The sequence below is a fragment of the Streptococcus sp. HMSC062B01 genome, from assembly GCF_001811085.1.
Lineage (GTDB): Bacteria > Bacillota > Bacilli > Lactobacillales > Streptococcaceae > Streptococcus > Streptococcus gordonii.
Genome location: NZ_KZ672777.1, coordinates 1 through 57671 on the forward strand (window position 1 = coordinate 1; position 57671 = coordinate 57671).

At 40.6% G+C, this 57671-nt stretch carries 54 protein-coding genes, 1 pseudogene and 1 other annotated feature (1 of these 56 running past the window's edge); of the genes and pseudogenes, 9 read left to right on the forward strand and 46 right to left on the reverse strand.

The genetic code is table 11. The features are described from left to right. The 11 genes and pseudogenes from HMPREF2780_RS02705 to lepA form a co-directional block, all read right to left on the reverse strand. A pseudogene (locus tag HMPREF2780_RS02705) lies at positions 1-1198 on the reverse strand (hypothetical protein); the annotation flags it as partial. Continuing rightward, positions 1198-1674, reverse strand: coding sequence for a hypothetical protein (locus HMPREF2780_RS02710; protein WP_048778624.1), 477 nt, complete (start codon positions 1672-1674; stop codon positions 1198-1200). The gene HMPREF2780_RS02710 and the pseudogene HMPREF2780_RS02705, both read right to left, overlap by 1 nt. Then, the gene (locus HMPREF2780_RS02715) at positions 1650-2345 is read right to left on the reverse strand and encodes a hypothetical protein (RefSeq protein WP_048778621.1); all 696 of its coding nucleotides are present in this window, start codon (positions 2343-2345) and stop codon (positions 1650-1652) included. Before HMPREF2780_RS02715 ends, HMPREF2780_RS02710 begins: the two co-directional genes overlap by 25 nt. Further along, positions 2342-2677 (reverse strand): hypothetical protein, encoded by a 336-nt coding sequence (locus HMPREF2780_RS02720; protein WP_048778619.1) that lies wholly within the window; start codon positions 2675-2677, stop codon positions 2342-2344. Before HMPREF2780_RS02720 ends, HMPREF2780_RS02715 begins: the two co-directional genes overlap by 4 nt. Before the next feature lie 3 nt (positions 2678-2680). After that, entirely contained in the window at positions 2681-3109 is a 429-nt protein-coding gene (locus tag HMPREF2780_RS02725; protein ID WP_048778616.1) for a hypothetical protein, read from the reverse strand. A 119-nt stretch (positions 3110-3228) separates the two neighbouring features. After that, a complete protein-coding gene (gene uvrC / locus HMPREF2780_RS02730) occupies positions 3229-5058 on the reverse strand; it encodes an excinuclease ABC subunit UvrC (protein ID WP_105026092.1) in 1830 nt (609 codons plus the stop codon). Positions 5059-5096: 38 nt separating this feature from the next. Continuing rightward, on the reverse strand, positions 5097-5786 hold the full coding sequence (locus HMPREF2780_RS02735) for a pyrimidine 5'-nucleotidase PynA (RefSeq protein WP_105026093.1): 690 nt from the start codon (positions 5784-5786) through the stop codon (positions 5097-5099). 243 nt (positions 5787-6029) lie between these two features. Beyond that, positions 6030-6863 (reverse strand): AraC family transcriptional regulator, encoded by an 834-nt coding sequence (locus HMPREF2780_RS02745; RefSeq protein WP_105026094.1) that lies wholly within the window; start codon positions 6861-6863, stop codon positions 6030-6032. A 196-nt stretch (positions 6864-7059) separates the two neighbouring features. Continuing rightward, complete coding sequence (locus HMPREF2780_RS02750; RefSeq protein WP_045773754.1) at positions 7060-7554, reverse strand: YkgJ family cysteine cluster protein; 495 nt, start codon at positions 7552-7554, stop codon at positions 7060-7062. 89 nt (positions 7555-7643) lie between these two features. Beyond that, positions 7644-8279 (reverse strand): hypothetical protein, encoded by a 636-nt coding sequence (locus HMPREF2780_RS02755; protein ID WP_048778607.1) that lies wholly within the window; start codon positions 8277-8279, stop codon positions 7644-7646. Between the two features lie 44 nt (positions 8280-8323). Then, the gene (lepA, locus tag HMPREF2780_RS02760; RefSeq protein WP_105026095.1) at positions 8324-10147 is read right to left on the reverse strand and encodes a translation elongation factor 4; all 1824 of its coding nucleotides are present in this window, start codon (positions 10145-10147) and stop codon (positions 8324-8326) included. A gap of 122 nt (positions 10148-10269) precedes the next feature. Here lepA and HMPREF2780_RS02765 point away from each other — a divergent pair, with 122 nt between their 5' ends. After that, a complete protein-coding gene (locus HMPREF2780_RS02765) occupies positions 10270-11082 on the forward strand; it encodes a Cof-type HAD-IIB family hydrolase (protein ID WP_105026096.1) in 813 nt (270 codons plus the stop codon). A gap of 229 nt (positions 11083-11311) precedes the next feature. Then, positions 11312-11839 (forward strand): hypothetical protein, encoded by a 528-nt coding sequence (locus HMPREF2780_RS02770; protein ID WP_061598695.1) that lies wholly within the window; start codon positions 11312-11314, stop codon positions 11837-11839. A 55-nt stretch (positions 11840-11894) separates the two neighbouring features. Here the strand turns inward: HMPREF2780_RS02770 and HMPREF2780_RS02775 are convergent, their stop codons facing one another. The 10 genes from HMPREF2780_RS02775 to HMPREF2780_RS02820 form a co-directional block, all read right to left on the reverse strand. Then, entirely contained in the window at positions 11895-12200 is a 306-nt protein-coding gene (locus HMPREF2780_RS02775; RefSeq protein WP_061583500.1) for a rhodanese-like domain-containing protein, read from the reverse strand. Between the two features lie 165 nt (positions 12201-12365). Further along, positions 12366-12659 carry a 50S ribosomal protein L27 gene (rpmA, locus tag HMPREF2780_RS02780; protein WP_003032879.1) on the reverse strand — a complete coding sequence of 98 codons (294 nt, stop codon included), beginning with the start codon at positions 12657-12659 and terminating at the stop codon, positions 12366-12368. A 17-nt stretch (positions 12660-12676) separates the two neighbouring features. After that, the gene (locus tag HMPREF2780_RS02785; protein WP_012000277.1) at positions 12677-13021 is read right to left on the reverse strand and encodes a ribosomal-processing cysteine protease Prp; all 345 of its coding nucleotides are present in this window, start codon (positions 13019-13021) and stop codon (positions 12677-12679) included. 15 nt (positions 13022-13036) lie between these two features. Then, positions 13037-13351 (reverse strand): 50S ribosomal protein L21, encoded by a 315-nt coding sequence (gene rplU, locus HMPREF2780_RS02790; protein WP_061595824.1) that lies wholly within the window; start codon positions 13349-13351, stop codon positions 13037-13039. Positions 13352-13389: 38 nt separating this feature from the next. After that, positions 13390-13477 (reverse strand) — a sequence feature (ribosomal protein L21 leader region). A 106-nt stretch (positions 13478-13583) separates the two neighbouring features. Continuing rightward, the gene (locus HMPREF2780_RS02795) at positions 13584-14183 is read right to left on the reverse strand and encodes a hypothetical protein (RefSeq protein ID WP_061598693.1); all 600 of its coding nucleotides are present in this window, start codon (positions 14181-14183) and stop codon (positions 13584-13586) included. Positions 14184-14257: 74 nt separating this feature from the next. Then, positions 14258-15472 (reverse strand): tRNA uracil 4-sulfurtransferase ThiI, encoded by a 1215-nt coding sequence (gene thiI, locus HMPREF2780_RS02800; protein ID WP_061598691.1) that lies wholly within the window; start codon positions 15470-15472, stop codon positions 14258-14260. Between the two features lie 3 nt (positions 15473-15475). Further along, positions 15476-16618, reverse strand: coding sequence for a cysteine desulfurase family protein (locus HMPREF2780_RS02805; RefSeq protein ID WP_061598689.1), 1143 nt, complete (start codon positions 16616-16618; stop codon positions 15476-15478). A gap of 99 nt (positions 16619-16717) precedes the next feature. Further along, a complete protein-coding gene (locus HMPREF2780_RS02810; RefSeq protein ID WP_061598688.1) occupies positions 16718-18628 on the reverse strand; it encodes a fructose-bisphosphatase class III in 1911 nt (636 codons plus the stop codon). A 55-nt stretch (positions 18629-18683) separates the two neighbouring features. Continuing rightward, positions 18684-19496 carry a pyruvate, water dikinase regulatory protein gene (locus HMPREF2780_RS02815; RefSeq protein ID WP_012000271.1) on the reverse strand — a complete coding sequence of 271 codons (813 nt, stop codon included), beginning with the start codon at positions 19494-19496 and terminating at the stop codon, positions 18684-18686. A 2-nt stretch (positions 19497-19498) separates the two neighbouring features. Continuing rightward, positions 19499-20137 carry a CBS domain-containing protein gene (locus HMPREF2780_RS02820; protein ID WP_012000270.1) on the reverse strand — a complete coding sequence of 213 codons (639 nt, stop codon included), beginning with the start codon at positions 20135-20137 and terminating at the stop codon, positions 19499-19501. A gap of 233 nt (positions 20138-20370) precedes the next feature. Between HMPREF2780_RS02820 and ppdK the strand changes: the two genes are divergently transcribed. Both ppdK and HMPREF2780_RS02830 read left to right on the forward strand, forming a co-directional pair. Further along, positions 20371-22992 (forward strand): pyruvate, phosphate dikinase, encoded by a 2622-nt coding sequence (gene ppdK, locus HMPREF2780_RS02825; protein ID WP_105026098.1) that lies wholly within the window; start codon positions 20371-20373, stop codon positions 22990-22992. Between the two features lie 290 nt (positions 22993-23282). Beyond that, a complete protein-coding gene (locus HMPREF2780_RS02830) occupies positions 23283-23690 on the forward strand; it encodes a DUF6556 family protein (RefSeq protein ID WP_105026099.1) in 408 nt (135 codons plus the stop codon). A 33-nt stretch (positions 23691-23723) separates the two neighbouring features. Here the strand turns inward: HMPREF2780_RS02830 and HMPREF2780_RS02835 are convergent, their stop codons facing one another. The 8 genes from HMPREF2780_RS02835 to HMPREF2780_RS02870 form a co-directional block, all read right to left on the reverse strand. Then, the gene (locus HMPREF2780_RS02835; RefSeq protein ID WP_105026100.1) at positions 23724-24794 is read right to left on the reverse strand and encodes an ABC transporter substrate-binding protein; all 1071 of its coding nucleotides are present in this window, start codon (positions 24792-24794) and stop codon (positions 23724-23726) included. Continuing rightward, complete coding sequence (locus HMPREF2780_RS02840) at positions 24791-25564, reverse strand: ABC transporter permease (protein ID WP_008808976.1); 774 nt, start codon at positions 25562-25564, stop codon at positions 24791-24793. The genes HMPREF2780_RS02835 and HMPREF2780_RS02840 overlap by 4 nt, the downstream gene beginning before the upstream one ends. Continuing rightward, on the reverse strand, positions 25561-26367 hold the full coding sequence (locus HMPREF2780_RS02845; RefSeq protein ID WP_045773764.1) for an ABC transporter permease: 807 nt from the start codon (positions 26365-26367) through the stop codon (positions 25561-25563). The genes HMPREF2780_RS02840 and HMPREF2780_RS02845 overlap by 4 nt, the downstream gene beginning before the upstream one ends. Further along, the gene (locus HMPREF2780_RS02850) at positions 26348-27505 is read right to left on the reverse strand and encodes an ABC transporter ATP-binding protein (RefSeq protein WP_045502205.1); all 1158 of its coding nucleotides are present in this window, start codon (positions 27503-27505) and stop codon (positions 26348-26350) included. The genes HMPREF2780_RS02845 and HMPREF2780_RS02850 overlap by 20 nt, the downstream gene beginning before the upstream one ends. Positions 27506-27717: 212 nt before the next feature. Further along, on the reverse strand, positions 27718-28626 hold the full coding sequence (gene murB / locus HMPREF2780_RS02855) for a UDP-N-acetylmuramate dehydrogenase (protein WP_105026101.1): 909 nt from the start codon (positions 28624-28626) through the stop codon (positions 27718-27720). A 96-nt stretch (positions 28627-28722) separates the two neighbouring features. After that, positions 28723-29646: a hypothetical protein gene (locus HMPREF2780_RS02860; RefSeq protein ID WP_061583510.1), complete on the reverse strand. Its 924-nt coding sequence runs from the start codon at positions 29644-29646 to the stop codon at positions 28723-28725. A 90-nt stretch (positions 29647-29736) separates the two neighbouring features. Then, the gene (gene thrB, locus HMPREF2780_RS02865; RefSeq protein ID WP_012000261.1) at positions 29737-30603 is read right to left on the reverse strand and encodes a homoserine kinase; all 867 of its coding nucleotides are present in this window, start codon (positions 30601-30603) and stop codon (positions 29737-29739) included. Position 30604: 1 nt separating this feature from the next. Next, entirely contained in the window at positions 30605-31891 is a 1287-nt protein-coding gene (locus HMPREF2780_RS02870; protein ID WP_046165816.1) for a homoserine dehydrogenase, read from the reverse strand. Between the two features lie 119 nt (positions 31892-32010). On the opposite strand from HMPREF2780_RS02870, the gene HMPREF2780_RS02875 reads away from it, so the two are divergent. Further along, positions 32011-32952: a polysaccharide deacetylase family protein gene (locus HMPREF2780_RS02875; RefSeq protein ID WP_105026102.1), complete on the forward strand. Its 942-nt coding sequence runs from the start codon at positions 32011-32013 to the stop codon at positions 32950-32952. Positions 32953-32973: 21 nt separating this feature from the next. Here the strand turns inward: HMPREF2780_RS02875 and HMPREF2780_RS02880 are convergent, their stop codons facing one another. From HMPREF2780_RS02880 to HMPREF2780_RS02915, 8 genes are all read right to left on the reverse strand, one after another. Continuing rightward, on the reverse strand, positions 32974-34602 hold the full coding sequence (locus HMPREF2780_RS02880; protein ID WP_105026103.1) for a hypothetical protein: 1629 nt from the start codon (positions 34600-34602) through the stop codon (positions 32974-32976). Continuing rightward, complete coding sequence (locus HMPREF2780_RS02885) at positions 34592-35335, reverse strand: ABC transporter ATP-binding protein (RefSeq protein WP_105026104.1); 744 nt, start codon at positions 35333-35335, stop codon at positions 34592-34594. The genes HMPREF2780_RS02880 and HMPREF2780_RS02885 overlap by 11 nt, the downstream gene beginning before the upstream one ends. A 115-nt stretch (positions 35336-35450) precedes the next feature. After that, complete coding sequence (locus HMPREF2780_RS02890; protein ID WP_105026105.1) at positions 35451-37067, reverse strand: M20/M25/M40 family metallo-hydrolase; 1617 nt, start codon at positions 37065-37067, stop codon at positions 35451-35453. Positions 37068-37547: 480 nt separating this feature from the next. Further along, entirely contained in the window at positions 37548-38261 is a 714-nt protein-coding gene (locus HMPREF2780_RS02895) for a matrixin family metalloprotease (protein ID WP_105026106.1), read from the reverse strand. Between the two features lie 136 nt (positions 38262-38397). Beyond that, a complete protein-coding gene (locus HMPREF2780_RS02900) occupies positions 38398-39189 on the reverse strand; it encodes an alpha/beta hydrolase (protein ID WP_105026107.1) in 792 nt (263 codons plus the stop codon). 50 nt (positions 39190-39239) lie between these two features. Beyond that, positions 39240-40901: a ribonuclease J gene (locus HMPREF2780_RS02905; RefSeq protein WP_045502170.1), complete on the reverse strand. Its 1662-nt coding sequence runs from the start codon at positions 40899-40901 to the stop codon at positions 39240-39242. A 167-nt stretch (positions 40902-41068) separates the two neighbouring features. Then, the gene (locus HMPREF2780_RS02910) at positions 41069-41509 is read right to left on the reverse strand and encodes a SprT family protein (RefSeq protein WP_096755353.1); all 441 of its coding nucleotides are present in this window, start codon (positions 41507-41509) and stop codon (positions 41069-41071) included. Beyond that, positions 41496-43628 (reverse strand): Tex family protein, encoded by a 2133-nt coding sequence (locus tag HMPREF2780_RS02915; protein ID WP_105026108.1) that lies wholly within the window; start codon positions 43626-43628, stop codon positions 41496-41498. The genes HMPREF2780_RS02910 and HMPREF2780_RS02915 overlap by 14 nt, the downstream gene beginning before the upstream one ends. A gap of 170 nt (positions 43629-43798) precedes the next feature. On the opposite strand from HMPREF2780_RS02915, the gene HMPREF2780_RS02920 reads away from it, so the two are divergent. The 4 genes from HMPREF2780_RS02920 to zwf all read left to right on the forward strand — a co-directional run bounded on the left by HMPREF2780_RS02920 (position 43799) and on the right by zwf (position 47242). Further along, the gene (locus HMPREF2780_RS02920; protein WP_020992669.1) at positions 43799-43936 is read left to right on the forward strand and encodes an SPJ_0845 family protein; all 138 of its coding nucleotides are present in this window, start codon (positions 43799-43801) and stop codon (positions 43934-43936) included. Beyond that, the gene (locus HMPREF2780_RS02925) at positions 43933-44838 is read left to right on the forward strand and encodes a permease (RefSeq protein WP_045502160.1); all 906 of its coding nucleotides are present in this window, start codon (positions 43933-43935) and stop codon (positions 44836-44838) included. Before HMPREF2780_RS02920 ends, HMPREF2780_RS02925 begins: the two co-directional genes overlap by 4 nt. Beyond that, entirely contained in the window at positions 44835-45650 is an 816-nt protein-coding gene (locus HMPREF2780_RS02930) for a TIGR03943 family putative permease subunit (protein WP_045502157.1), read from the forward strand. The genes HMPREF2780_RS02925 and HMPREF2780_RS02930 overlap by 4 nt, the downstream gene beginning before the upstream one ends. Positions 45651-45781: 131 nt before the next feature. Continuing rightward, positions 45782-47242 carry a glucose-6-phosphate dehydrogenase gene (gene zwf / locus HMPREF2780_RS02935; RefSeq protein ID WP_105026109.1) on the forward strand — a complete coding sequence of 487 codons (1461 nt, stop codon included), beginning with the start codon at positions 45782-45784 and terminating at the stop codon, positions 47240-47242. A 45-nt stretch (positions 47243-47287) separates the two neighbouring features. On the opposite strand, the gene ftsY is transcribed toward zwf, so the two are convergent. The 9 genes from ftsY to yycF form a co-directional block, all read right to left on the reverse strand. Continuing rightward, a complete protein-coding gene (gene ftsY / locus HMPREF2780_RS02940) occupies positions 47288-48889 on the reverse strand; it encodes a signal recognition particle-docking protein FtsY (RefSeq protein WP_105026110.1) in 1602 nt (533 codons plus the stop codon). An 18-nt stretch (positions 48890-48907) separates the two neighbouring features. Then, positions 48908-49717: a Cof-type HAD-IIB family hydrolase gene (locus HMPREF2780_RS02945; RefSeq protein ID WP_082307764.1), complete on the reverse strand. Its 810-nt coding sequence runs from the start codon at positions 49715-49717 to the stop codon at positions 48908-48910. After that, entirely contained in the window at positions 49714-50511 is a 798-nt protein-coding gene (locus tag HMPREF2780_RS02950) for a Cof-type HAD-IIB family hydrolase (protein ID WP_105026111.1), read from the reverse strand. The genes HMPREF2780_RS02945 and HMPREF2780_RS02950 overlap by 4 nt, the downstream gene beginning before the upstream one ends. A 1-nt stretch (position 50512) precedes the next feature. Further along, positions 50513-54046, reverse strand: a complete 3534-nt coding sequence (gene smc / locus HMPREF2780_RS02955; RefSeq protein WP_105026112.1) for a chromosome segregation protein SMC — start codon at positions 54044-54046, stop codon at positions 50513-50515. Next, positions 54037-54735, reverse strand: coding sequence for a ribonuclease III (rnc, locus tag HMPREF2780_RS02960; RefSeq protein ID WP_045773783.1), 699 nt, complete (start codon positions 54733-54735; stop codon positions 54037-54039). The genes smc and rnc overlap by 10 nt, the downstream gene beginning before the upstream one ends. 242 nt (positions 54736-54977) lie before the next feature. Then, positions 54978-55334 (reverse strand): YbaN family protein, encoded by a 357-nt coding sequence (locus tag HMPREF2780_RS02965; protein WP_045773784.1) that lies wholly within the window; start codon positions 55332-55334, stop codon positions 54978-54980. 34 nt (positions 55335-55368) lie between these two features. Further along, positions 55369-56172: an MBL fold metallo-hydrolase gene (locus tag HMPREF2780_RS02970; protein ID WP_048775089.1), complete on the reverse strand. Its 804-nt coding sequence runs from the start codon at positions 56170-56172 to the stop codon at positions 55369-55371. Further along, a complete protein-coding gene (vicK, locus tag HMPREF2780_RS02975) occupies positions 56165-57526 on the reverse strand; it encodes a cell wall metabolism sensor histidine kinase VicK (protein ID WP_105026113.1) in 1362 nt (453 codons plus the stop codon). The genes HMPREF2780_RS02970 and vicK overlap by 8 nt, the downstream gene beginning before the upstream one ends. Then, a protein-coding gene (gene yycF, locus HMPREF2780_RS02980) for a response regulator YycF (protein WP_012000241.1) crosses the window boundary here: on the reverse strand, positions 57519-57671 show its final stretch. It continues 549 nt past the right edge of the window; only the last 153 of its 702 coding nucleotides appear in the window; the start codon falls outside the window, past its right edge; the stop codon is at positions 57519-57521. The genes vicK and yycF overlap by 8 nt, the downstream gene beginning before the upstream one ends.

Here is a 57671-nt window from a genome sequence, read left to right on the forward strand (position 1 = left end):
TAAGGTTGGTTTTGAAGCTGGTTGCTTCACCACTGTGGATGTCGACATTGCCTGTTTGACTTGCTCGGTAGGCCTTGTATTTACTACCGAGATGACCAATAGTACGACCAATCATTTGACTGGTTGCTAGGTTTGTCAAGGCCATCTGAGGGTCTTCCATAAAGTCATGCCCAAACTGAGCCGCATCATAGACGTTTGCACTCATATGAGCAAACTTCTCAGCAGCTAGGAGAGACTCCGAAGCTGTGGTGCCTGCTACCTTAGTAGCTGTGGATAGACCACCAGACGCCAGTGTCGTAACTGCCTCAGCTCCTGCCCACCACCGTTGCTCTGTTGAGAATACATCTCCAGAGATCGTCTCTCCAACTCCTGCTCGATAGAGTGCTTCTCCTCCTAAGAGAGCTGTACCTGTCCCAAATGCTACTGGTGCTAGGGTGCCTCCCGAAGCAATACTACCTACAACTAACAAGCCAACACCAACGATTTTAACACCGTTTTCTACCCAGCCAAGCCACTGTTCATTGTCCTTGGACCAAGTAGACTTAAGACGCTTGTACTCCCCCATTTCGGTTGGATAGAAGCTATCCACCAACTTTCTATCTGTCAGGTCCTTAATCTTATTATAGGTTTCTTTGTCTGACTGTTCAAGTTCTTTTAGACGCTGTTTGGCAACTTTTAGCTTTTCATTGTATTTAACTGCAGCGGCAGGGATCGGACTTTTATCACTATTTAGAATATCAGATAAGGTAAAATGTTTGGTTTCTGTTGACGTCTGCTCTACCGGCCCAGCCAACCCACTGTTTATATAGGTTGTTGTTGTTTCTTCATAGGTTAAATGATCTGACTTGTATTGGTTTTTCCCTTCATTGACCTTATTGAGAGCTTCTACTGCATCTTCAAGACCACTGATATACTTATTCTCGATATTCTGAACAACTTCGCGATGAATATCCTTCAGAGCATCCATTATTTTCAGGACTTTATGTTCGGCTTCAAGAAAGTCTTTTTCTGGCATTTCCTTGCCCAGAGTGGCACCTCCTTGAGCAATATAAAGGTCAGCCAAGTCATTATCTTGGACGATGGTTGCGGCTTTAGAAATATCATTGAGCAAGTCAACAACTTGTTGAACATTGTTCTCCATGATGCCCAAATTTTTGCCCTTTTCAAAATCACTTTTATTTGTATAATATTCTGTCATCAAGCTCCCCCTTCATTGGTTCGTCCACTGTAGAGGATAGCATCTTCTGATTTTGGCCCTTTATAATCAGGTTTAGACTGAGTTTCTTTTATATTCTTACGCGTCAACTCAAAGGCCTGTTGAGGATCTTGTTCCAGTGCTTTTCGTGTCTCAGCGTCAAGCTCTGGATTCACCAAAGCTGCATTGACAATGTCCGCAGCTAATAGTTTATCTGTATCAATCATCGTTCGATAAGTCGTCTGGATATGATTAAATAGGAGTTCAGTCAAGGATTGAAAAGTTTGGGCTTTCGCTGTAAATCTATTCAATGATAGTTCGTTTACTCTAGACTGAAGAGAGCCTTCTTTACAGACTGCTGGTACTTTTTCAACCAATCCCTGCAACTTAATGGTCAGATCTGTTGTACTCGTGACCAACTCACGCGCCGCTAACAAGAGCTCCTCTTGCTCTGTCAAGGAAATACTAATCTTTGGCATGGCTCTATCCTCACTTTCAACTGCTTGATAATCTCTTTTTCCATTTCCCCCGTGCTTACGGATCGAATCCTTTCTTCCAGCATATCATACTGGTAAATACCAGACGGAGCCTCCAAATAGAGATAGGCTGTAGTTTTTTTCTTACCAGAATACGTTAAAACATTCAGCGCTGGTTTATTCCCATAGTATATCAACAAGCGCTCATCAGAATAGGGTCTCCAAGAAGAAGCTAACGGATTCACATCTCTACTTGGATTCTGGTCGCTTAAAAAGTCGTGGAGTTGAATCGTCATTCCAAGAAAATGAAAACTATGGATCCGATTCACAGTATATGCGTTATCACCAACCTTTTCGATAACAATATGATACCAGCGATTCGAATCTACTAACTGAGCACAATAGAAATGCTGATCTATCTCACAGTGTGAAAAGGCTTTTTGATACTGCTCAAGATAAATACCTCTTGCCATACATGCTGTCGTTGGATCGTTATTTTCATCAATCAATCCCATATTTCTAAGGTCTTCATAGCCTTGTTCCAAAACTTGCTTTAGTTGTTTTAGCTTTTCTTCCTCTGCTATTTCTGGTAGAGGTAGAAGGAAAATCTCCTCACTAAAACCATTATTGCTAATCATATGCAAGGCATACAATGCTTCTAATGAAAAATTCATATACTATCTATTTCCTTGATCTTATTTGCATCTTTTATGTGATAAAAAAGAGTCTCCAAACCATCTGCTGCTTCGTGCAATTCACCTACAGCATCCGCAAAGTCAGCTTGATATTGCAGGATAAAATCTTTTAAACCTAAATACTTCTCTTTTGTTTCACCAGACCAGAGAGATTCTTTTTGAGACAAAGCTCTGATCTGGGTAGGAATTGTCGAGTTGATAAGATTATGCACACTCTTAAGCTGGGAAATTAAATCATTTAGTTCACTATCATCATAAAGAATTGTATCATGTGCAAAACGGTCCTTAATATCATTAATATTTGTATCCATTAATTAAAAAAATCCTCCAAATACTTCAGCCCAATTTTCATCTATTCCCAAACGATCAAATCCTTTTTTGTCTTTATTGTACTCTGTTCTAATCTCGTCCATCTGACTTTGAAGAGAAGCAATTTGAGTATTCAACTCATTATAAAGATCCATAAAAGAAGAGTTTGAATTTTGAACAAAATCGACATACTCTTGAAGTATATTTCGATTTGTCTTTAATTTACTTGAAGCATTTTCTATATAAAAGTAACCACTTTTGCTATCAATCTTTTGGGTAATATCGTCAATATAATTAATGTATTCATCCATCTCCGATGTTGAACGCTTATAGTTTAAATTATTATTTTCAATGCCCTGAACAACCTTCTTGTATCGGTCTCGTTTAGCCTTGATACTATTGTATTGACTTCTTAATGCAGCATCGCTTGACATAAACTACCTTGCCTTTCTTTTATTTGTATTAGTTTACCATAAATACAGAAACATTTACACTACGACCCGACATTATGGGTCTTAAATAAACATTTTTACCAGTCAGACAATTTAATTTTTCATTTCATATTTTCAATCGGCTCTGCTACTTCAGGTAGTGTTGCTTTCTGCTGGTCTGCTAGATGTAGCTTTTCCTGCACTGCCTCAGCTACTGCTCGTGGTACGCCGACTTCGACGATCTCGTCAACACTGGCTTCTTTAATCTTAGTTAGAGATTTGAAGTGTTTCATGAGATTTTGCTTGCGTTTTGGTCCCAATCCTTCAATACCATCTAGCTGCGATGAAAAGGAATTTTTAGAGCGGAGCTGGCGGTGGAAGGTAATAGCGAAGCGGTGGACCTCATCTTGGATACGCTGAAGTAGGAAAAATTCCTGCGAATTGCGGGATAATTCTACCACTTGCAAAGGATCGCCAAAAAGCAATTCATGAGTCTGGTGCTTGTCATTTTTTTGCAGTCCAGCGATGGGAATATCTAGTCCCAGCTGCTCCTGAATAACTTCTTTAGCGACATTGACCTGACCCTGTCCACCGTCAATGATAATCAAATCAGGCGGAGTCAGTCCATCCCGAATCACCCGACTATAGCGTCGCTTGATGACCTCTCGCATACTGGCGTAGTCATCAGGTCCCACCACAGTCTTGATCTTATACTTGCGATAGTCCTTCTTGCTTGGTTTACCATTGACAAAGACTACCATAGCCGATACAGGACTGGTCCCCATGATGTTAGAGTTATCAAAAGATTCGATACGAACAGGCGTTGGAATATTAAGAAGCTGCCCTAGATTCTCAATAGCACCTTGGGTCTTTTCAATAGATTTCTCCAAGAGGTCAAACTTCTGCTGAAGACTGACTCGAGCGTTCTTGATAGCCAGATTGACCAGCTGTTTCTTCTCACCTCGCTGGGGCTTAAGCACCTTGGTATCTACCAAAGCCTTCACAGCCTCTTCGTCAATATCTGCCGGAATCAAAATTTCATTGGGCTTGAGGTGGGATTTTTCCTGATAAAATTGTCCAATATAGGTCAAGAAATCCTCGTCCGGATCATTGTAATAGGGAAAAAGATTGACATCACGCTCGATTAGCTTTCCTTGGCGGACAAAGAAGACCTGTACGCACATCCAGCCCTTGTCCACATAGTAGCCAAAGACATCACGATTCTGCAAATCCTTGGCCATGACCCGCTGCTTGGTTCGCAGGGTGCCAATGGACTGAATCAAGTCGCGGTACTCCGCCGCCTTTTCAAATTCCATGGCTTGCGCTGCGCCAGCCATTTTCCCCCGTAAATCCTCAATAATCTGGTCATCCTGCCCCTTGAGAAAGGCCGCTACCTCCTGGGCTAGATCCTTGAAATACTGGCTGTCTACCTGACAAATAGTGTGGGCCTTGCACTGCCCCAGATGATAGTAAAAGCAGACTTTCTCAGGCGGATTGGTACACTTACGGAAAGGAAAGAGTCGATCTAAAAGACGCTTGATTTCATTGGCAGCGCCGACATCAGGGTAGGGACCAAAATAAAGTCCACCATCCTTTTTGACTTGGCGCGTGATAATCAGGCGCGGATAGGTTTCATTGGTAATCTTGATAAATGGATAAGACTTATCGTCCTTGAGCATGATATTGTACTTGGGCTTGTTTTCCTTGATTAGATTAATCTCCAGAAGCAAAGCTTCAATATTAGACTCAGTAACAATAAACTCAAAATCGATAATCTCTGATACCAGAGCCTCCGTCTTGGTATCATGACTACCACGGAAATAAGAACGAACCCGGTTGCGAAGATTCTTGGCTTTGCCGACATAAATAATAGTACCGTTTTTGTCTTTGTGAATGTAACAGCCAGGACTGGTCGGCAACAGTTCCAGCTTTGATTGGATTAGCTTATTCATAGGTCTATTATAGCAGAAAAGAGGCCGAACGCCTCTTCTTATTGTATCAATAAATCCAACAAGTCTTGATAAGATTGGAGAATGTAGCTTGGTCTAGCCTGTGTTTGGTTAATCAGTCCCTTCGGATTATACCAAGCCGTATCAATTCCAGCATTGTTACCGCCGGCAATATCAGCAGTCAATGAATCCCCAACCATCAAAGCCTGACTCTTATCAAAAGCTGGTATCTGCTCTGCTATTTTTTCATAAAACAAAACTTCAGGCTTCTGAGTCCCCATCTGTTCCGAGATGAAAATATGGTTAAAATAAGGAGAAATGTCGGAATGGGCTATGCGGCCAGTCTGAATAGCCGTGATGCCATTGGTCGCTCCGTAAATCTCATAATCAGCTTCTGTCAGACTGTCCAACAACTCGCTAGCACCAGCGTATGTTTGGCCTTGCTGAGCAATATGTTGCTGATAGAGGAGGGCCAACTCGGCACCATCCTTCTCAATGCCAAAATGAGCAAAAAGACGAGAAAAGCGCGTATTGACAAGCTCAGGCTTGGTGATTTTCCCCTGCTCCAAATCCCGCCAAAGGCCCTTGTTCATGGGAATATAATAGTCTTTGTAGATCTGAATCTCCGTCACGCCCTGTTCCTCCAAAAACTGAGTCAGGGCAATGTCTTCTGCCGTATCAAAATCCAGCAGCGTATGGTCAAGGTCGAAAAGTAGAAATTTGTATGACAAGGTTGAAATCCTTTCTGTAACTGTAGTAGCTTCATTATACCACAAGCCACAAAAAAACGAGAGTGGGACAGAAATCGGTAATTCGTTAGAATTCGATTTCGTCGTCCCACCTCCGCACAGTTGAGTAGGGCTGTAAAAGCTGATGGAATCAGCGTAGTAGAGCCCACTCAACCACTGCGTCTTGCTCGACAATCCAAAGACAATTGAGAGGCTAGGACTTTTGTCCCAGCCTCGATTCACATTTTATTTCACCACTGGAATCCAAAGTTCCATTTGATAATCTGGGGAATACATGTCTCCCTCGGTGTAAACTTCAAAATCTGATGCTCCTGAGTGGCGATAGCCAGTTTCTGGGCAAAAGACTTCCAAAACGTATTTCCAAGCATTGTGAATGCTAGCTGGTATAGCCCCCTTAACTGGTACGATAGCATATTCAGCTTCTGCGATTTCCCTGATTGACAGACCTAGTTCTTCTGCTTTAGCTTTATCCGTCACATCATAAGCAGCCATATAGTTGATAATTTCGCCTTCTTTGACATCCGAGCAGATGCCAAAGGATTGACCACTGCCCAGATTCTCTAGGCTTTCAAGGCTATGATTGGCATAGAGTTGATCCCAAGCAGTTGGGCACTGGCTATTGTCAATAGCTTCCAATAGGACGCCTGCTACGGTAAAAGCAGGTTTCTTTTGAATCTTGATATCCATGTTTTTTCCTCCTGTAATCTTTAAGGATAATTGAAGTCTAGGAAAGACCCGATAAGGTTTTCCATTTCGAACTTCTGAGGGGGTCGCACCATGGAATTTCTTGAAGGCTGCGCTGAAGGCATCCGCAGACTCATAGCCGTATTTCAGTGCTATGTCAATGACTTTCTCAGAGCTTTCCCGTAAGTCCGTCACAGCTTCTGACAACCTGCGATTGCGCAAGTATTCCGCCAAAGTCATATCTGCTAAGATAGAAAAGAGCCTGCTAAAGAGAGCATAAGAATAGCCTGATAGCTGCTGAAATTTCTGCAAATCCACTTCTGCGTCTAACTTACTTTCCAGGTATTCCATGGTTCGATTGAATTGATGCATCATATTCTTTTTACCTCACAAAAGATACTAAGGCCGTTAAAAACAAAGTGAAAATAAGAAAATTAACGGAGGGGCTCCTGCTCCGAGAAAATCTTATCTTTTTCACACAGCTTTTTGGCCATGTTCAATTCTAACTATAGTCTAGCAGATCTAAGGTACTTCCGCCCTAGAATTTTTGTACAAGATTTAGAGGGGAACTCTACAACCTATCCCGCAGCTTCTCCACAAAGAGATAAGCCGCTGGGCAGGTCAGGGTATTTTTAATTGTCAGATGATTAATCTGATGAATCTTCTTACGGTCTGTATGGGGAAATTCTCGGCAGGCCTTTGGACGGACATCGTAGATCGAGCAGAGATTGTCTCCACCTAAAAAAGGACAAGGCATAGACTTGAAGACCTTGTCACCGTCTTCGTCTACCTGTAGAAATTCCTCTTCAAAAGCCGGAAGCTTCATCTTAAAATACTTGGCAATACGGACAATATCGGCTTCCTTAAAGTCTGGTCCCAGCGTCTTACAACAATTGGCGCAGGCTGTACAGTCGATCTCTTCAAAGACCTCATCATGAATTTGCTGGGCAATCTTATCGAGGTTTTTTGGTGGTTTTTTCTTGAGACTGGCTAAAAATTTTCGATGCTCTTTCTGCTTTTGCAGGGCTAGTTGGTGGTACTTTTCAAGATCGATTTCTTGAGACATATTTTACTTTCTAATTATCTTTTTAGTGTTTATCATCAACACATCAAAAAATGAGATAACCCTCAGTCAATCTCATTTTTCTGAGTCTTTTAGATCTTAGCATTTGAATTTTTTTCGTCGAGACTCCATGTATCCTTCATGTTTTCCAAGAAGTCATTGATAGTTTCTTTGTCACCTTCAATGGACAGTATATAGACTTTATCATCCTTTTGGAAAACCAATGTATTAGCAAGTTGTCCTGACTTTAAAATGATGTTAAGTTGAAATGCTTCTTGGCCAGATACGGTATTCTTAGTTCCCCACATCTTTTCAAGATTATCTTTTTGACTCCAATTATAGGCGACGCGTTGAGCAATCGTTTCTGCATTGAAGGTCTCCCCCTCACCTACTTCTGCCTCTGCCTTAGAAATAGCATTCATGGTAACGATATTATAGGTAGAGCCATCTGTATATTGAACGAGTCCCTCAACATCTACATCGACAAATTTAACCCATTTACTTGGGATATCGATATAGCCAAACTCAGGGGAGCCAACACGTTTTCTTTCTTGATTGGCTTTGCTCTTGCTTTTTTTAGAAGAAGAGTCTGTACTCTCTTTTTTGACCTGAACACTTGAACTGGTCGATGAGCTCGTTTGTTCACTTTTTTGTTGAGATTTTGCACAAGACATAAGTGTAAGTGAAGTCAGTACAAGGACTGCACCAAGTAAGTACGATCGTTTCATGATTTTCCTCCTTTTTGGAACATATTACCTAGGGATTCAAGAGATTATTCATCATCCATACTCAAGACACTGAGGAAGGCCTCTTGTGGAACTTCGACAGATCCGATAGCTTTCATCCGCTTTTTACCGGCTTTTTGTTTTTCTAGGAGTTTGCGCTTCCGGGAAACGTCACCACCATAACACTTGGCCAAGACATTTTTACGCAAGGCCTTGATGTCTGTCCGAGCCACGATTTTCTGTCCGATAGCGGCCTGAATTGGTACTTCAAACTGCTGACGAGGAATGATTTTCTTGAGCTTGTCTACAATCAGCTTACCACGCTCATAGGCAAATTCCTTGTGAACGATAAAGCTGAGAGCATCAACCTTATCGCCATTGAGGAGAATATCCATCTTCACCAGCTTGGACGAGCGGTACTCAGAGATTTCATAGTCGAAGCTAGCATAGCCACGGGTAGAGGACTTGAGCTTGTCAAAAAAGTCAAAGACAATTTCAGCAAGCGGGATTTGATAGATGACATTGACCCGATTATCATCAATATAGTCCATGGTCACAAAGTCACCTCGCTTGCGCTGAGCCAGCTCCATCACAGCTCCGACAAATTCCTGTGGCACCATAATCTGCGCCTTGACATAAGGCTCCTCGATGGAATCAATCTTAGTCGGGTCCGGAAACTCGCTCGGATTGGACACATCAATTGAAGCACCATCTGTCATATTGACCTTATAGATAACGGACGGAGCCGTCATAATCAGATCAATATTAAACTCACGCTCCAAGCGCTCCTGAATGACATCCATATGCAGCAAGCCCAAGAAGCCACAGCGGAAACCAAATCCTAATGCCTGAGATGTTTCAGGTTCAAACTGCAGACTAGCGTCGTTTAACTGGAGCTTTTCGAGTGCTTCACGTAAGTCATTGTATTTATTGGACTCGATTGGATAGAGTCCTGCGAAAACCATCGGGTTCATCTGCTTGTAGCCGTGCAGAGGTTCTGCGGCTGGATTATCCGCCAAGGTCACTGTATCTCCGACTCGGGTATCCTGCACCGTCTTGATAGAGGCTGCGATATAACCAACATCTCCTGTCGCTAAGAAATCGCGGCCAATAGCCTTAGGCGTAAAGATGCCAACCTCAGTCACGTCAAAGGTCTTGCCATTGCTCATGAGCTGAATGGTATCTCCCGGCTTGACCACACCGTCCATAACCCGCACTTGCAGAATTACCCCACGATAGGCATCATAGACTGAGTCAAAAATCAAGGCTTTGAGTGGTGCTTCTACACTTCCAGTCGGAGCTGGAACTTTTTCTACTATTTGTTCAAGGATTTCTTCAATCCCGATACCGGCCTTGGCAGAAGCTAATACGGCTTCGCTAGCATCTAGCCCAATCACATCTTCAATCTCAGCTCGCACCCGTTCTGGATCCGCAGCTGGCAGGTCAATCTTATTGATAACCGGCAGGATTTCCAAGTCATTGTCAAGCGCTAGATAGACATTAGCCAAGGTCTGAGCTTCAATCCCCTGAGCTGCATCAACGACCAAAATAGCTCCTTCACAGGCTGCTAACGACCGCGATACTTCATAAGTAAAGTCCACGTGTCCCGGAGTATCAATCAAATGGAAAATATAGGTCTCCCCGTCCTTTGCGGTATAATTGAGCTCGATAGCATTGAGCTTGATGGTGATACCACGCTCGCGCTCCAAGTCCATGCTGTCTAAGAGTTGGGCTTGCATTTCCCGGCTGGAAACTGTCTCCGTCGCCTCCAAAATCCGGTCAGCCAAGGTTGATTTGCCGTGGTCAATGTGGGCAATGATGGAGAAATTGCGGATCTTCTCCTGACGTTTTTTCAAATCTTCTAAATTCATTTTTCTCATCCTTTTAGGGTATTCTATTTATTATAACACAAGACCCGCGATTTTTCCTATAGACTCGGACTTTATCCATAAATTATGCTATACTTATCACAGATTAATATTGGAGATAAACAATGATAAAATTACTTGTACTTGATATGGATGGAACTCTCTTGAATTCTCAAAAAAAGATTTCCCAAGAAAATATCTCTGCTATCCACAAAGCTATAAAGGCTGGTGTGAAACTGGTCCTTTGTACAGGTCGTCCTCCTTTTGGTGTTCGACCATATTACGAACTTTTAGGCCTCGCCCAAGAAGATGAATATGTGATTGTCGACAATGGCTGCGCCATCCACCGAACAAGTGATTGGGCAGTGATAGACTCAGTCGCCTTGGATAAGCAAGATATCCATTATCTCTATAGCTTAACCCATGATAGCTCCATCCAACTTACCTTATTTGATGAGGAACACTATTTCGTTGTCGGAGAGACACCAAGCCCTATCGTAGTTCGAGACACAGGCTATGTTTTTACCTCACCCACTGAAATCAGCCTTGAGGAGGCAGTTAGTGGTAAGTATACGATGTTCCAGGCCATGTTCTTAGCTGAAAAAGAGACAGTCGATTTCTTTGAAGAAAAATATGCCTCTGATATCTGCCAGCATTTCAGCGGTGTACGCTCACAGGATGTGATTTATGAAGTTATGCCAGCAGGTGTCACCAAAGCATTTGCATTAGAAAGATTAGCCCAAAAATTAAATATCAAAGTTGAGGAAATCATGGCTCTTGGCGACGCCAACAATGACCTTGAAATGCTAAAATTTGCAGGTCTAGGTATTGCCATGGGGAATGCCAGCGACTATGTTAAATCACTCGCTGATAACGTCACTGACTCCAATGATGAAAACGGGGTTGCAAAAGCTATTGAAAAATATCTTCTAAACTAAAAAAGTAGGCGAGACCAACCAGTAAGGTAGGTCATCATCTACTTTTTTTCTATGTTCATCTGTAGTTCTTATATCCTTTATATGATTTTTTACTCAAGTTGCCTAAAAAGCCTGAAAGTCGCTTGACGACTGGCTTAGCGTTGGTTACAATATAGCTACAATTTATTTCTTGATACTGTTTTCCAGTTATAAGAGAATAATATAACCTTAACCTTTCCAGGAGGAATCTATGAAGAAAATTTCACTCTATAGTTTAACTGCCCTATCATTTATCGTCTTAGCTGCATGCTCTGCGAAGTCAACTGAAGAAACATCCTCATCATCTTCTTCAGAAGTTACTTCATCAGTATCTACTGCCAAAAAAAGCAAATCAGCTGGTACTTCTCAAGAAGATGTTATCAATGAGCTGAAATCAATATTTGATCCAAATGGAAATTCGAAAGATTTTGATATTAAAGTTGAAAAAGATGTAAAAGACGAAGCTTTCCCGAATGGACATACCGTCATTACAGCTTCTATCAAAGGTGATACAGCTGCTGGAACAAAGGAAATGATGGATGCTTTTGATAATAAAACCGCTACAGAGGAAGACAAACAAATTCTGCAAGGTTTCCGCCAGACTATTGCTGACATCGCACAAAAATTACCAGATGACACCACAACCATTGCTTTTCAATATGAGACCAAACCAAATGAATATCGTGTGATTGCTCATTCTGGTAAAACCAAAGACATCATTCCTACAACAGTTAAATAAGTGACTCCTTCTCTTTGCCATCCCTAGTTCAGTGGCAAAGAGTTTTTTTCTGATTTTAAATAACATCCCCTGTCCAAGATCTCATGCCTCCTGAAACATTAACAACATCATAGCCTTTCTTTTTAAGCTTTTTCGCTGCTAATCTGCTACGGACACCTGAGTGACAAATCACATAAAGCTTTTCTTCTTTTGACTGAGAATAGTGACCGATTTGACCTAAAGGAATATTCTGGGCTCCCCTGATGTGACCTTTGCTATATTCGGATGGGGTTCGAACATCCAGTAGCTTAATATTCGTCTTCAACCTTTTCTCTAATTCTGCTGTTGAAATACTTTCAACTTTTGTAAAAAAATGGAACATATGCCCTCCGATTTAATTTTTATAAAAACTATTCAATCATTTCAATACTATAAAGTCAAGGAAACGGTTTCTCCCACCATCTTATTTATTAAGATACAGTTATCAAAATAAAAAAACAGGCTCTCTGATTTCTCAGAAAGCCTTTTGTTTAGTGGTTTTATAACCTTATTTAGCGATTGGGTAAACAGAAACTTGTTTTTTATCGCGTCCTTTGCGTTCAAAGCGAACTACGCCTTCAACTTTTGCAAACAAAGTATCGTCTCCACCGCGGCCAACGTTTACACCTGGATAGATGTGAGTTCCGCGTTGACGGTAAAGGATTGAGCCACCTGTAACAGTTTGACCGTCAGCAGCTTTAGCACCAAGACGTTTCGCTTGTGAGTCACGTCCGTTAGATGTAGAACCTCCACCTTTTTTGTGGGCGAATAATTGCAAGTTAGCAAGATTCATTTTTAACATAATGTTTTTCCTCCGTGTTAGTTTTCTGTGATAACTCTTGTTTGGACGAACTCTGATGAGTTCTCCGATAGGTTTGCCATTCCTAAGAAAAAGGATTCAAAGAAAAGCTGAGTCATTTCTCTCTGGTTCGGTGCAATATCTTTTGGGATTTCAACCCGTAAGAATCCACCTTGATCTTCGTTTAATTCTAAGGTCGGTTCATAGCCCGCAAATTTTTCAATTGAATTGACAAAATTTATGGCAAGCGTCGAAACCGATGCACACACGACATCAAAGCCGTATTCGCCACTTCCGGCGTGTCCAGTAATCTCTGCACATCTCAGTTCGCCATCCTCAGCTCTCTCAAAGACTGCGTGTATCATGTGTTCTCCTGAAAATTAAGCGTTGATCGCGTTGATGACAACCTTAGTATATGGTTGACGGTGACCTTGTTTACGGTGACTGCCTTTTTTAGGTTTATATTTGAAAGTAACAACTTTCTTTTGTTTACCTTGTTTTTCAACAGTTCCGACAACAGTAGCTCCGGCAACAAGTGGAGTTCCGACAACAGTTTTTTCACCACCAACAAGAACAACTTCTTCAAAAGTAACATCTTGACCAGCTTCAACGTTCAATTTTTCAACGTAGATTGCTTGACCAACTTCAACTTTAACTTGTTTTCCGCCAGTTTTAATGATTGCGTATGTGCTCATTATGCACCTCCTATGATTTTTTTTGGGGTTTCCCCCGTATTTTTGTGAAGACTCGCCTAGCATCGTGGGACGAACCACTTTATACTCACTATGTGAGCAACGATGTTCGTGCGGTTGCACAGGAATGTGCATAGTCAACTCTCTAAGTATAGCACTTCTCTTCCCTTTTGACAAGCCTTTTTACCCAATGAAAACGGATTTTCAAGTAAATAGCCTCATTCTTTACTTCCATTTATTTCAAATATACAATCTGCCCTTCTTGATTGACATGAACCTCAATAGCTATCGGAGGCTTCAAATGTTTTTTAGCTGATCTGGCAAGACTTTTATTACTATCTGAAACATTGACCTTTCGCTCTTTCCCATCAACCGTAATAGTGAAGGTAATTCGAGAATAGGTAGACTTGCTTCCTCCTGTCTCCGTATCAACACCAGTAACTAAAGCCGTTTTTAGCTCGGTTGTCTGATTAGTAAAATAATGATAGCGCCAGATACCATTGGCCATTCGATAGCCTTCATAAGCAGGAAAGATAATAAATATAGGAAGAGAGCCAATTATTGTAACAAAAATAGCTCTGCCCTTACTTTTATGGCTTTGACGTATGATTATCCATTTATTTCTCATGGCCCTCTTGACAGAGCCAGATTTCTTAATATCTTTATGATATCCCCAAAATAAGAAAGCATACAAGCTTAGGAAAATCTGGAAATGAACAAATAGACCAAGTAAATAAGTCCAACTGGGTATTCCAAACAGCAAAGCATTATCTTGTCCATCTTTCCAAGACAATGCTCCCATGAGCCCACTCAAAAAGGAATCCCATTCGTTCATAAATACCCCCTCTTATCTTCAGCATCAATGGATATAATTCCAGATTCTTTCAGTAAAAAGCTACTTCTAAACTCCTATAACAAGTCCTCAATCAGCTCGTCAACTTCATCAGTTTCTGCTTGTGGTCTGATCTCAGTAATCATGATGCCTGCAACGGCACGCTCTACCAAACCTTCAACATCTAAGCGAAATTCGTACTGCTCCGCATTCTTGATTTTCGGATTGGTTTTAGGCCGGTCTGGTGCAAAAATAGTACAGCAGTCTTCAAATGGCTGGATAGAAATTTGGAAAGTATCGATTTTTTCTGCAATCTCAATGATTTCCAGCTTGTCCATGGTCACGACTGGACGGATAACCGGTGTATTGGTTACAGCATTGATAGCCTGCATACTCTCGATAGTTTGACTAGCCACCTGACCTAGACTTTCTCCGTTGATAATGACTTGAGCCCCCCGTTCCTCCCGAATCCGATCCGTAATACGCATCATAAAGCGACGAGTCAGGGTCATCAGGTAGGATTCAGGAGCCTTGGCCTTGATTTCCTCTTGAATCTCTGTGAAAGGAACTTCGATAAACTGGATGTTGCCACCAAACTTGGTCAGTTTTCGTGTCAAATCTTGAGCTTTTTTCAACGCACCTGGACTGGTGTAAGGCGGACTGGCAAAGTGAACCGCCTCGATATCTACACCACGCTTGAGAGCCAGATAACCAGCCACTGGTGAGTCAATCCCACCCGACAGCATGAGCATGCCTTTGCCTGAAGTGCCGACTGGCAGTCCCCCAGCACCACGAATCGTCTCATAAGAGATATAGGCCGCTTCTTCTCGGATCTCGACGCGAAGCTCGATGTCTGGCGCTTTCATTTTAACCTGAACATTGGGAATAGCCTCAAAAACAGCATCGCCAAGCGTCTGGTTAAGCTCACGGCTATCTAACTCAAAGCTGTGATCACTGCGCTTGCTGGTAATCTTAAAGGTCATGCCTTCCTGATAGACTTGCTTCATGATGGTTTGAACAGCTTCAATCAAGGCTGGTACAGACTTTTTAACCCTATAAGATGGAGAGAAATTCTGAATCCCAAAAATCTGCTTGAGTGATTCAGCGACCGGCTGATAGTCTGTTCCATGCAGATAGATATGAGTGCGGTCACGGTCAGCCTTGACATGAACCCGTGGATAGATTGATAAGACTGATTGGATATTGCGTTTGAGTTTGTTGATAAAGCGCATGCGGTTCTTGCCCTTGGTTGAGAGCTCACCGTAGCGTACCATAATTTCTGAATAATGCATTGTTTACCTTACTTTTCTAGTTTTTTCGTAAATGATTTTAAAAGTTGTCAAAAACTGCTCCATCTGGCTCATATCATTGTCAAGATCCAAACTGATACGGACAGCCGTTTGAGCGATAGACTTTTCAACCCCCATAGCGATTAGGGTTCCTGCTGGCTTTCCAGCCTTAGAAGAGCAAGCGCTGGTAGTCGAGATATAAATCTCGTAGTCTTCAAATGCATGAACGACAACTTCGCCACGCACTCCCTTGATACCAAAGGTTAGTATATGGGGCGCAAAATCTTCCATGTCTGAGAAAATCATCACATCTGGATACTTCTGCAGCTCTTCAAGGAGAATCTTCTTCATCTGAGTCGTCCTCTGGGCAAATACTTCTTGCCTTTCCATAGACAAACGCAGGGCCTTGGCTGTCGCAGCAATGCCAGCTAAATTCTCCGTCGTTGAGCGTTTGTCCGACTCCTGACCTCCACCAGTCAAAAGCGGACTGATTTTCTTGCCAGACTTGATATAGACAAATCCCACACCCCGAAGACCATGAAATTTATGACTGGAAAATGTCGCAAAATCCACGCGATCCGTCAGATAAGCAGCTGTTGGAATCTTCGTAACAGCCTGTACAGCGTCCACATGAAAGGAAATAGTCGGCTTGTCTGCTAGCAGTTCGGATATTTTCTGAATGGGTTGAATACTGCCAATTTCATTATTGACAGCCATGATAGAGACTAGTGTGGTGTCTGGTCGAATCAACTCCGCTAGCTTGTCTACATCAACAAAACCTGCCTTGTCCACTGGGGCAAAATCTATTTCAAACCCTTGACTCTGTAGCCAGAGGGCTGATTCTTTAACCGCGGGATGCTCAATGTTGGATACGATGATGTGTTTTCCAAAGGGAATCTTTTCAAAAGCAACTCCTTTAAGCACCCAGTTGTCTCCTTCTGTCCCTCCAGACGTAAAAAAAATCTCCGACGAAGACTTGCCCAAAAGCTCTGCAATTTGCCTACGTGAAGCTTCTAAGAGACGGGTTGCCTGACTGCCTAAACTGTGCAGACTGGAAGGATTTCCCCAGATTTTAGAAGCAACCTCTGTGTAAGTGGCCAAAGACTCAGGATAAGGTCTTGTTGTCGCTGAATTATCTAAATAAATCATGTTCTTTCCTCTAAAATTCAATACTCCTATTGTAACACGAAAGAGAAACAGGAACAAGAAAGAAAAAGCCCTAAATTCAAGAAGAATCTAGGGTATGTTTTAAAAGTCGTAAAATTCATGTAGCAGAGCAAAAAGTTCTTGTTGCTGAGCCATCAATATTTGACCGATACTAGTGGATTTAATCAGAGTTCGCTGTTCAACATTTTCAATAACTTTCTTTAAAGAAGTCTGGGCAAAAGGGGCTTCTACTACCTTTTGGGCATTTTGGAAGGGTTGGTGGGTTACCAGTTGAAAACCGTAAGAATTATTCAGCAAAGAATATCCTGCTGTTCCAGTCTTTTCTTGATAAGCTTCACACAAACCGCCATCAATGACGAAGAGCAAGCCACCGCCACGAATAGGAGATTCTCCCTTGCCTGTCTTGACTGGAGTATGGCCATTGACCATTCTAGACTCCTGAGAAAAGAGGCCGAATTCTTCTAAAATCAATTGACAAATTTTCTCAGAATTACGATAAGAAAAATAAGAATTTTCCACTTCCTTGTGGGTTTCCTTATCCTCGATAAAATAACGTTCTAAAGTGGTCATCTTATCTTTCCCAAATAGAGGGGACAATTTGCCTCTCCAACAATACCAAATTAAGTCTGTCGAAAAATCATCGCCGATTTCTTTATTCTTTGCTGCTTGGCGAATATGGTATTCAAAGAAATCCAGCAATTCTCTTCCTACATAATGCGCTTGATGAATCATAAGAGGTTGAAACTCTCCAGAAGGTTCAAGAGGAATACAGCCATGAAAGAGCAAATGTTGGTTGTAAATCTTATACATTGAACCCTTTTTCATGAGCAGGTTGATATGTTCAGCCAGCTTGAGTGATTCTTGGAAGGAAGCCAACATACTGTCAACTGCTTGCGCTTCTTCTGGACTTAATTCTGATGGATTTGTTGGATCAATAGTTTGAAAACAAGTATTAATCAAAGGATGTTTTTTATCATCGATCGTCAGACATTCTTCCCAGTAATCAATTTTATCCAAGGTAACCTGGTCCTCCATCTGGAACTCAGGGCGTCTTTTTATTAATTGACTTTCTAGCTTAAACTGTATTATGGTAAGAGCTTGATGAACCTTTTCCAACTGTAAAATTTCTTCAGCAGTGAAATCGTCTTCTCTATGTCCCAGAATAGGTCTAAACTTAAGATTGGCCTTATAGGTTCTATCCGCAAATAGTGTTAAGGCTCGAAGATTTAAGCCATACGCCTTTTCGATATCCCACAGATAACCATAGCGTGCTGCAATACGCAAGGCATTGAGCATGCAGGCTTTAGAGCCGAAAAAGCCTCCCATCCAAATAATATCGTGATTTCCCCACTGAATGTCTAAAGAATGAAAATGCAAGAGTTCATCCATGACTTGAGGACTACCAGCCCCTCTATCAAAAATATCTCCCACTACATGCAAGTGGTCAATCAATAAGCGACGGATACTGCCAGATATCCCCAGAATAAAAGGAACAGCTTCGCGTAGCTCAATGACATAAGACAGAATATTTTCGAAGTAAGATTTTTTATCCGCTAAAGCAGTATCACTATAAACCAATTCTTCAATAATATATGCATATTGAGGGGGCAAGGCCTTTCTTAGCTTGGAGCGACTGTACTTGGCCGCTGCAAAGGTCAGCAAGCTTAACAGCTGAGGGATGGTGTCCTTGTACCAGTCTCTGCTTTTATTGCTTTCTTTCAAGACAAGTTCTGGATAGGAAACCAAAGCTGATAGTCTGTTTTTATCATCTTGTGATAAAGAATCCCCGAAGCAATCCTTAATTTTTTCATTAAGAATACCAGCACAGCTTCTTAAAATATAGTCAAAAGCCTCGAATTCTCCATGAATATCACTGATGTAAAGCTCTGTCCCTTTAGGAAGGTTTAAAATTGCTTCAAGGTTGGTTAGTTCTGTAATAACCTTTTGCCGAGAGTCAAATTCTTTCAGTAAAATACGCTTATATTGCTCCATATCTGCCCTCCAACGCTCTAACCTATTTATGAAAAACAGTTAACTCTTCATTCGCTTAGTTCAGTTTCTTTAAATGCTCTTCGATCAAGAAAGCTGTCTCTTCAATTGATTTATCTGACATATTAATGATCTGAGCTCCATATTTTTTAAATACGGTTTTAGAATAGTCCAATTCCTGATAAATTTTTTCCAGATCTGTATAGCTGGTTTCTTGGGTCAAGCCTAAAGAGTCGAGACGGTGACTACGAATTTTCGCTAATTTTTCTGGCTCACACACAAGACCAATTAGACGTCGAGAATCAACTTTTTCCAAAACCTGAGGCAGAGGAACTTCTGGGATTAAAGGAAGATTTGAAACCTTGTACCCTTTATTAGCCAAGTAAATGCTAAGAGGTGTTTTCGAAGTGCGGGAAACACCCAATAGGACTATATCTGAATCTAAAAATCCTTGTGGCGCTTTACCATCATCATATTTGACCGCAAATTCAATAGCTGAAATTTTATTAAAGTATTCGCTATCTAAACGATGAAGGGTCCCAGGCACTTCAATCGGGTCAGTTCCAGTCTTTTCCTTGATAATTTCAAAAAATGGATGCATCAAATCCAAATAGGACAGACCGTGAGCCTGACTAAACTCTCTAGCCACAGAGGCTAGCTTTCCATCAACCAGAGTACTAATAACCAGGGCATCATCCTTGATGGCATCACGCAAAATATCTAACAGTTCCTCCTCTTTGTTAATAAAAGGAAAACGATAGCTGTTATTAAAAATGATATCCGGATACTGAGCTGTAACTGCTGACAGCAACTTTTGCGAAGTCCCACCCAATGAATCTGAAACACTATAAACAATCATTTCTTTTTTCATATTTATTCCTCTTCTCTATTCACCTCAGCGCTTCGAGCTTGCTGAATAATATAATCCAACAAGGCTGACTTGGTCACGCTTCCTAAAATTTTACGCTCATTCTCCTCGTCCACTATTGGCAACGAATCTATGGCATAATCTTGAAGGAGGGCAGCAGCTTCTAAAATATTCATATTCTTGTGACATGTTTTAATATGGGGCATCCTAGTCATACAAACTGCTACAGGTGTACTATTGATATTAGAATTGAGTGAAGCCCTCAGAAGATCTTTACGCGACATAATTCCAAGGAGAAGCTTTTCTTCATCAATGACATAGAGAACATCTGCATCATACATAAAGAGAGTAATAATAGCATCCTGAATATAAGAATCATGGCTTACCAAGACTGGAGAAGTCATAATCTCTGCTACTTCTTTTCGAAAAGTATCAAAAAAGAAAAGTGTTTCAAGATCAGTGCCAGAATACGTGTAACCAACTTTCGGAGTAGCCTTTAAGATTCCAACCAAGGTTAGAAAGGAAAGATCTGACCGTAATGTAGCCCGAGAAATATCCAGTAGCTCCGATATTTTCTCACCGCTCAAAGGCTGCTGAACTTTAACAATTTCTACAATTTTCTTTTGTCGTTCGCTTAATTTCAATTAACATAAAACCTTTCTGTATTCTATAATGATAAAAATAAATAATGGATATTATTGGCATATTTAAATTAAAAGTTTTTATATAATCATCATTTTTGTTACACATTATATCAAAAAAATTAAATATGTCAACAAAAAAACTGCATGTTTTTTGTTTGACAAGCATATATGATGTATATTACAATGTATTTGTCTTTTAATATGACACATATTAAATCAATTTGGAGGCAGATATGACAAAATGGATTTATTCCTTCGAGGAAGGAAGTGCGAATGACAAAGCTCTCCTTGGTGGAAAAGGAGCCAATTTAGCAGAGATGAGCAATTTGGGATTGCCTGTTCCTCCAGGTTTTACCATTACTACAGAAAGCTGTATCAAGTTTCTCGAAAATCCTGATTTCTTTGATTCCTCTTTAAAAGATCATGTTTTGAAAGCGATTACTATCCTTGAGAGGAAAACGAATAAATCTTTTAATGGAGAGAACTCTGACTTGCTTTTAGTCTCCGTTCGTAGCGGTGCAAAATTCTCCATGCCAGGAATGATGGATACCATTTTGAATCTTGGGCTCAATGATCATCGGACACAAATATTAGCCGAACAGACTAATCCTGACTTTGCCTACAACTGTTACCGACGTCTTCTTCAAATGTTTGCAGATGTTGTATATGGTATTCCTAAAGAACTTTTTGATACTTTATTAGAAAATTTTGAAAAGAACCAGAATAAAAGCCTTAAAGAATTGTCAATTGCTGAGCACCAAGACTTGGTTAAGCAATATAAAGAAATTTACCATCAAGAAAATAAGAATTTTCCAGAAAATCCGATAGAGCAGCTTTACGCTGCTATTCAAGCTGTTTTTAAGTCCTGGAATAATAATCGAGCTAAAATTTACCGTGATTTAAATCACATTTCTCATGATTTGGGAACAGCTGTAAACGTTCAAGCCATGGTTTTTGGAAATAGTGATCAAAACAGTGGAACTGGAGTCTGTTTCACTAGGAACCCTGCTAGCGGTGAAGCTGTATTATTCGGTGAATTTTTACTGAATGCCCAAGGAGAAGATGTGGTCGCTGGCATACGGACTCCAGAACCTATAGCTGCATTAGAAAAAGCTCAACCCCAAGCCTATAAAGCCTTTAAGGACTACGCTAGCATTCTTGAAAACCATTATAAAGAAATGCAGGACATTGAATTTACTATTGAGAAAGGGAATCTTTATATCTTACAAACTAGAAATGGTAAACGTACTGCCAAAGCCTCATTAAAAATTGCGTTAGATTTAGTAGACCAAGGTATTATCAGTAAAAATGATGCCCTCTTAAGAGTATCTCCTGCGTCTATTAGTCAGCTCATTCATCCTGTCTTTGAAGATACAGCATTACAAAAAGCTTCTTTCATAGCCCAAGGTTTGCCAGCTAGTCCTGGAGCTGCTACTGGTGAAATAGTCTTTACAGCTGATCGAGCTAAAGAACTAAACGATTTAGGAAGAAAAGTCATTTTAGTCAGACAGGAAACTTCTCCAGAAGATATTGAAGGAATGGTGGTCAGCCAAGCTATTGTAACCAGTCAAGGTGGTATGACCTCTCATGCAGCCGTTGTCGCTAGAGGAATGGGAACCTGCTGTGTCGCTGGATGTGGAGAACTAAGCATTCGCGAGGAATGCAAGACACTTTCATGTGGAGGTCTTACCCTTACTGAAGGAGATATCATTTCTGTTGATGGTAGTTCAGGTTGCATTTATAGCGGAGAAATCCCAACCGTCCTAGTTGAAAATAATCAAGATCTACAGCGTCTGCTTTCTTGGGCTGATGAAGTTGCTCGTCTGAAAGTTCGAGCAAATGCTGAGACTGTCAAAGATTTGGAAACAGCTATGAAATTTGGTGCTCAAGGGGTTGGACTGGCCCGTACTGAACATATGTTTTTTGGTCAAGACCGGATCCTAGAAATGCGTCGCCTCATTCTCGCTGACAACGAAGAGGAGATTAAGATAGCCCTCAAGCTACTTTTACATTTCCAAGAAGAAGACTTCTACCAAATGTTCCAAGCAATTCAGGATAAACCGATGATTATTCGCCTTTTAGATCCACCAATGCATGAATTTTTGCCTAAGGATCCTCAGGAAATAAAGCTTTTAGCCGAAAAATTGCACAAGTCACCAGAAAAGTTAGCCCGTCAAATCGAGAACTTGCAGGAAAGTAACCCTATGCTAGGACATCGGGGATGCCGTCTGGGAATTACTCAGCCAGAAATTTACAAAATGCAGGCTGAGGCTATTTTTAGTAGTGCCATTAGACTGCATCAAGAAGGACTTAAAATCAATCCAAAAATTATGATCCCTTTGATAGCAGATAAAAAAGAACTGGACTTTGTTAAATCATATCTAAATGAACATATCCAGTGTCTCTTCAATGAGTATGAACAAAAGCCCTTCCCATATGAAATTGGTACTATGATTGAATTGCCACGAGCTTGTCTGACTGCTGACAAGCTGGCTCAGGAAGCTGATTTCTTTAGTTTTGGGACCAACGACTTGACTCAAATGACCTATGGCTTCTCTCGGGATGATATAGGAAAATTTATTGGCCATTATAAAAAGAAAGACATTCTCTCATCCGATCCATTCCAAAATATTGATAAGGATGGTGTTGGTGAGTTAATGAGAATTGCAGTCAACAAGGCTCGCCAAGTAAAACCAAATTTATCCATTGGTATTTGTGGTGAGGTTGGCGGAGATCCTGCTTCTATTTCTTTCTTCCAGGATATCGAGGTTACCTACGTTTCCTGTTCGCCTTATAGGGTCCCTGCAGCTAGACTTGCCGTTGCGCAAGCTGTTCTACAAGAGGGAAAAAATTAAAATTCTTTATGGGTATTTAAAAAGGCTGGGACAAAGAATTCCCAGCCTCACTTTATGATAAAAGCCACGTTTCCCTAAGCAGGATTTCTTTTATTATCTTGAAAATTTACCCAGACATCTCTTATCATCAAACTTCTTGGCTAGAGATAAAAGAAAAAACCTACTGACTGCGTTTTCAAATATAAAATTTTTATTTTTTTAAGACATTTTAAAATAAAAGACGTATAATGGAAAATATGAAATGAACTTGAATTCATATTTAGTTTTTGCAAAGGAGTTTGAAAAACATTATGACCAACTATTCTCGTCAAAATAAGAAAACAAATAAAGATAATCAGGAAGCTGGAAAAGCTGGGCGCCATATCAAAAAAGGCCTATCTGCTTTTCAGAAAACCTTAACCTTGATTGGTAGTGTGCTGGGTATTATCACAGCGACTATTACTATTATGAATGCAATGAAGTCCAATGATCAAAAGAAATCAGAGACCAGTTCTTCTGCTCAAACGACTACTATCATCAAGGAAGTCGAAAAAGAGACGACTACTGCATCTACTTCTGAGGCCACTGAGACCTCCACACAAGAGAGTTCAGTTGCAACTAGTACGGAGACCAGTTCGAGTTCTTCAAGCAACGGCACTACTTCTTCTAGCCAGTCTGAGACAAGTGCTAGTAGCAGCGAGCAGGAAAATCAACAATAAAATGAGCCAGAACATCTGTTCCAGCTCATTTTTTTATTTTCTATACATCTTAACCTGTAAATAGAGGTCATTATAAATTCCTAACCATTTTGGTCCAATTTGTTTATAGACTTCTAAGTGTTTCATCGTTTCTGCCGTTGGATAGAAAGCTTCATCATCTTGGACTTCTTTTGGTAAAAGAGCCTTGGCTTTTGGAATGGGTGTTGCATAGCCAACATAAAGCGCATTCTTGTAGGCATTTTCTGGACGCAGCATGAAGTTAATAAATTGATAAGCTGCTTTTTTATTTTTAACCGTTTTTGGAATGACAATATTATCAAACCAAAGGTTGCTGGCTTCACTAGGAACTACGTAACGCAAGTCTTCGTTCTTCTCTAGCATCTGCCTAGCTTCTCCAGAGAAAGTTACACCAATTGCTGCATTGTTTTGAATCATGTAGCCCTTCATCTCATCTGCTACAATAGCTTTGATATTTGGTGTAAGCTTGTAGAGCTTGTCCACAGCTTCCTGCAAATGATCCGCATTTTTGTCATTTAATCCATAGCCAAGAGAATTAAGACCTAAGCCCATAACCTCACGCGCTCCATCAATCAACATGATAGAGTTTTTGTATTCTGGGCGCCAAAGGTCATCCCAATGTTCTGGAGCCTTGTCAACCATCTTGCTATTATAAACAATGCCCAGGGTTCCCCAGAAATAAGGAACAGAATATTGGTTCCCTGGATCAAAAGGCTGGTCTAAGAAATCTGAACCGATATTCTCCATCCCCTTGATCTGGCTGTGATCTAGCTTTTCTACCAAATTCTCTTTGATCATCTTGGCAATCATGTATTCACTAGGGATGGCAATGTCATAAGTAGTCCCTCCCTGCTTGATTTTAGTGTACATTGATTCATTTGAATCAAAGGTATCGTACTGGATTTGAACTCCCGTTTCTTTGGTGAATTCATCTAGCAATTCTGGGTCAATATAGTCACCCCAGTTATAGATGACCAGCTTATCTCCACCACTAGTTTTGGTTTGATTTTCAAGCTGAACACTAACTAGCCATAAGACAGCGACAATGGCAACAATACCGATTAGAAAGGAATAGAGTCTTTTCATGCCTGCTCCTCCTTCTCTCGTGAAATGAAGTAATAGCCAATCACCAGTAAAATACTAAAGAGAAAGACTAAAGCAGATAGGGCATTGATTTCCAAAGAAATCCCCTGACGGGCACGAGAATAAATTTCCACTGATAAGGTAGTAAACCCATTCCCTGTTACAAAGAAGGTCACTGCAAAATCATCCAAAGAGTAGGTAAAGGCCATAAAATACCCTGCTATAATAGCTGGTGTCAGATAGGGCAACATGATTTCTTTCAACATTTGTAACTGGCTGGCACCTAAGTCATAAGCCGCCTTAATCATATCGTCGTTCATTTCTTTAAGCCTTGGCAGAATCATCAGAACAACGATCGGAATAGAGAAGGCCACGTGGCTAGCCAGAACTGAGATAAAGCCCAGCTGGAATTTCATATTGGTGAAGAGAATCAAGAAACTGGCACCAATCATTACATCTGGTGCTACCATCAAGACATTGTTGACAGAAAGGAAAGCTTCCTGGTATTTTTTCTTGGCTTGATAGATATAGATTGCTCCAAAAGTCCCAATGATTGTCGCAATTAAAGCAGAAAGAAAGGCCAGAAAGAAGGTTTGAGCCAAAATCAGCATCAAACGCTTGTCACCAAAGAGGTTCTCAAAGTGAGTCAAGCTAAAGCCGGTAAATTGATTCATATCGTCACCAGCATTGAGGGCATAACCAATCAGATAGAAGATTGGCAGATAAAGAATCAGAAAGACAAAAGCTAGATAGATACTGGATAGTTTCTTCATCGATCTCTCCTTTCTTTGGTTGCCCACATAATCAGGAGCATAGCAATAATCAGAACCACTCCGATGGTTGAACCCATCCCCCAGTTTTGCGTCGTTAGAAAGTGTTGCTCAATCGCTGTCCCTAGGGTAATAACTCGATTTCCGCCAATCAGACGAGTCAGCATGAAGAGGCTGAGACTGGGAATGAAAACTGACTGAACTCCTGAGCGCACTCCATTCATCGAAAGTGGGAATATCACGCGACGGAAAGTATCCCAACGATTGGCTCCCAAATCACGACTGGCGTTAATGAGATTTGGATCCAAATCATCCAATACATTAAAGATTGGCAAAATCATGAAGGGAAGCTCAATGTAACTAGCAACAAAAATGAAAGAAAAATCGGTAAAAAGAATTTGCTGAGGACCAACTCCGATAAAACTAAGGAATTGGTTGATAGAGCCATCCTGACCGAAGATTCCGATAAAAGCATAGGCCTTCAGCAAAAGATTAATCCAAGTCGGTAGGATGATCAGCATAAGCCAGAGTTGCTTGTGCTTGAGCTGAGTCAAGAAAAATGCCGTTGGATAACTGACCAATAAAGTGACCAAAGTTACAATTCCCGCGTAAAAAATCGAATTGAAACTCATTTTTAAATAGGTCAAATTCTGAGAGGCAAAATAAGTCCGGTAGTTTTCTAAGGTGAATCCTCCTTCAATATTAAAGAAGGAATTCCAGATAATCATAGCGACTGGTGCTAGTACAAAAAGCACAATCCATAAAAAATATGGAACGATAAAGAGGTTAGAGGTTGTTTTCTTCATCTCTTTCCTCCTCGATTGCGTTAATCAGACCAGCTTCTTGTTCTTCAATTTCAACATATTCTTCGATACGAGCATCAAATTCTTCTTCTGTTTCATTGAGACGCATGATATGGATATCTTCTGGTTCAAACTGAAGACCAATGACTTCACCGACAATGGCTTTGCGGGTCGAGTGAATCATCCATTCATTTCCCAGTTCGTCATAGGCGATGATTTCATAGTGGACTCCACGGAAGAGCTGGGTGTCAACCTTAACCTGAAGTTTTCCTTCCTCTGGTAGAGTAATCCGCAGATCTTCTGGACGAATAACCACTTCAACAGACTCATTTGGACGCATCCCACCGTCCACCGCTTCAAAGCGTTTGCCATTGAACTCAACCAAATAGTCTTCAATCATCTTACCCGGAAGGATGTTAGACTCTCCAATGAAAGTCGCAACAAAATGGTTAATCGGCTCATCATAGATATCAACCGGTGTACCAGACTGGACAATTTCTCCGTCATTCATGACAAAGATCCAATCGCTCATTGCTAGAGCTTCTTCCTGGTCGTGAGTAACAAAGACAAAGGTAATCCCTAGGCGCTGTTGCAACTCACGAAGTTCATACTGCATGTCCGTCCGCAATTTCAAATCAAGAGCTGATAGTGGTTCATCTAAGAGGACCACTCGAGGTTCATTAATGATCGCTCGAGCAATGGCTACCCGTTGCCGCTGACCACCTGATAATTTTCGAATAGAACGGCGATCAAAACCTTCCAGCTGAACCATTTTCAACACTTCTTTGACACGACGTTCAATTTCCTTCTTCTCAACCTTACGCAAACGTAGCGGAAAGGCCACGTTTTCAAAGACATTCATATGTGGAAAAAGGGCATAAGACTGAAAGACAGTGTGTACATCACGTTTATTGGTAGGTACATCATTGATCCGTACCCCATCCAAAAAGACATCTCCTGTAGAGGCATCTAGGAGGCCTGCGATAATATTTAAAATAGTAGATTTACCAGACCCTGAAGCCCCCAGAAGAGTATAAAATTTTCCTTCTTCTAGCTCAAAGTTAATGTCTTTTAAAACAACAGTATTGTTATCCTCAAAAACCTTAGAAACATTTTTGAATTCGATAATTGGTTTTTTCAATTCACATAAATTCCTTCTTTTTCATGTATTAACAGATTGGGGCTCTGTCAAGCCGCTACTGCTTCTCGAGGGCAACTAGTGCCCTGCATACTTGCGATATCGATAGGCGTCACCCCCTCAACTAAAACGTAGCGGTCAGAAAAAAGCAGAAAGTCGTTCATTACTAGACAACGACTAACCTTCTTATCTAACATTTCAATCTCAGTAAAATTTTACTGTAAAGTCTCTCCAATAATCCGGACTTCACGCTCCAACCTTATACCAGATTCATTTTCAACAGTTTGAATCACGTGAGCAATCAAATCTTCATAGTTCTGAGCATTTCCATCTGCAATATTGACCATAAAACCAGCGTGTTTGGTTGAAACCTCAACGCCACCAATCCGATGTCCCTTGAGACCAGCTTCACTAATCAACTGGCCAGCAAAATGGCCTAAAGGACGTTTAAAGACCGAACCACACGATGGATATTCTAGCGGTTGCTTAAGTTCACGCAGGTGTGTCAGACGTTTCATTTCCTGCTGGATGGCTGTGTAATTTCCTGGAGAAAGGGCGAATTTAGCAGAAATGACAATATCACCCGTTTCCTGAATTACCGAAGAGCGATAGCCAAACTTCATTTCCTCAGCTGAAATCGTCTTGATTTCTCCTTCTGGAGTCAGGACCCTACAAGATACCAGGACATGAGCGATTTCGCCACCATAGGCGCCAGCATTCATGAAAACAGCTCCACCTACACTCCCTGGAATTCCACATGCAAACTCAAAGCCTGTCAAGCTATGATGCAAGGCTACATGAGTCGTGTCGATTAATTTAGCCCCAGCTTCAGCTTCAATCGTATAGCCGTTAACCATAATGGTGTGTAACTGGTCAAACATAATCACAAAGCCACGAATACCACCATCACGAACAATGATATTACTAGCATTTCCCAGAACCATCCATGGAATTTGTTCCCTATTAGCAAACTTGACAAGTCGAACTAATTCGTATCGGTTACGAGGAAAAGCTAAATAATCGGCTGGACCACCAACTTTTGTATAAGTATATCTCTTCAGTGGTTCATCAAAACGGATATCAATTCCCGCTAACTCCGACTTTAATAATTCTATATTCACCATGATTTCTCTTTCTTATCACAAATTGATTCTATTATATCAAAATTAATCGGCATTTTCGATAAAAATACAAAAAAACTGGCCTCAGCCAGTTTTCTTTTATAATTTACGAGTGACATACTTCAAGGTATGATTACCTAAAGCATTGTGTACCATAGAGTAGGCACCAATTCCTGTAAAGAGATAGAGCAATCCAAGGTTAAGCCAGTAGGTATAATGAACTTCTCCACCAGATAAGAGATAATTTGTGAAATAAGAGAAAGCTGAAAAGACATCCGTACCTACTTCTCTTGAAATTAATATAGCCCAGTCAAGCTGGTGAACAAATAAAATCATCACAAGCATAAAGAAAATACTGATACCAATTCCAAGTTTAGATAATTTCTTTCCTAAAAGTTCATAACCCTTAATGGTACAAACCCCCATAACCAAACCAGATACAAAAGAGACATAACCCAATTGAGCGATTCCCAATGTAACAGCTCCACCAATCAAACACCCAACAAAGGCTCCGACGATTCCGCCAATCAAATTTTCATTTTGCTGATCATAACTTTGATTCTCAATTGCAAGATTAGAACTCAACTGCTGAAAGCTATCAGCTGATAAAATTAACAAGTTTGTCCCTACTTGATAGACTGCTGTTGGCTCTGCTTCTCCAGTATGTTCACAAACATTGATGAAACCATGCTCTTTTAAGAAGGTGACACTAGCTTCTAAACATTCAGCAATTGTTTCTTTGGTTCTACCCTTAGTCATTCCACCTTTAACGGTAATAACAAGCTTGTAACGCGTCAGCTGAGCATTTGTCATACCCTTAGTGGACTTTTTCAATTCTTTCAAATCTTCTGCAATGGAAAGTGCTTCATCACCTTTAACTGAAAAGCAAATTCGGTAGATTTTTTCGCCAGCATCTTCAATAAAAAGAGTGTACCCATCTTTCTGACCGAAAATAATTTTCGTATCTTCATCGTACTCAAGTCCTAGCTGGCTAGCAAGATCCTGCCATTCAAGTTTATCCATTCGTGTAAAACCTCCTAGTTGGATATTCATTTGATTATATCATAATTTTTTTGGTAGGAATAGACAGTCTCTTTGTCTATTTTAAAGCATTTAAAATTCCACTCGAACACCATCTCTGTCAACATCTAGTATAAAGACTTCTCCATTATACTTGCATCCCTCAATCCGTGTTTGAATTAATTTGGCCCTATCTTTTGGAGCTAAAATCATAATTGTTGGGCCTGCTCCAGATAAATAGGTAGCATAAGCTCCATGTTTTTTAGCCAATTTCTTAATGTTAGGAAATTCTCTGACGAGTTTTTGGCGAAAACGCTCATGGAAACGATCCGATTCGATGGCTCGGCCTGCCTTGACAAGGTCTCCCTGGAGAAGAGCTGCAATAGCGACATTGGCAATAGAACTAGCTGCCACTGCTTCCTTATAAGAAAATTTAAAAGGCAAAACACTGCGACTATCCCGTGTCTTCAGTTCGTACTTGGGAACATAAGCAATGAAAGAACACTCTGGAAAGTCTGCCCTGACAGAAGAAACAGCCCCTTTAAAAACACTAGATATGACTAGATTTCCGAAAATAGCTGGAGCCACATTGTCTGGATGGCCTTCAATCTTGTTTGCCCAATCCAGCTTTTCATCATCCGTTAAATCCAGTTTTCCTAATTGGTTGGCCAATTCAATACCAGCCACGATAACTGAGCTAGATGAACCCAGACCACGTGCCAAAGGAATATCGCTGGTCATCTTCAAACGATAAGGCTGAAGGTTTGGTGCCAGTTGCAAGGCTACTTTGATTAGCAAGTTTCGTTTATCCTTGGGAATTCTTGGATTTAAGTCATGTTCGATTAGCCACTCATCTCTTTCCTCTAGAACCTCAATGGTCAAATACTTGCTGACAGCCACACCGACTGAATCAAAGCCTGGACCAATGTTAGCACTGGTAGCGGGTACAATAATCTTCATCTTAATCTCCTAATACTTTGAAGGTATTGAGCAAGTCGAACTCAGCAACTTCTTTAAGCTTAGCAGTGACATTTTCCAGCTGTGTCTTGCTGACAGCATGGGTAATAATCACCACGCGAGCCTTCTCACCGTCTGTGCCTTCCTGTAGAATCTGCTTAAAGGAAATATCCTCAGCATTGAAAATCTCAGCCAAATGCAGAACTTGACCTTTAGAATCAGGCGCCAAGATAGAGAAGTAATAATTACTCTTCACATCTTCTGGCTTAGCTAGCACTAACTCACGGCTATATTCATTAAAGGCTTTGCCGACTGTCCCTTCATTCAAACGACGGCTGATACGAACGATATCTGCCACAACACTAGTAGCAGTTGGTTTTTGACCAGCTCCCGGTCCGTAGTACATAGACTCTCCGATACCGATTGACTCAACAAAGACAGCGTTCATCACCCCATTGACACTAGCCAGTGGATGCGCTTTAGGAAGGAAAGTTGGAGCTACTTCTGCTGCAATACCTGATGGCGTCTCTTCGATAGACCCAACTAGTTTAACTACATAGCCCAACTCCTGAGCAACAGCTACATCTTCTGGCGTGATATTTCGAATTCCTTGATGGCCTACATCTTCAAACTTAACATTCATACCAAAGGCAAACTGGCTAAGAATGACCATCTTGTAAGCCGCATCAATACCATCTACGTCATTGGTTGGATCACTTTCAGCATATCCAAGTTTCTGAGCTTCAGCAAGAGCATCTTCATAAGACCATCCTTCTTCTACCATCTTGGTCATCATAAAGTTAGAAGTTCCATTAACCACACCTAGGATACGGGTAATTTTGTCAGAAGCCAATGAATTGACCAAGGTACGAAGGATTGGAATCCCACCGGCAACAGCTGCTTCATAGTAGAGAGCCACATTTTGTTTTTGAGCAATTTCCAGTAGCTCTGCTCCATGAACAGCCAGCAAGTCCTTATTGGCGGTTACCACATGTTTGCCAGCTTCAAGAGCACGAGTGATAAAGGTTTTCGCTGGCTCAATCCGTCCCATCAACTCTACAACAATGGTAATCTCAGGATCATTCAGAATTTCTTCGACATTTGTGACAAAGTTAAAGTCATTTCCGGCTGCCAAAAGACGCTCTTTTTCAGCATCATCCTTAACCAAGACTTTAGCAACCTCAATCTCTGAATGAGCTGCTTGAAGGATTTTTTCTCCGTTTTCCTTCAGTAGAAATGGCACACCACTGGCCACTGTTCCAAAACCAAGTAAAGCTATTTTAATAGACATGAAGCACTCCTCAAATTTTTTCTGTATAAAGTCTATTATATCAGAATTTAGCACAAAATTCATACTATTCCTCTCTAGATTTGATATAATAAAAGCAAATATCTAGCCAAGGAGAAATTATGACTTATCCTAATCGCAATCGTTCTGCAGAAAAAAAGGCTCGAAAGAAAAGAGATACCTTACTTCTGTTGAACCTCATTCTTCTCATCTTTATCGTTACTGGTGGTATTTTCCTTTGGAAAGAATACAGTAATAGTCAACAAGAAGCAAGCAAGCCTGAATCTAGCCAAGTTAGTAAAGCAAGCCCTTCGGAAGAGGCAAGTCAGCCCTCCTCCTCTAGTCAAAATAAAGAAGAAATCAAATGGGTCAAGCAAGATAAGCCTGTTAAATTGCCCATCTTGATGTATCACGCTATCCATGTCATGGATCCTTCTGAAGCCGCTAACTCTGGACTAATTGTTGATCCAGAAACTTTTGAAAGCCACTTAAAGGCCTTGAAAGAAGCAGGATACTACACTCTTTCTCCTGCTGAAGCTTATAAGGCCTTGACTGAAAATGTCCTCCCAGAGAATAAGAAGGTCGTTTGGTTAACTTTTGATGATAGTCTTAAGGACTTCTACACTCAAGCCTATCCTATCCTACAAAAATACCAAATGAAGGCTACTAACAATGTCATTACAGGTTTTGTTCAAGCTGGTCGCGAAGATATTCTAACACTTGATGAGATCAAAGAAATGAAAAAAAACGGCATGTCTTTTGAAGATCATACCGTGAACCATCCAGATTTATCCGTATCTAGTGCTGATACTCAAAACTCAGAATTACAAGATTCTAAAGAGTATTTAGATCGTAATCTTTCTCAGACAACCACTACCGTGGCTTATCCTTCTGGCCGTTACAGTGAGACAACTCTTCAGCTTGCAGAAAAGTTAGGATATAAAATGGGGTTGACGACCAATAATGGCTTGGCTTCTCTCTCAGACGGACTTCTATCACTCAATCGTGTTCGTGTCAATCCAACGACCACTGCACAGAGTCTCCTAGATGAGATAGCAAATTAAAGACCATAACAAAAAAGGCTCTCATTCAAGAGCCTTTTTAAATTTATTTGCATAGTGAAAATAAAGAACACCAGAAAGAACCATGATAATAAGGAAAAATCCTAAGGTAATACCATAAACTATTGCTTCTTTTAGGTAGAATATCAAGGCATAGGAACCACCAATTGCGGCAATAAAAACAAATAAGATTAGAAAAGCAATAATTGTCTTTAGAGTATTGTTAGATCGGTTGAATAATTCTGTGACGTTAGACCAGTTGGTAACCAAGAGACGATGGTCCCGTTGGAAGCCCCAGATACTCCATGCTAAACAATTACTGATCCAGACAAGGACCATAACCAAAAGAGATAACCAATGGGTGCCCAATAATAGGTTGACCACAACAAATATCAAGAGAGGCAAGATTGACTGGATCAAGAAAAGATACCAGAATTTTAAGCGAAGATATGCTTTCATATCAAAGGGAAGTACTTTCAAATAGGAAAAATTCTCGCGCTCCAAGGAAATCCCAATCATAGTTAAGTTGGTCGAACCTGCATTAAAAGTAGCAATGAACACCGTGATCAACATCAATGGTATCAGAAACTTTGGTGTTAAGTACGGGCTAAGCTCAAATCCTCCTCCCTGAATAAAGCCCATTAGTCCAGGAAGTATGAAGAGATAAGGCATAACACTAGACATAAAGACTGATTGAAGAAAGACAGAACCATCACTAATCAAGCTAAGCTGATAGCTCCAAACAAAGCGAGGGAAGGACTTCTGATTTCCAAGTTGAAATTTACGAACACGTTGTTTCTTATTAACAGTCTCAGAAGTTTTCAAAGCAGCTTCATAAAACTCTGGAAGAACCTTCCATTTGACGATTGAAAACAGAAGCACGGCAACCAAGGCCCAGGCACCAATTCCAATAAGAGATTGGACCTCAAAAGGAGTAACACCAAAATAATAAAAGGCTTCCATAGGTGGCAAATAGCTACCAGTATCTTTAAGAAGTAATTCTCTATTTTGAGTATTGACCAAAATAATTGATCCAAAAATCAAGAGATTGGTCACTCCCAAAAGAATATTAGAGGCCACTTGCTTATGCTGACGGAAGACAGAAGTTTTAGTAATAAAATGAACGGCTGTCAAAATCCCGAAAGCCAGAACAGATCCCAAAACCACTAGCGAAATCAGAACGATTGGAATAGCCAGCCAAATAGGATTCCCACTCTGAATCTGAAGGTTAACAAAATAGGCCAAAATCGGAAGAGCTCCAAGCAAAACCGTCAGAACAACAGAGATACTCTTACCAATCATGATTTCTGCTTCACTAAAAGCATATGGCCGATAAGACTGCAAGTCCTTACTTTCATAGAAAACGTTATAGAAAGATAAGAACCCCTGTGATAGAACCATCAGACTAAAAATAGATACCATATTGGTAAAGATACCCGGATGGTCTACTAAAGGATAAAAGGCACTCATCACTCCAAAGATAAGAAGATAAAGTAAACTTGTAAACAAGTGGGTCATAATCAACTGTCTAGAAACATTGATTTTCTTATCAGGCTTTTTGGCTTGCTTCTGACGAAAGCGTGTTAGACTTGACGGAGGTGTTGTATAGATAATATTCGTCCGAATTAAACTTTTTAAGGCTTTAAAGCGCATCGTGGATCACCTCTTCTTTCCGTCCAGCCAATCCCAGATAAATAGTCTCTAGACTTTGCTCAGGGTGTTGGGACTTGAGTTCTTCGATCGTTCCATAAAAAATTAACTCTCCTTTTTTCAAGATGGCCAAACGATCACAGAGTTGCTCAGCCACTTCTAGGACATGGGTTGAAAAGATAACAGTATTTCCCTTGTCTGCATGTTCCCGCATCATGTTCTTAAGATCAAATGCCGCTTGAGGATCCAAACCTGTCAAGGGCTCGTCCAAAACCCAGATATCCGGGTCAGAAAGTAGAGCACCAATGACAAAAACTTTTTGACGCATACCATGTGAGAAGGATTCGATGACCTCATATCGATGATCTGCAAAGTCAAAAGTTTCCAACAAATACTGCAAGCGTTCCTCACAGTCAGCTTCATCCATATCGTAAGATGTAGCTACCAACTCCCAGAATTCATTAGCTGTTAAACGAAGAAAGAGGTCTGGTGAGTCTGCGACATAACCAATTTTCTTCTTGATGGCCAGTCGGTTAGCAGACAACTCTTGTCCGTCAACAATGATTTGACCACTCGTTGGATTAATGACACTGACTAGTGACTTGATTGTCGTTGATTTTCCTGCACCATTATGTCCAATCAGACCGACAATTTCACCATTTTGAATGGTCAAGTTTAGATTCCTAAGGGCCAGATGACCATCGTAATCCTTAGTTACATTTTTCAATTCAATCATCAGAGTTCCTCCGCTCTTATTTATAATATATTTATTATATATCTTTTAAAATTGTTTGTCTCTCTTGTAACGATAATGTTCGTTTTTTCCTCTATTACACAATAGAAAAGCTGAATTAGTTCCTTTTGACTTCGTCAAGGTGTTCTAAAAGATAGAGAAAGAAAGCTGGTATGGTATCTAACATATCTTTCTCATAGACCCGTTCTGTCAACTGATGAAGGTCCTTGCCCCAAGGACCCAAATTTACAGCGGCTACATTAATTCCAGCAATTTTTTCCAAATCAAGCGGGTAAACCTCTTTTGAGACAGCCATACTGTTCAGAAGAGATTGATAGTCAGTTAAAGGCTTCTCCAAAGCACAGTAACTCATATCACAAATACCCATGAAAAACTCTTCAACTTTCAACTGATAACTACCCTTATTTGCTAAATAATTCTGATAGAAAGAAATGAATCGATCCATGTCAAGATCTTGTTCTTGAAGTCGTCGGCTATTCATTGTTGGGTAATAAGGCGGGGCAACAGCAAGTACAGCCAAGGCTTCTTTTTTATCGTAAAAATCAAGAGCTTTTTGTACATTAGACAGAGTAACTTCTTGATAGGACAAGCCTTTTTGTAATTCTACTTTAGCTTCTTGATTGACCCTTTCCATGAAATCTTTGAAACCCGCCTTTTTTTGGCATTCTTCTAACAAGTCTTGATAGGTTAGCGCCCGTGGTTTAGCTATTGATTTGCTTTCCTGATATTGATCCTGCAATTTGGTATACTTTTCATAAAACTCATCTAGAGCTTCTTGCATCAGTCCTTGGATCAGATTCAACAAGTCTTGAGGACTTTTATCCAGATACAGAAGACTAAAATATCCAGCTGCACGTAGGACCGTTGACACATCATAGTGCTCTTTTAGGTCTCTCATAAATGACCAAGAAGGCAAGGGGGACTGTTCTCCATAAGCTGCATCAGATAGCAAAGGATTTAAGTCTATTTTTTCAACAATTTTAGCTAAAATAGAAATCGCATTCACACCTTTTAATGGTTCTTTCATATGAGAAAGCAAACCTTGGGTCACGATCAAGGGCATCAATTTCCCAACTGTACCAACATGCAGGACCTTTTCTGATTCAGATGTACTTTCAAAAGGTTCCGAATCAATAGCAAGAATGTAATTAAGATCAAAGCGCTCTTTTAAATCATAGAGCAAGCCAACAGCTGCCCTCATCCCTTGAGAATACGCTTCCTCATCGCCAACAGACAGGTAAAGCAAGTTTGCTTGGCCAGTGGAGACAGACGAGTATTCCTCTAAGACCCCCAACTGCAGGGCTAGGGCTGCCTTCATATCACAGGAACCTCTACCAAATTGCCAATCTCCTGAAGAAATGTCAGCCAGGACATCTTGACGTATAGACTCTTCTTTTAACTTTTCTTTCAGTGCCTGATTATCAAAAGCCAAATCTTTCAATGAACCAAAGTCTTCCGTATCCACTGTATCGTGATGATGGAAAAGTATGACTGTATCAGCCGAATCACGATGCACCAAGGCCCAATTAACACTACGTCCCAGACTATCCTCAGGAATCGGATAAGAGCCAAAAAGGTCTGGATGAGTTTGAAAATAAGGAATTTGTCCTATATAGTTCATCAAAAAATTTTCTATATCTCGTTCGAAAGCAGTGTGAGTAAAGCTTTTAATGGCCATACTTTTTTGAAATATATCAGCTATTCGTTCCTTCATTTTCTTCACCTGAACAGAGAACCTGTCTTTCTTCTATTTTGCCTATATTGTAGCACTCAGACTTTCAATTAACAAGGAAAAATAGGTATTTTTTAACAAAAATAAAAATCCCCCTCATGGAAAAATTATACTGAGGATTGTTTTATCATCGGTCTTTCAGCTTCTTAAATCTTCTACACTATAAAAGCTACTAGCTCTTCTTCTACTCTACAACTCTAAATAAAAGAACAATCAAATCTGCATACCTCCCGAATCTATCATAACTACTCACATTTTTGTTAACTCGCTGGCTTTTCCTCTACCATCCAATCAAACTTTTCCAGGGATAAAAGGTTTTCTTAGAAAGAGATGAAAGATGCCTGATCTGATATCTAGATAAAAGAAAAATGGATTTTTATATCAAGTCTTTGCAATTAAAAGCCCCTCTCCATCGAAAGGAGAGGGGAATGAAAATTCTTCTGAAGTTAAATAATTCTGTCTTTAGTCTTGGTACAATTCCTTAACAGCCTGGATATCTATTGGCTGGATACTATAGAAAGATCCTGCAGACTGCATGACGGATGCTGACTCATTGTGATCCAGTCCAATGGCATGACCCAACTCATGAGCTGCTGTGTTCACAATTCTTTCGTGAGAATATCCGTAGTAGCTGTTCAAAAGATAATAAGCATTCAAACGAACAGTTACTTTAGTAAAACGCTTGGTCAAGACATTTGTCTGAGACTCAGCTTCTCCAGCTGCCGTAATAGTACTATCATTCATTTCAGCAGCGATGATATTAGCTTGGCTTTTATCCTCTACAAGTTGAAAAGTAAAGGCTCCTGTTGCATTCCAAGACTTCATTGCCTCCTGATAAGCTGCTCGAAAAGTAGGATTTTCCGTCTCAATATAAACTGTCGCTCTAGCAGTTTCCCAACGTGCTCCATCCGAACTCGCTACATGTTCATCAGTTAAATGCTCTCCTAGATTCTGAACATTTTGACCAAGTCCAGTGTGAATCCCTTGTTGATCTAAAAAAGTATCTAACTGATTAACCGCTGTCTGTACAGCCTGTCTTACAGCTGTTAGTCCAGTTTGACTAGGATTCGTTAAATAGAGAACGCTCACTAAGATAATAAAGGCTACGATTCCTGCCCATACAAGGCGCCAGAACATTCGCCATATAAAACGAAAAAGGTTTAAAAGGAATCTCATTCTCGCCTCCTTTCTCTCCTAGATAAAAACAGATTATAAAAGACCTTGCTTAAAGTTTTCTAAATATACAAATAGAAGAAAGTGGATCCACTAGATAAATCAACGACTTCTACCCACTTTCTACTCGTCTCTAATTTTATGACAAACGCTCTTCTGACTTATAGTCAATCGGCAACCACTCTAAGAGATATTCCAGTTGCTTTTCCCAATAATACCATTCATGCTTACCAGGACTATGTTTGTAATCCAGTTTTAAGCCAAGTTTTTTCAACTCTTTGACAGCTACTTGATTAGCCTTATAGAGAAAATCTTGCTCTCCACACCAAGCATAAAACTTAGTTTTCTTGTCTGACTCTGCTACCATACTTGTTAAAAAGTGTTGCTTCATATCAGGAGAATCTAAGTCGCCAAAGACCCCTTCCCAGTAAGCACGACTGTCACCAGGAAGATCATCAAGACTAGTCCCATCAATTCCTAAACCAAGAGCACCTGAAAAGGAAGCTGCATAAGAAAATCGATTGGTTTTCAAAGCAATTTTATAGGCTCCGTATCCTCCCATAGAAAGACCCGCAATAAAAGTTTTCTCCCGCTTACGGCTCATATTTGGAAAGAAACGTTGTAAGACCTCTGGTAGCTCTTTAACTATGGCGTCATAATAACGGTGCCCGTAGTTTGTATTTGTATACCAGGCCAAGTCAGTTGAGGGCATCACAACAATCAAATTCGTGTGTCTCAATAAACGTTCAATATTGGTTCTCTTACGCCAGGAATTTTCATTTCCCCCCATCCCATGCAGAAGATATAAAACTGGAATATCTTTATCTTCTACTAGGGCTGGATCAATCTCACTGGCATCTGGATAGATAACATTGACATGTCTTTCCATTTCTAAAACTTTGGAATTATATTCAATTTCAAGAAAAGCCATCTTAGTCTCCTATTCTATGATTTAAAAACAGCCTTCAGGCTGTTTTTCATTTATTTTACTTCCATCACTACTGGTAAAATAGCTGGGCGACGTTTGGTCTGTTCGAAGAGATATTTTGAAAGTACATCGCGAACGTTTCCTTTTAGTTCACTCCAATCAAATTCATCTTTTGCTAGGTAGTCCTCAACTGTTTTATTAATTAATTCAGCACTTTCTATCAAAATATCACGGCTCTTTTTGATATAGATAAAGCCACGGGTATGAACTTTAGCCTTGGAAATAATTTTTTTCTCCCGACGATTCACACTGATTGCAACGATAAAGATTCCGTCTTCTGATAAGACCTTGCGGTCTCTGAGGACAATATTGCCAACATCACCAATAGCATTTCCATCAATAAGGACATCTCCTGCTGACACTGAGCCAGCTGGGACAAAATCCCCTCGATCATATTCCATAATGGTTCCGCGTTTTGGAATGAAAATCCGCTCAGGTAAGATACCAATTTCCATAGCAGCTCGAGCATGAGCATCCAGTTCTCGGTATTCCCCTTGAATTGGGAAAAGGAATTGAGGCTTCAAAAGATTGAGCAACAATTGTAAATCACGAGCATTTCCATGACCAGATACACGTAAATGCTGGGTAATCAATTTCACGATTCCACCTGCTTGGTAGATCATATTTTCTACTCGGGCAACAACTGCTTCTTTAGCAATAGATGGTGTCGTTACGATATAAACTAGGTCACCCTCTTTGATTTCCACATAACGGTGACGACCAATTGACATTTTGCGTAAGCCGTTGATAGGTTCACCCATCCGACCTGTCTCCAGAATAATCAGCTCGTGGTCTTCAAACTTAGACATTTCTTTTGGCTTGATCAAGAGACGTTCATCTGCCAAAGAAAGCTTCTTCAAACGAATGGCAGTGCGGACGATGTTTTCAACATCAAAACCTGTCAAGACAACACGCCGTCCAGTATCAGCTGCAGCATCAAAGACCTGCTGAATCCGAGAAAGGTTGCTGGCTACTGCAGCCACAATTACACGGCCATCCCAGTCGCCAATAGTGTGCATAATTTCATCGCCCACTTCACTTTCGCTTGCTACTTGAACATTACTGTCTGCATTAGCAGAATCACTAAGGAGAGCTAATACACCTTCCCGTCCAATCTCAGCCAAGCGGCCAAAATCAGTCGCATAAGACTGACTAGCTGATTGGTCAAACTTGAAATCGCCTGTGTAAACAATATTTCCTTCATCAGTCTTTATCACAATACCCAAGCTCTCTGGTATCGAGTGAGTTGTTCTAAAGAAGGAAACAACCACATTTCCAAACTCAATTTCAGTATTTTCATCAATCACATGGAAGTCATTAAACTTCTTGACAACATCATTATTTTTAACAAAAAGTTTAGCCAGTTCAATAGTCAGTTCTGAACCGAATACAGGCACCTTGGTTTCAGCTAAAAGATAAGGCAAAGCTCCAATAGCATCTGCGTGACCGTGGGTCAAGAAGACACCAGCAATTCTATCTCTATTTTCAAAGAGGTAGTCCATGTTGGGAATCACCACATCGACACCTAACTGCTCATTTTCAGGATATTTTAGACCTGCGTCCAAAACAAAAATTGATTCATCCACCTCGGCGATATAGAGATTTTTACCATTCTCTCTGACACCACCTAAAGCGATGATTTTCACTTTACTCATTAATTTTGTATCCTTCCATATATTTATATTCTATTACTAACGGTCCTTGGAATCCAAGTCGAATTACAGTCTTGCAACTTTCGCTGCATATCCCCTATATTATACAACTTTTTCACTCTTTTTTCAAAAATGAGGTTAGTCTACTGCAAACAAAAAAGATAGAATTTCTATCTTTCTTGCTTTAGTAATCGTAGTTTTCCTTTACAGCGACCACAGCGGTATCTCTTAAGATCAATCCGTCTTTGTCGATAAAAACCTGCATGACATTGCTGACATTGGTAATGTAACTTGCCTTCTAGACTAGAAATACTGGGTGTATAGCGCAAGCCTCCTACCTGTTTAAGCAGTTCTTTAAAATCACTATCTTTATGACGATACCCCTTGCCTTGATAATAGAGATGGTAGTGGACTAGCTCATGGCGGACAATTTTTCGGAAGGTTCCCAGCCCAAAAGCTTCATAGATTTTAGGATTGAAATCCAGATGACCGTCTTTGGGAAAGAAGCGCCCACCAGTCGTCCGGAGACGCTTATTCCAAAAAGCTTGGTGACGGAATTCCCATCCGAAATCTTCCAGCGAAACCTGCTTGATATACTCATTTAGATTCATTTGGTGCTATCAGAGAAAGGTTGACCTTCTCCCGTTCCACATCTAGCTTATCCACCCAAACAGTGACCAAATCACCAACAGACAGGACTTGACTTGGATGCTTAACAAAATTTTTACTGATCTTAGAGATATGAATAAGACCATCTTCGTGGATACCAACATCCACAAAAGCTCCGAAATCGACGACATTCCGTACGACGCCTTCCAACTTTTGACCAATGCGTAAGTCCTTGATATCCAAGACATCCTGCCGCAGAACTGGCGCATCAAAAGAATCACGCAAATCCCGGCCAGGCTTGAGCAAATCAGCAATAATATCTTTGAGAGTTTCTTCTCCTAGGCCTAGCTCTGCAGCCAAACTAGCAGTCTGAACAGCCTTTAATTTGGCTTGGGCTGCTTCATCCAAACTGCTGATTTCCAGACGCTTAAAGAGCTCCTCCACCGCCTTATAAGACTCTGGGTGAACGCCCGTATTGTCTAGCAGGTTATCACTTTCAGGAATACGCAGGAAGCCGGCTGCCTGTTCAAAAGCCTTTGCGCCCAGACGTGGCACTTTCTTGATGGCTTCGCGAGACCGAATCAAACCTTCCGTTTCCCGGTACTTAACAATATTTTCTGAAATAGTCTTATTGAGACCAGCTACATGAGCCAGCAGAGCAGGACTAGCGGTGTTGATATTGACTCCGACTTGGTTAACCACGGTATCCACGACAAAGTCCAGACTTTCAGACAGTTTTTTCTGGCTGACATCATGCTGGTACTGACCAACCCCGATAGACTTAGGATCTATCTTAACCAGCTCAGCTAAAGGATCCTGCAGACGGCGAGCAATGGAAATAGCTGAGCGCTTTTCAACAGTCAACTCTGGAAACTCATGACGGGCCAGTTCACTAGCAGAGTAGACAGATGCCCCGCTTTCATTAACGATGACATAGCTGACATTTGGATGAGATTTCAAAACTTCTGCTACAAATGCTTCGCTTTCTCGGCTGGCCGTTCCGTTTCCGATGGCAATGATTTCAACACCAAACTGCTCAATCAGCCCCGACAACTCTTTCTTAGAAGCTTCAATCTGAGCTAGCTTTGCTGGTGGAACGGGATAGATAACATGAGTCGTCAGCATCTTGCCTGTCGCATCAACAACAGCCAGCTTGGCTCCTGTCCGAAAGGCTGGGTCAAAACCCAGTACTACGCGACCTTTTAGAGGGGCAATCAGGAGAAGATGACGGAGATTATCTGAGAAGAGCTGAATCGCACCATCCTCAGCAGCCTCAGTCAGCTCAGTCCGAATACGACGCTCCATGGCTGGAATGATTTTCTTTTTAACTGCTTGCTGGATAGCTTCACTAATATAGGCATTTTTCACCTTGAAACGCACTTCAAAGAAGCGCAGGATTTTCTCAAGATTGTGCTCAAAACCAACCTTGAGAATACCTAGCTTCTCACCACGGTTGAGAGCCAGTGTCCGGTAGCCTTGCATGGTCGCTACTTTTTCGGAAAAATCATAATAAATCTGGAAGACCTGCTTTTCATCCAAATCACCGTCTTTGAGACTGGATACGATAGAAGAATTAGTCTGCATCTCGTGGTAGGTCCAAGCCCGCAGCTTGGTATCTTCAGAAAAAGCCTCAGTCAGAATATCCACTGCTCCAGCTAGAGTAGCTTCTGCTGTTGGAAAGGCTTCACTAATCAGTTTCTCAGCTTCTTCCTGCAGATTAGCTGCATCCTGAAGGATTAAACGAGCCAAAGGAAAAAGACCTGCTTCACGCGCAATAGTAGCCTTGGTACGGCGCTTCTCCTTGTAGGGCAGATAGAGTTCTTCCACATCAGCCAGCTTTTCAGCAGCCTCAATCTCAGAGCGCAGAGCATCCGTTAGTTTGCCCTGCTCCTCAATCTTAGCCAAGACCGTTGCTTTACGCTCTGCCAAGGCAGTCATACTCTTATCTAAGTCAATGATTGCCTTAATCTCGACCTCATCTAGATTTCCCGTCATTTCCTTACGGTAACGAGCAATAAAAGGAATCGTATTCCCCTCAGCAGTCAGATCTAGGACCTGTGATACTTGGCTTTCTTTAAGGCCCAATTTCTGAGCAATTTTTTCAATATTTATATTTTCCATAACGTTTCTATTATACCACAAGATTGATCTTAAAAATTCAGAAAGTCAAACTTCTATTATTCTTTTATAACTCTAAGTTCTCATTAGAAACTAGTTCCTATGTCTCAAAATATCATTTTTTCCTTTTTGGTAGTATAATAGAATTATTATTTTAGAAATGAGGTGGCCCTATGGCTGTAAAATATAATAGAACAGATGATTTAGATAAGATGTTCGAGGAATTTGCAACCCTTCCTAAGCTAGAAAAAGTAGAATTCCCTGATGATAAAAAGAAAAAAGAAACAGAAGAAAAGGCTAAAAAAGCATGAGTCTCTTTTCAAATCTACCTGCTAGCGTTTTACAGGCTGGCGCTATCTTTCTCTCCATTATCATTGAGGCCCTACCTTTTGTTTTGATTGGAAGTATTATTTCTGGCTTTATTGAGGTTTATGTCACGCCAGAAAAGGTTTATCACTTCTTACCCAAAAATAAATGGGCTCGGATTTTCTTTGGAAGCTTGATCGGTATTGTCTTTCCATCCTGTGAGTGCGGAATTGTTCCCATTATTAACCGCTTCTTAGAAAAAAAAGTCCCCAGTTACACAGCTGTTCCTTTTCTGGTGACAGCACCGGTTATCAATCCTATTGTTCTCTTTGCGACCTACTCAGCCTTTGGAAATTCCTTCCGAATGGCTCTGCTTCGTGCCTTAGGTTCTATGGTAGTGGCTATCGTTTTAGGGATCTTTTTAGGTTTCTTTGCAGACAGCAATATTCAAAAAGAAAATCGCAAGGCTGTTCATGAGCATGACTTTTCACATCTCAGCAAGGGACAAAAGCTTTTTCAGGTATTTGTGCAGGCCATTGACGAATTTTTCGATACAGGTCGCTATCTGGTCTTTGGCTGTCTCTTTGCCAGCTTGGTCCAAGTCTATGTGCCAACCAGAATCCTGACCTCCATCAGCTCAACACCAGCTATTGCTATTCTCCTGCTCATGCTGCTGTCCTTCCTTCTTTCACTTTGTAGCGAAGCTGATGCTTTCATCGGGAGCTCCTTGATTGCTAGCTTCGGCTTATCGCCAGTCTTAGCTTTCTTGGTCATTGGACCTATGCTAGATGTTAAAAACCTTCTGATGATGAAAAACTACTTTAAGACACGCTTTATTTGGCAGTTTATTAGTCTAGTCACCGTCGTTGTCTTTCTTTACTCTTGGCTTGTGGGGGTAGTGCTATGATTCGATTTTTAATCTTAGTCGGCTACTTTGAGATCACCATGTATCTGCAGCTGACAGGCAAGCTTAATCAATATATCAACCTTCATTACTCCTACCTGGCATACTTGTCTATGATTCTGTCCTTTATCCTGGCAGTGGTTCAACTCATCGTCTGGATGAAAAAGATGGAGGTCCACAGTCATTTGAGCACTTTCTGGGCCAAACTGGGTAGCGTACTGCTCCTTATCATCCCACTATTTGTAGGAATTTTCTTTCCAACTGTTACCTTGGATTCGACCACAGTTTCTGCTAAAGGATTTCATTTTCCACTGGCTGAGGGAACTTCGACAGCTGTTCAGCAGGACGAAGGCACTACCAGTCAATACCTGAAGCCGGACACTAGCACCTACTTTACTAAAGGGGCTTATGAAAAAGAAATGCGGACAGCCGCCAAGAAATATGTCAAGCAAGATACCATTCAGGTCACCACTGAAAACTACATGGAAGTCATGGAAGTTATCTATGATTATCCAGATGAATTTGTTGGTAAAACGCTTGAATTTACCGGTTTTGTCTACAATGACCCGAGCGATCAGAAAAGTCAGTTTCTCTTTCGCTTCGGCATCATCCACTGTATTGCTGACTCGGGTGTCTATGGCCTCTTAACAACTGGAAATACCCAACATTTTGAAGACAATACTTGGATCCATGCTAAAGGAAAGATTGCTGTCCAATACCATAAGAATTTAGGACAGAGTCTGCCTATCCTAAAGGTCTCCAGTTTTGAAAAGGTAGAAAAACCAGACAATCCTTATGTTTATCGCGTATTTTAGAAGAGTTAGACAAGTAGTCTAACTCTTTTCTTAAACTCAGACAAATTATATTCTATTCGTAGCGTCATTTACCATTTTTGAGGCATTTGTGATAAAATAGATACATCATTTTAGAAAAAAAGGATATTAGGATGTCATCTAAAGTTATTGTTACAATTTTTGGAGCTAGTGGAGATTTGGCTAAACGTAAGCTCTATCCTTCACTTTTTAGATTATATAAGTCTGGCAACCTTTCTAAGCATTTTGCTGTTATCGGAACAGCTCGCAGGCCATGGAGCAAGGAGTACTTTGAATCAGTTGTCGTTGAGTCTATCGCTGATTTAGCTGATAGTCCTGAGCAAGCACAGGAATTTGCCAGCCACTTCTACTATCAAAGTCATGATGTGCAGGATACCGAACACTACATTGAGCTACGCAAGCTTCAAAACCGACTCAATGAAGAATATCAAGCAGAACACAATAAACTCTTCTTCCTATCCATGGCTCCTCAGTTTTTCGGAACTATTGCCAAACACCTCAAATCTGAAAACATTGTCGATGGCAAAGGATTTGAGCGTTTGATCGTCGAAAAACCTTTTGGAACAGACTTGGAATCAGCTAGCCAACTTAATGATGACTTGTTGGCAACTTTTGATGAAGAGCAAATCTTCCGAATTGACCATTACCTGGGCAAGGAAATGATCCAAAGCATCTTTGCTATTCGTTTTGCCAACTCACTTTTTGAGAATATTTGGAACCGCGACCACATTGACAATGTCCAAATCACCTTTGCCGAAAAACTGGGTGTAGAAGAACGTGGCGGATATTACGATGAATCCGGCGCCCTAAGAGATATGGTCCAAAACCATACCTTGCAATTGCTGTCTCTTCTTGCCATGGATAAACCCAACAGCTTTACAAAAGATGAGATCCGTGCAGAGAAAATCAAGGTTTTTGAACGTTTGACGCAACCGGACCAAGAAGATTTGAAAAAATATTTCATTCGTGGCCAATACAAGTCTGGAAAAGTCAATGGTAAGAAATATATTTCTTATAGAAGTGAACCCAATGTCAATCCAGAATCTATGACTGAAACTTTTGTTTCAGGTGCTTTCTTTGTTGACAGTGACCGCTTCCGTGATGTTCCTTTCTTTTTCCGCACAGGTAAACGTTTAACAGAAAAAGGGACCCATGTTAACATCGTCTTCAAACAAATGGATTCCATTTTTGGTGAAAAACTAGCACCGAATGTTCTGACCATCTATATTCAGCCAACAGAAGGTTTCTCACTCAGCGTTAATGGCAAAGAAGTCGGCGAACTCTTCAGTTTATCCCCTATTTCTTTAGATTACCGTACAGATGCGACTGCTTCTGGAGCTTCACCTGAACCTTACGAAAAATTAATTTTTGATGTACTTAACAATGACTCAACTAATTTTAGTCACTGGGAAGAAGTAAAAGCCAGCTGGAAATTAATTGATCAAATCGAAGAGCTCTGGAGAAACAATCAAGCGCCACTTCATGAATATGCAGTTGGAACAATGGGACCAGCTGCTTCAGCAGAATTATTGGCTCAGTTTGGAGCTGAGTGGCAATGGAACCCTCAAAATTAAATACAAAAAAAGAAATCCAAGGAATCTGGATTTCTTTTTTTGTATTTAAAGCAGTCCTTCTAGAAGGCCACGCATGAAATTCTCTGAATTGAATTCACCAATATCATCAATCTTCTCACCAAATCCAATCAATTTAACTGGAATATCCAATTCCTGACGAATAGCAAGAACAACACCTCCACGCGCTGTTCCATCAATCTTCGTTAGAACAATTCCTGTAACTGGAGTAATCTTTGAAAATTCCTTGGCTTGAACGAGGGCATTTTGTCCTGTTGAAGCATCTAAAGCTAGGAAAGTCTCGTGAGGAGCATCTGGATTGACTCGCTTAATAATCCGGCCAATCTTTTCCAATTCAGCCATGAGATTATCTTTATTTTGCAAGCGGCCAGCAGTATCGATCATCAGAATATCGACATTTTCAGCTTGAGCGCGCTCCATACCGTCAAAAACAACACTGGCTGGATCACACTTTTCAGGACCAGTCACAACAGGTACATCAACACGTTTCCCCCACTCAGCTAACTGGGCTACTGCTCCAGCCCGGAAGGTGTCTGCTGCTACCAACATAACCTTCTTGCCTTCTTGCTTGTACTTGTAGGCCAACTTACCGATAGACGTAGTTTTCCCAACACCATTGACACCGACAAAAAGCATGACTGTCAAACCATCTTGGAAATTAATTTTCTCATTGTAACGACCATCTTTTTCGTAGATATCAACTAGCTTTTCGATGATAACCTTTCGTAAAGCATCAGGTTTCTTGGCATTTTCTAATCTAGCCTCATATCGTAGCTCTTCTGCCAAATTAGAGGCCACTTGCACGCCAACGTCGCTGGTAATCAAAAGCTCTTCCAAATCTTCAAAAAAGTCTTCGTCGACAGTCCGGAAATTAGCAAAGAAAGCATTGAGCTTCGCTCCAAAGCCTGTCCGAGTTTTTTTCAAACTACGGTCATACTTTTCTTGAACAGTTTCAGTATGACCTTCTTCCTGGTCTGACTTTGTAACTTTAGCCTCTTCGCTTACACTTGTACCTTGCTTCGCTTCATCTGGTAAATCTTGCTTCTCTTCCTCAACAGCTTCTGCTTGGATTTCTGCTTGATTTGAGTCTTTCGCATCTTCATCAGTCTGACTTGGTTCATCGACAGTTAGAGGTCCTTGGTTTTCTAACTTGATATCTTCAATTGCTGGTGTTTCTGAGTCACGTTCTAATTGATCTGTTTCAGACTCTTCTTGGACTGAGGCTGGTTCTTCAGCAAGCTCTTCTTCACTTGAATTGTCTATTTGATCTTCTTCAGACTTTTCTGCAATGCTGGCACTCTCTTCAATCTCTTCTTGCTGGAGTTCATCCGCTTCTTGCTCCACGAATTTATTATGAGCCTTGACTTCTATGACCTCATTCAAGACCTGGTCTTCAGCTAAGCGCTCTTCTATCTCTTCGTAAAATTCCTGCTTTTCCTCTTCTTCAAAAGGTTGACTCTCCTCTTGTAAACTTACTTCAGCAGCAGTTTCTACTTGAGACTGATTTTCGTTTTCTAGTTCTTCTATTGCGTCCTCTGTTTCAGAAACTTCCGTCTGAACAGACTCCTCTTCTCGGATGTCTTCTTTTTTTTCTTTTTTTCTGCCAAAAAGGCGGTCAAATAAGCCCATGGTCTGTCCTCCTTTTCTCTATAAAATATAGTTTTCAATCGCCCAAGCGACTGCGTCTTCATCGTTGGTCAGCGGGGCAACTACCTTGGCTACTGCTTTGATTTCTTCCGTTGCATTCCCCATGGCCACACCAAGTCCAGCCCATTCAATCATGGAGCGGTCGTTTGCTTCATCACCGCAAGCCATGATCTGACTGGAATCTAAACCAAGATGCTGGCTTAATTTTGCTAAACCAGTTGCTTTATGAACATTTTTCGGAGACCACTCTAACAGCATATCCCGAGATTTAAAAATTTCATATCGCTCAAGTAATTCACGTGAAATCTGTGGTAAAGCCTTATCAATGCTGGATGGATCAAAGGCTGAGACACATTTATTGTATGTCAGCCCCTCAGATAAATCGTTTAGCGATACGTGTTCAAACTGGAGATAAGGATTGGCTTGGGCATAGAGGGATTTCTGTTCTGACTGCAGCTGATACACAACTCCCTCACTAATAGCATCGAGTGGTAAAGCAAGCTTTTGAGTTTCTTCAAAAATGCGAACTACATCAGCATGGGAAAAGACAGTTTTATCTATAATTTCACCAGTATTTCGCTGAACCAAACCACCGTTAAATGTAATGGTATATTCATCCTCTAAACCTGCTGTTCCCAACTCATCTAGTAAAAATTCCATAGCTTTGAGTGGCCGACCTGTCGTCAATACAACTTTTACTCCCTTTGCCCTGGCAGCCGCTAGAGCCTTTAGATTCCTCTGAGAAATTTTCTTGTCAGAAGTCAACAGGGTTCCATCTAAATCAAGCGCAATCAGTTTAATAGCTGTCATATTAACTTCTCCATATAGGCAATTACAGACTGATCTTTGTGAGAGCCAATCACCTCAGTTGCTAATTCTAAAATCTCTGGACGGGCATTCTCTGGTGCAATTGGATGGCCAACTACCTGCATCATATGGAGGTCATTAAGATTGTCTCCAAAAGCCATGACTTGGTTCATATCTAAACCAAGTTTCTTGGCTAATTCGACAATCGCAACCCCCTTATCCACGTAATCAAGAACAATATCAATGGATTCATAACCAGTTGTCATCGCTTTGACTCCAGGAACATTTTCATTGACCCAAGCTTCTCCTTCAGCTATAGTTTCAGGTGTGAAATTAGTCGTGAATTTGAAAATCTCATCATCAATATCAGCTAAACTAGCCACCTTGACAATATTTTCATTGTAGTGAGCTGAAAAATGTAGATAGGTCGGATCCACACTGTCTAAAACATAGCAAGCTTTTTTACCTGTTAGCAAAAGCTTACCAGTATTTACATATGGAGACTCCTTTAACTTTTCAAAAGTATCTAAGTAAAAATCTCGGCTCATCGTAGCCTCATATAGATCCTGCCCATGAAATTCAACTAGACTGCCGTTTTCAGCAATGAAAATAATCTCATTACGAACTTCGGCAAACAGCTTCTCCAGAGACAGAATCCCTCGGCCACTAGCTACCGCAAAATAGAGACCTTTCTCTTTGAATTTGACTAAAAGACTTTTCAGACGCTCCATGTCAAATTGCCCTTGACCATCTAAAAAGGTACCATCCATATCGGTTGCAACTAGTTTAATATCCATTTTACATACCTTCTAAATCTTTTAATTTCACCGAAACAATCTTCGACACACCGGACTCCTGCATGGTCACTCCATAAATGGAGTCAGCTGCTGACATGGTCCCTTTTCGGTGGGTAACAACGATAAACTGACTCTCCTTGTCAAAGCGGTTGAGATAATCCCCAAAACGTTTAACATTGGCTTCATCCAAGGCCGCTTCCACTTCGTCCAAAATAACAAAAGGAATGGTCTTCACTCGAATAATGGAGAAGAGCAAAGCGAGAGCTGACAAGGCCTTTTCCCCACCACTCATGAGATTGAGGGACTGGATCTTCTTGCCAGGTGGCTGCACCGAAATTTCAACTCCAGCTGTCAAAAGATCGCCTTCTGTTAAAATTAGGTCTGCAGATCCTCCACCAAACATTTGTTTGAAGGTTATTTTAAAGCTTTCACGAATGGCCTCAAAGGTTGACTTGAAACGTTCCTTGACTTCATCGTTCATTTCTTCGATGGTTGTCAAGAGAAGATTCTTAGCGGACAAGACATCATTTCGTTGTGTATTGAGAAAGTCCAAACGATTTTTTACTTCATCAAATTGTTCAACAGCATCCAGGTTTACTGGGCCAAGCGCACGTATAGATCGTTCCAAGTCTTTGACTTGCCCTTCCGATACTGCTAAGTTTTCGAGAGGACGAGACTTCTGATTGGCTTCGTCAAAGCTCATTTGATATTCTTCCGTCAGACTGGTTAAGAGACGACGCAAAACATCAGTAATCTTTTCTTTTTCAGCCTCAGCCTTGGCCTGATTACGTATCAATTCTTCATTTTGCTTACGTGCCTGATCTAAATGACTGAGGATGTCTTCAGACTGACCTTCCAAATCTTCTAATTCAAATTTCAGACGAATCAATCCTTGGTTTAATTCTGTCTTTTCCTGATTAGCAGTCTTCAACTGATCTTCTAGAACTGTAATATCCACCTTTTGGAGACTGGATTCTTTTTGTTCCATTAAGAGTTCCAGGGTTGACTGTTCTTTGATGAGAGTAGCTTTCTCTTCTTCCAGACGCTCCAAATCATTTTTCTCAAAACGTTGGAGAGAGGTTAGCTCAGTCCGAGATAGTTTCAAGTCTGACAATTTATTGGAAAGTTTATCAAAGCGTTCTTGAACAGCATCTTTATTCGATTTAACCTGCTCAATTTCCTGTGTCACATCCAATTTAGCCTGCTCAATTTCAGCTAAACGAGCCTGCAATTTTGCTTGTTCGCCAGAAATATCAAATCCAGACAACCTTGCCAATTCTTGCTCTTGCAGATCTTTCAGATTCGTCAGCTCTTCCACTCGCTTTGCAATTTGCTCATAAGCTAAACTAGCTTTTTGTTCTGCCAAGCGGGCGCTTTCGCCATCTTCCTTGATTTGATCTAAGACATGCTTAGCTTGACTCAGCTGATTGTGTAGGACTTGGACAGCCTCTTCTTTTTCCTTCAATTGGAGATCTTTTTCCTTTATATCAGACAAAAGAGCATCCAATTCCGGTTTGATAAAGATCGTATTGTTGTTTTTATTTGCTCCACCAGCGTAGGAACCACCTGTTCGCAGTTCTGTCCCGTCTAGAGTGACTATTCTGACTTGGTAACGAACCTGACGGGCCGCAGCTCGTGCATTGTCTACCGTATCAAAAATGGCTGTTGTTCCCAGCAGATTTTGGAAGATGGTATCCAAGCTTGCATCATAAGTGACCAGCGAAGATGCCAAACCAAGGAAACCTTTACTAGACTCAATGCTTGTTCGATGATGATCAGCTAGCTGACGCGGTTTAATCGTTGTCAGTGGCAAGAAAGTTGCCCGACCAGCTCGATTTTTCTTCAAGAAATCAATTGCTCTTGTAGCAGCTGCTTCATCTTCGACAATAATATTCTGACTGCTAGCCCCTAAAGCGATCTCAAGAGCTGTCTGATAATGCGGATCAAAACTTAATTTTTCACTAACAGCACCAACAATCCCACCTAAGCGATCAGACTCTTGCAAGACACTTTTTACACCAGCATAGAAGTTACTATGATTTTTAAGAATAGCTTCCAAACTTGCAGAACGAGCCTTCTTATTTTTTAAATCATCCAACAAATCAAACATGGTTTTCTGCTGATTTTGGTAACTTGTCTGCAGTTCTTGTACTTTTTCCACCTGCGCCTGGTAAGAATTCAATAAGTCTTTTAGATTCTTCCGAGCTGTTTCCAACTCTTCTATATGGGCTGTTTCAGCCTTTTGGCTTTCTAACAAGTCTGTTTTAATTTTTTCAAAATCAGCCTGTTTGCTCTCATTTAGTTTCAACTCATTAGCCTGTCGGCTTTCCAGAGCAGTCAAATCATTGGATAAATCTGCCTCTTCTTTCATGAGTTTGACATATTGATCTCGTAAATGCTCAATCAATTGATCAGGATCCTCAGAAAAATCGGCAATCTCTTTTTCTAGCTCAGCCATTTCCTGCTGATTCTTATCCAATTTTTCTGCAATAAGAGTCAGATTTTCAGACTTAGCCTGACAATCTTTCTCCGTTTGCTCCAACTTCTCCGCCAATACAGCCATACGAGCCTCATTTTCCTTACGGCTACTAGCCGCCTGACTCGACTCTAACTTAGAGAGGTCAATTTGTCGCTCCAAGTCACTAATCAGACGAGTTAATTCCAGTAGCTTAGCTTGATCAGCTGCCAAGGTCTGATTAAGCTCATGGCGCTTAGATTTGAGAGTTTGGTTCTCCAGTTCCAATTCATCGCGTTTGCTATAATAGGCAGACAGCTCTTCCTGAATCTTGGCCAAATTCTCCTCAGCCTGGTTCAGCTTTTCCTTATTAGCTGTCATTTGAGCAACCAAGACATCTAGGTAAAGTTCCCGCCTTTCTTGATCTAACTCCAAAAAGCGTTTAGCAGTTTGTGCTTGCTTCTCTAAAGGTTTGATTTGCCCATCCAATTCGTAAATAATATCTTCCAAGCGATCCAAATTGTCTTGGGTTTGAGCCAATTTACTCTCAGTTTCCTTACGACGCGTCTTATATTTCAGTACTCCCGCAGCCTCTTCAAAAATAGCACGCCTCTCCTCCGGCTTACTGTTAAAGATCTCTTCTACCTTACCTTGGGAAATAATAGAGAAGGAGTCCCGTCCAAGCCCTGTGTCCATAAAGAGATCATGAACATCACGCAAACGAACCTTTTTACCATCTATCTTGTACTCACTATCACCACTGCGATAAATATGACGCTCAACTCTAATCTCCTTAGCTGCATTCTTGATAAATTGATCGCTATTATCAAGAACCACTACTACAGACGCATAATTAAGGGGCTTACGTGTTTCTGTCCCGGCAAAAATAACATCGGGCATCTTACCGCCACGCAAACTCTTAACACTGGATTCTCCCAAAGCCCAGCGCAGACTTTCTGTAATATTGGACTTACCTGAACCATTGGGGCCGACAACTGCTGTTACCCCTTGGTCAAAAACTACCTTTGTTTTATCCGCAAAAGATTTAAAACCCTGGATTTCAATTTCTTTTAAATACATGAATGATTTTCCTTTTCAAAGGCATTCTTAGCAGCCTCTTGTTCTGCCAGCTTTTTAGAACGCCCTTGGCCTTTTCCTACTAAACGACCGTCAACCGAAACGCTAACCTCAAAATTTTTGGCATGAGCTGGCCCAGATTCAGACACGACTTGATAAAGAATTTCTACATCTCCATTAGACTGAAGCAACTCTTGCAATTTTGTCTTATAGTCTGTCACTTGCTCAAAATCTCCTGCCTCCACCTTAGGAATCATGACTTGATAAATAAAGTTCTTCACAACTTCCAAGCCTTTATCAAGTAACAAAGCTCCTAAGAAAGCTTCAAACAAGTCACCTAAAATCGTTTCGCGCTCACGGCCCCCAGATTTTTCCTCTCCCTTACCCAGCTTGATGAAGAGATCAAACTGACAATCACGACTAAAACCCGCCAAACTTTCCTCACGAACAATCGTTGAACGAAGCTTAGTCAAATCTCCTTCAGGTCTCTTGGGGTATTTTTCAAATAAATACTCAGAGATAATTAATTGCAGAACAGCGTCTCCTAAAAATTCCAGGCGTTCATTGTGTGAAATTTTTAAGAGGCGGTGTTCATTGGCATAGCTTGTATGAGTAAAAGCTGTTTCTAGCAATGAAACATCCTTAAAAACCAAGCCAAATCGATCAAACAAAAGGTTTTCTAATTTTTTCATAAACCTCTACCTGTGTTCAAACTGATAAACACAAGTCCAATCCTTTCTATCTTTATAGCAAAGTAGAGTAGAAAGACACTCTTAACAAATGGTAAAAGTAAGTTCTACTTCTGTTTAAATCTTCTATTAGAAAGAAGACTGCACAGCTACTATTATACCAAAAATTAAATTTTCCTGCCCTCTTTTTCTTGCTTTAGACAAAGGAAAAAAGACAATTATAACAATTGTCTTTTCTATAGTTCTTACTTATCAGGAATGACCTTAAATAAGTAGTAAGTGATAAAAATTGTTAGGGCAAATAGACCGATTTTTACAAGTACAAGAGGAGCAAAAAATATAGAAATGCCCATCAAAATGTAGATGGATACAATAATCTTTTTCTTACGCTCCTTGGCAATCGATCCTGTCTCCCGAAAATCCGCCACATAAATCTGATACATTTTTGTATGATAGAGCCAATTTTCAAAACGTTTGGAACTCCGAGAGAAGCAAGCTATGGACAAGAGCAAAAAAGGCGTTGTGGGCAAGATTGGAAGAAGAATTCCAACAACACCCAGCCCCAAAGACACAAGCCCAACAAGAAAATAAATGGGACGCATAAAATCTCCTGGTTATTTTTTATTTTCAACATGATTAAATTGATGTCAGAGGCGTAGCTGTATCTGGCGAAGTATCCAAAACTTGAAAGTCATGATTGACTGCCAAGTCAGCTTGAGCCAGCTGATTAACCATAGTCATATGAGCCAGCTCCTTGATATTATTCTCCTTACTCAAGTGACCTAGATAAATCTTTTTGGTACGGTTCCCCAAGGTTCGAATCATCGTATCAGCACCATCTTCATTAGATAAATGCCCTTTATCAGATAAAATACGTTGCTTAAGACTCCAAGGGTAAGCTCCACTACGCAAAATTTCTACATCGTGATTACTCTCAATCAAGTAACCATCAGCATTTTCAACTACTCCAGCCATACGGTCACTCACATAGCCTGTATCCGTCAGCATGACAAAGCTTTTATCGTCTTTCATAAACCGATAAAATTGTGGTGCCGCCGCATCATGGCTAACACCAAAACTTTCAATATCTATATCACCAAAAGTCATAACCTTACCCATTTCAAAAATATGCTTTTGACTGATATCAATTTTTCCCAAAGCACTATCCATGGCTTTCCAAGTATCTTCATTAGCATAGATATCTAAGTTATACTTGCGGGCTAAAACCCCAACACCATGAATGTGATCCTTATGTTCATGAGTTACTAAAATAGCATCTAAATCTTCTGGTTTACGATTAATTTCACTTAGGAGACTAGTGATTTTTTTACCAGATAGTCCCGCATCCACTAAAATCTTCTTTTGGGTTGTTTCTAAATAAAAACAATTACCACTAGATCCAGATGCTAAAATGCTATACTTAAAACCTTCCTTAGTCATCTTTACTTTCTACTTCTTCACTTTCCCAGCCATCATCCAAAACAGCATCCTTATCATACGGCAGGACAATTGTAAAAGTTGATCCGACTTCATACTCACTCTTGGCCCAGATAAAGCCATGGTGCTGCTTGATGATTTCTTTTGCAATCGCAAGTCCTAAGCCCGTTCCACCTTGCGCACGACTTCGAGCCTTATCCACTCGATAAAAACGGTCAAAGATCTTAGGCAGGTCTTTTTTGGGAATTCCCAATCCTTCATCAGAAATTGAAATAATCAGCTGATCTTCCGTCGTTTTCATCCCTACGGTAATCTTTCCACCATCTGGAGAATACTTGATAGCATTATTCATGATATTATCAATGACCTGCGTCATTTTATCAGTATCAATTTCAACCCAAATAGGTGTGATTGGATAATCTCGTACAATCTCATATTTTTTGGTTTCATCCTGACTTTTAATCTTATCAAAACGATTCAAAATAAAAGTGATAAAAGCTGTAAAATTAGTTAATTCTACATCCAAATGACTACTATCATTATCAATCCTTGATAAGCTAAGCAAATCAGAAACCATCCGCATCATTCGGTTCGTTTCAGTAAGAGAAACTTTAACAAATTCAGGAGCAACTGGCTCAGAAAGAGCGCCCTCGTCCAAAGCTTCTAGGTAAGACTTAACACTTGTTAAAGGGGTCCGGAGCTCATGACTAACATTTGATACAAAAAGCCGACGCTCCCGTTCCTCTTTTTCCTGTTCTGTCGTATCGTGCAAAACAGCTACCAAACCAGAGATAAAACCAGATTCCCTACGAACCAAGGCAAAACGAACACGCAGGCTTAGATATTCTCCATTTTCATCCTGTGAATCAATCGTCAATTCCGGCATCTTGGTAATTAAATCCCGCAGATCATATTCATCCGCAATATCTAACAAGTCTAAAATACTTGTATTTTGGACTTCCTCTGGATCAACACCTAATTGCTTAGAAGCCATATCATTAATCATGATAATCTGACCCCTACGGTTGGTTGCCAAAACCCCATCCGTCATGTAGGACAAAATACTAGTCAAACGTTTGGTTTCTTGCTCCAGATTTTCTTGTGTTAATCTAGTTACCTCAGACAAATCATTTATACTATTGGTCATATCCGTAATTTCTGGACTGCCCTGCATATCCAGAACCTCGGAATAGTCTCCTGCGATTAAATCTTTGATCTTTTGATTGAGCAGACGAAGTTGGCGATTATCCCATCGATTCTCTAAAAAGAGCAGGGCAACAACCAAAATAAAACCTAAAACAATTAAAACAAAAACAAAATCTACAGAAAACACAAATTGTCTAATATTTTCAATCATTGTTTCTCATATAGTAGCCAACACCACGACGAGTTAAAATATACTCTGGTCGGCTTGGCGTATCTTCAATCTTTTCACGTAGGCGGCGAATCGTCACATCAACAGTACGTACATCACCAAAATAATCATAACCCCAAACTGTCTC

Excerpts from the sequence above, each read along its gene's own strand:
- HMPREF2780_RS02785 (WP_012000277.1), bottom strand. The coding sequence starts at position 13,021 with ATGATACACGCAGTCTTTGAGAGAGCTGAGGATGGCGAACTGAGATGT.
- ppdK (WP_105026098.1), top strand. The coding sequence starts at position 20,371 with ATGACAAAATGGATTTATTCCTTCGAGGAAGGAAGTGCGAATGACAAA.
- HMPREF2780_RS02910 (WP_096755353.1), bottom strand. The coding sequence starts at position 41,509 with ATGAATCTAAATGAGTATATCAAGCAGGTTTCGCTGGAAGATTTCGGA.
- HMPREF2780_RS02710 (WP_048778624.1), bottom strand. The coding sequence starts at position 1,674 with ATGCCAAAGATTAGTATTTCCTTGACAGAGCAAGAGGAGCTCTTGTTA.
- HMPREF2780_RS02795 (WP_061598693.1), bottom strand. The coding sequence starts at position 14,183 with ATGAACGAATGGGATTCCTTTTTGAGTGGGCTCATGGGAGCATTGTCT.
- HMPREF2780_RS02830 (WP_105026099.1), top strand. The coding sequence starts at position 23,283 with ATGACCAACTATTCTCGTCAAAATAAGAAAACAAATAAAGATAATCAG.
- HMPREF2780_RS02925 (WP_045502160.1), top strand. The coding sequence starts at position 43,933 with ATGAGTCTCTTTTCAAATCTACCTGCTAGCGTTTTACAGGCTGGCGCT.
- rnc (WP_045773783.1), bottom strand. The coding sequence starts at position 54,735 with ATGAAAAAATTAGAAAACCTTTTGTTTGATCGATTTGGCTTGGTTTTT.
- murB (WP_105026101.1), bottom strand. The coding sequence starts at position 28,626 with ATGGTGAATATAGAATTATTAAAGTCGGAGTTAGCGGGAATTGATATC.
- HMPREF2780_RS02930 (WP_045502157.1), top strand. The coding sequence starts at position 44,835 with ATGATTCGATTTTTAATCTTAGTCGGCTACTTTGAGATCACCATGTAT.
- uvrC (WP_105026092.1), bottom strand. The coding sequence starts at position 5,058 with ATGAATAAGCTAATCCAATCAAAGCTGGAACTGTTGCCGACCAGTCCT.
- HMPREF2780_RS02750 (WP_045773754.1), bottom strand. The coding sequence starts at position 7,554 with ATGTCTCAAGAAATCGATCTTGAAAAGTACCACCAACTAGCCCTGCAA.
- HMPREF2780_RS02875 (WP_105026102.1), top strand. The coding sequence starts at position 32,011 with ATGACTTATCCTAATCGCAATCGTTCTGCAGAAAAAAAGGCTCGAAAG.
- HMPREF2780_RS02720 (WP_048778619.1), bottom strand. The coding sequence starts at position 2,677 with ATGGATACAAATATTAATGATATTAAGGACCGTTTTGCACATGATACA.
- HMPREF2780_RS02775 (WP_061583500.1), bottom strand. The coding sequence starts at position 12,200 with ATGTTCCATTTTTTTACAAAAGTTGAAAGTATTTCAACAGCAGAATTA.
- HMPREF2780_RS02715 (WP_048778621.1), bottom strand. The coding sequence starts at position 2,345 with ATGAATTTTTCATTAGAAGCATTGTATGCCTTGCATATGATTAGCAAT.
- HMPREF2780_RS02900 (WP_105026107.1), bottom strand. The coding sequence starts at position 39,189 with ATGGCTTTTCTTGAAATTGAATATAATTCCAAAGTTTTAGAAATGGAA.
- HMPREF2780_RS02880 (WP_105026103.1), bottom strand. The coding sequence starts at position 34,602 with ATGCGCTTTAAAGCCTTAAAAAGTTTAATTCGGACGAATATTATCTAT.
- HMPREF2780_RS02965 (WP_045773784.1), bottom strand. The coding sequence starts at position 55,334 with ATGCGTCCCATTTATTTTCTTGTTGGGCTTGTGTCTTTGGGGCTGGGT.
- thiI (WP_061598691.1), bottom strand. The coding sequence starts at position 15,472 with ATGCATTATTCAGAAATTATGGTACGCTACGGTGAGCTCTCAACCAAG.
- thrB (WP_012000261.1), bottom strand. The coding sequence starts at position 30,603 with ATGAAGATTATTGTACCCGCTACCAGTGCTAACATTGGTCCAGGCTTT.
- HMPREF2780_RS02765 (WP_105026096.1), top strand. The coding sequence starts at position 10,270 with ATGATAAAATTACTTGTACTTGATATGGATGGAACTCTCTTGAATTCT.
- smc (WP_105026112.1), bottom strand. The coding sequence starts at position 54,046 with ATGTATTTAAAAGAAATTGAAATCCAGGGTTTTAAATCTTTTGCGGAT.
- HMPREF2780_RS02970 (WP_048775089.1), bottom strand. The coding sequence starts at position 56,172 with ATGACTAAGGAAGGTTTTAAGTATAGCATTTTAGCATCTGGATCTAGT.
- lepA (WP_105026095.1), bottom strand. The coding sequence starts at position 10,147 with ATGAATTTAGAAGATTTGAAAAAACGTCAGGAGAAGATCCGCAATTTC.
- HMPREF2780_RS02805 (WP_061598689.1), bottom strand. The coding sequence starts at position 16,618 with ATGATTTATTTAGATAATTCAGCGACAACAAGACCTTATCCTGAGTCT.
- HMPREF2780_RS02890 (WP_105026105.1), bottom strand. The coding sequence starts at position 37,067 with ATGAAGGAACGAATAGCTGATATATTTCAAAAAAGTATGGCCATTAAA.
- HMPREF2780_RS02725 (WP_048778616.1), bottom strand. The coding sequence starts at position 3,109 with ATGTCAAGCGATGCTGCATTAAGAAGTCAATACAATAGTATCAAGGCT.
- HMPREF2780_RS02745 (WP_105026094.1), bottom strand. The coding sequence starts at position 6,863 with ATGATGCATCAATTCAATCGAACCATGGAATACCTGGAAAGTAAGTTA.
- HMPREF2780_RS02950 (WP_105026111.1), bottom strand. The coding sequence starts at position 50,511 with ATGGATATTAAACTAGTTGCAACCGATATGGATGGTACCTTTTTAGAT.
- HMPREF2780_RS02870 (WP_046165816.1), bottom strand. The coding sequence starts at position 31,891 with ATGTCTATTAAAATAGCTTTACTTGGTTTTGGAACAGTGGCCAGTGGT.
- HMPREF2780_RS02885 (WP_105026104.1), bottom strand. The coding sequence starts at position 35,335 with ATGATTGAATTGAAAAATGTAACTAAGGATTACGATGGTCATCTGGCC.
- HMPREF2780_RS02945 (WP_082307764.1), bottom strand. The coding sequence starts at position 49,717 with ATGACAGCTATTAAACTGATTGCGCTTGATTTAGATGGAACCCTGTTG.
- HMPREF2780_RS02815 (WP_012000271.1), bottom strand. The coding sequence starts at position 19,496 with ATGAAAAAAGAAATGATTGTTTATAGTGTTTCAGATTCATTGGGTGGG.
- ftsY (WP_105026110.1), bottom strand. The coding sequence starts at position 48,889 with ATGGGCTTATTTGACCGCCTTTTTGGCAGAAAAAAAGAAAAAAAAGAA.
- HMPREF2780_RS02755 (WP_048778607.1), bottom strand. The coding sequence starts at position 8,279 with ATGAAACGATCGTACTTACTTGGTGCAGTCCTTGTACTGACTTCACTT.
- HMPREF2780_RS02810 (WP_061598688.1), bottom strand. The coding sequence starts at position 18,628 with ATGGAGCAATATAAGCGTATTTTACTGAAAGAATTTGACTCTCGGCAA.
- HMPREF2780_RS02915 (WP_105026108.1), bottom strand. The coding sequence starts at position 43,628 with ATGGAAAATATAAATATTGAAAAAATTGCTCAGAAATTGGGCCTTAAA.
- HMPREF2780_RS02860 (WP_061583510.1), bottom strand. The coding sequence starts at position 29,646 with ATGGATAAACTTGAATGGCAGGATCTTGCTAGCCAGCTAGGACTTGAG.
- HMPREF2780_RS02895 (WP_105026106.1), bottom strand. The coding sequence starts at position 38,261 with ATGAGATTCCTTTTAAACCTTTTTCGTTTTATATGGCGAATGTTCTGG.
- HMPREF2780_RS02835 (WP_105026100.1), bottom strand. The coding sequence starts at position 24,794 with ATGAAAAGACTCTATTCCTTTCTAATCGGTATTGTTGCCATTGTCGCT.
- HMPREF2780_RS02845 (WP_045773764.1), bottom strand. The coding sequence starts at position 26,367 with ATGAAGAAAACAACCTCTAACCTCTTTATCGTTCCATATTTTTTATGG.
- HMPREF2780_RS02770 (WP_061598695.1), top strand. The coding sequence starts at position 11,312 with ATGAAGAAAATTTCACTCTATAGTTTAACTGCCCTATCATTTATCGTC.
- rplU (WP_061595824.1), bottom strand. The coding sequence starts at position 13,351 with ATGAGCACATACGCAATCATTAAAACTGGCGGAAAACAAGTTAAAGTT.
- vicK (WP_105026113.1), bottom strand. The coding sequence starts at position 57,526 with ATGATTGAAAATATTAGACAATTTGTGTTTTCTGTAGATTTTGTTTTT.
- HMPREF2780_RS02920 (WP_020992669.1), top strand. The coding sequence starts at position 43,799 with ATGGCTGTAAAATATAATAGAACAGATGATTTAGATAAGATGTTCGAG.
- zwf (WP_105026109.1), top strand. The coding sequence starts at position 45,782 with ATGTCATCTAAAGTTATTGTTACAATTTTTGGAGCTAGTGGAGATTTG.
- HMPREF2780_RS02840 (WP_008808976.1), bottom strand. The coding sequence starts at position 25,564 with ATGAAGAAACTATCCAGTATCTATCTAGCTTTTGTCTTTCTGATTCTT.
- HMPREF2780_RS02905 (WP_045502170.1), bottom strand. The coding sequence starts at position 40,901 with ATGAGTAAAGTGAAAATCATCGCTTTAGGTGGTGTCAGAGAGAATGGT.
- rpmA (WP_003032879.1), bottom strand. The coding sequence starts at position 12,659 with ATGTTAAAAATGAATCTTGCTAACTTGCAATTATTCGCCCACAAAAAA.